The following is a 41,426-nucleotide window of genomic DNA, read 5'->3' as shown; positions in this document are numbered from 1 at the left end:
TTAAATATTCGTTCGCTCATTCCATAAGCCTTTTCTGAAGCCCTAAAACAACCCCACCCTAACCTTCCCCTTGAAGATAAGGGGAAGGAACAAAAAATGCTTCGCTCCTCCCCCTGCTAAGGGGGAGGCTAGGAGGGGGTTACTATCTTAGAAGTGCTCGCCATTCTCATAGTAGTCCTTGCCCTGCAGATCATGGAACAACACTGCGATGTCTTGTCCACTATCCACAAGCGGTCGAACCAGTTCTTCGATGATCAAGGCAACCTTGCGCTTCACATCTTCACCTCGTTCAAACCATAAAACATCAAAAAACGGGTACGCAGGAGAAGCACCACCAACGGCCAAATAGGTCGTTGCTTGGTACTCAAGGGTGAAATGAGAATTCGGCGTATCGGTCACTTCCGCCAAGTTTTCTATCAGGATATCAGCAATTGACTCTAGCTCGTCGAAAGCCAATCCACGTACACGTAAATGAGGCATAAAAATCCTTAATCATAGATTACAAATTACGACAGAGAATGCCTGATTTCTTAGAATTCATCTATATAGTCAAATGAATAAGTGCTTACCACGACATCATCCTGAACGACTTCAACACTCCATTTTCCATCAAAGCCAGGCATAAGGCGTTTACTCGACCAAACTCTCCAACGGTCACCACCTATGTCAAAATCAACGCCCGCTTGTTCTTCTCCATCTAATTTCCAACGATGAATAACATGGCTTCCCGCCATATCACGTAAGTCAGTAAAGAAATAGACTCGCTGAATTGCGCCATATTCTACTGTTACCGTTGCGCCGACATTGTCTATCGGTTCTCGATCGATTACGTCTGTAGTGAATTGAGCACGAGCCACCGTACCTTGTGCAAACGCAGGCAAAGTTATCGATAGCGATAGAATACTCGCCAAAGCAACTCGAATTAGCATTTTCCACATAGTAAAATCCTATTGTATTTATATAAAAGTAAGTGCATTTAAAATGCGTGAAACAGCTAATCTCTTAGTCTGCCTTGGCTCTAAAATGAGAAATGAATATAACCATAAAACTAGCTGAAAACTGTGTAAAAGAAACGAGAGTTTTGTGTAAATTTGCAAATACTCTCGCTGCTTTTGTGTCAAACAGGAGCCCGTTTTCTATGTAGATATTAGTATGCAGCAATAAAAGTGAATGCTTACTTTGGCTGACGATCAGCAAGTGGGGTGGAAAAGGTATATTCCATATCCCAAGGGAAGCGAATCCAAGTATCTTGGCTCACCTCAGTAACAAAAGTGTCAACCAATGGTTTTCCAGCAGGCTTGGCATAGATAGTTGCAAAATGCGCCTTTGGCAACATCTCACGAACTTTCGCTGCGGTTCGTCCTGTATCCACTAGATCATCAATCAGGATGAAACCTTCGCCATCACCTTCAACGCCTTTAAGAACATTAAGGTCGCCCTGCTTCATTGAAGCACCTGTAGCTTCATCAACGCCATAACTCACGATACAAATCGTATCGATCAAGCGGATATCCATTTCACGACACAAAATAGCCGCTGGCACCAAACCTCCACGGGTAATTGCAATAATCCCTTTCCAAGGGCCCTGCTCCAGCAAACGCCAAGACAAGGCACGAGCATTTCTATGTAGCTCTTCCCAAGATACTGGAAAATCTTTTGAATAAGGGGTCATCAAAGCTCCTACGCCTTTCGCTATTAATTGCAATTTTTGATTATAAAAGTGCTTCCAAGAACAATATAGTTCAAGAAAACACAGAGTATAAATGGAAGATTAGGATTTTAGCTGCATAGGTAGCCCTGCCGCAACAAAAGTTACCCGATCGGTCAATTTAGCCAGTTTTTGATTAATACTTCCCAGTTCATCACCAAATCGCCTAGCAAGGGAATTCACCGGCATCACTCCCAATCCCACTTCACTAGACACCAGCACCAAATCACCTTCAAACGCCTCAACGGCTTTCAAGAGCGCCTGCTTTTCCTCTTCTAAACGTGCTTCGTCTTCTAGGCACAACAAGTTCGTCACCCATAAACTAAAGCATTCGACAATCACCGCCTGTTCAGGAGTATTGAGGGAAGCCAAAAGCTCCGCTAATGCCAATGGTTCTTCGATAACCCGCCATTCTTTGGGACGACTGACTTGATGCAATCGCACTCGTTCCGCCATTTCCTCGTCCCAAATTTGTGATGTCGCCACATAACAGACCGCTTTATTAAACGAAGCAACTTGCTCCTCTGCGTAGGCACTTTTGCCACTACGAACGCCACCTAATACAAGATGCTTCATGCTAACTCCCTGCCTCCTTCGGTTTTTAATAAACGAATCAAGGCGCTGTTTAAAGCATCCATTTCATTAAGCGCTGGCAATGCCACACGAACCCAGCCTTCGCCTAAACGAGTATGAACGCCAACTTGGTGCAACATATCGAATACTTGCTTTGCGTATTCTTCACTTTCAAGAAACCAAGTCACAAACAACGGACTCAACACATACTCTTGGGAATCTAAAATGGTATTAAACTTGGGGATAACACGTTCAACAAATGCTGCTTGTCGTACTTTTAAAGCTTGTAAAGCCTGAGACTGCCAAGTTTTATCAGCAAAGGCCAATGTCACCAAATGCAGACTCGGCGTCGCCACAGGCCAAGGTCCCAATAAATTTTTGATCGCGGCTTGCCATTTTGTCGCACAAAAAACAAAGCCAACACGCGCGCCAGCCAAGCCAAAGAACTTACCAACGGAACGTAAAATAAAAAGCGACTCACTCAGCGATTTACCTTGTTTGCTATTCAACAGACTCAACTCTGGGCAAGCATCAACAAAAGCCTCGTCCACGACGATATTCGCCCCTTGCTGCTCAGCATGGGCAATCAGTCGAGACAAAATATGGTGTGAGGCAATTTCTCCCGTTGGGTTATTCGGCTGGATGACTACGGCAACCGCCCATTTTTGCCCTAATAACTCGTCCAAAGTGTCATAATAGGCAATATCAAAGCCCCATTTTTGCCAAGCGAAGGCATGCTCCTGATAACCAATGCGCGGCACAAAAACCATTTTCGTTGCAGTAAGCAAAGCCGAAGACTGACTCGCCAGCAACATGGGCGGCAAAGATTCGATAATATGCTGGGAACCCGCGCCAATCGCATTAGGACGACGACCGAAATAGCGCTCGGCCTCCTCCAATAAATCGGCTTGATCAGGTAAATCCATCCATAAAGAGGTGTCTATCTCTGGAATAGGCCAAGGCTCACGATTGCACGCAGAGGATAAATCCAACCAATTCAACGCTTCATTACCGACTTTCCGTTGCCAATAAGCCAAATCGCCGCCGTGCTTTGGGGGCGTACTATCTAATTTTGGAATGCTTCCTAAATTTGAAAAACAGTCTAACTTAGAAGATTTTAGACCAACAGACATATCACCAATCCCCATAAATATACGCTTTTATCCACCAGCCAAATGGCCTCTTTTAAATGATGAGACGTCGGTAAGTCACCTTCCCCCAGAATCGGTCTAGTTTCTACTTTGCCAAAATACGGCGCCTCGCCACCTAACTGAATTCCTAAAGCACCCGCTCCCGCGGCCATCACAGGGCCAGCATTAGGGCTTTTCCAACGGGCAGAAGGACGACGAGCACTGCGAATAGCAGAACGCCATTTGCCACAAGCCCCATAGGTATAAACCACAAGACGAGCGGGAATATAATTCAATACATCGTCAAAACGCGCGGCGAACCAACCAAAGTGCAGCAATGACTCGGTTTTATAACCCCACATAGCATCCAACGTGTTGGCAAGTCGATACAAGAGCACGCCCGGCGCACCGAAGAGAATAAACCAGAATATCGGCGCGAATATCGCATCACTGCCATTTTCTAATACCGACTCGATCCCGGCTTTTGCTACGGCCGACTCATCCAAATTCTGTGTATCACGGCTGACGATATAGCTCACAGCAAGACGGGCTTCATCGAGTTTTTCAGCCGACAGCGGAGAGACAGACAAAGGCTGATAAATCGCCAGCGCATGCTCGCGCAAACTCTGCCAACCAATCGCAAAATACAACACCACCACAGACAGCAAAGTATCGAGCCAACTCGGCAACAACCAAAACAAAGCCAATAGAATCATCACCCAAGGCAAAACCGCCACCAGCCATGCCAACACACCAACCATACGTTGACGAGATAGAGAAGCGTCTAAAGGCAACTGTATATGCTTGCGACAAAGATCCACCCAGCGACCAAACCAAATCAAGGGATGCCACGTCTTTGGCTCACCTAATAAGCGATCCAATACCAAGGCCGCGACAAAAATGAAACTGGTCGTAGAAAACACACCAAGAAAACCATCAAAACTACTGTCTAAATTAGCAAGGATCATAAATATAAGTCGTTTTTTCACTTAACAAGGTGAATAGGTAAGGTAGAATTCTACCACCTTATTGATTTGAAGCGTGATGATACTGAATGCCAGCCTTTAGTTTAATGATCCAAGGAACCACCTCGGACGCAGGAAAAAGCACATTAGTCACGGCGCTATGCCGCTTATTACATCGCCGAGGCATTTCAGTCGCACCGTTTAAACCACAAAACATGGCATTAAACAGCGCAGTCACCCAAGATGGCAACGAAATTGGCCGAGCCCAAGCCGTACAAGCCTATGCCGCAGGGCTTGAGCCACACGTGGACATGAACCCCATTCTACTTAAACCCAACACAGATACAGGCGCGCAAGTCATCATTCAAGGCAAAGCCGTGGGCAACATGAACGCGGTGGGGTATCACGAATACAAAAGCATCGCTAAAGTCGCCGCGTTAGATTCTTATCATCGTCTGGCCGATCAATACCAAGCCGTGTTAATTGAAGGTGCAGGCAGCCCTGCGGAAATCAACTTACGCGCTCGCGACATCGCCAACATGGGCTTTGCTGAAAGCATCGATTGCCCTGTTATCATCATCGCCGATATAGACAAAGGTGGTGTGTTTGCTCATCTCGTTGGTACTTTGGATTTGCTCAGTCAAAGCGAGCAAGACCGAGTGATTGGCTTTGTGATTAACCGCTTTCGTGGCGACATTAGCTTGCTGCAATCTGGCTTAGATTGGTTAGAAGAACGCACTGGCAAACCGGTTTTAGGCGTATTGCCTTTCTTAAAAGGTTTTCATCTAGAATCCGAAGACGCCGTCGCCAAAAGCCCAATAAAAACCGACACCAACGCCAAGTTAAACATCGTCATTCCCATCATGCCACGCACCAGCAACCACACAGACTGGGACGCGTTACGCCTTCACCCTGATGTTCAAGTCACCCTTGTTGGTGCCAATGAAAGCATTCCACCAGCGGATCTCGTCATCTTACCAGGCAGCAAAAGCGTACAAAGCGACCTCGCCTTTCTACGCCAAGAAGGCTGGGAAGATTATTTGAAAAAACATCTAAGATACGGCGGAAAAGTCATGGGGATTTGCGGTGGCTATCAAATGCTCGGCGAACAACTGCTCGATCCACATGGGCTGGAAAACCAACACGCCAACACCCAATCTAAAGGCTTTGGTTTAATCCCTATGGAAACAACGCTTAAAAAAGAAAAACAGCTTAAGCAACGCCATGGAAAGCTCGCTTTCGCAGCAAATGCTCAAGTCACAGGCTACGAAATTCACTCTGGTGTTTCACAGTTTTCCAATGCAAGCGCCTACAAACACTTTGCAGAATTAGAAAATGGCGAGAAAGAAGGCTACATTTCAGACGATGGCAACATCATAGGTACTTACCTTCATGGCGTATTCGACCACCCAGAAGCCCTACAAGCTTTACTCAACTGGGCCGGTGTCGACCAAGCCGCCACCTTCGACTACGACCAATACCGAAACAGCGAAATCAACCGCCTCGCCGACAGCACAGAACAACACATGGACATAGATGCGTTAATTGAACTGTGTAGAGACTTTTAGAAGAGTAGCTAGCTCCTCCCCCTGCTAAGGGGGAGGCTGGGAGGGGGTCAAAAGACCTTATCAACCCCATCCTAACCTTCCCCTTGAAGATAAGGGGAAGGGACAAAAACGTGACATTAAGCAGCTTCCCTGGGCGAGGCAATGCGCTTACCTTCGTATCGACGCAAAACAATTGCAGGGTTAAACCCGCACCTAGGCCAATGTAAAAACCTTCCCTTGAAAACAGAAAAAAATGATTTACTCACCATACCCTTGCGGATTATTACTTTGCCAATTCCAAGCATCACGACACATAGCTTCAAGAGATAGTTCAACTTGCCAACCAAGCATCAGCTTGGCTTTTTGTGGGTCTGCATAAAACTCGGCGATGTCACCGGCACGTCTTGGCATTATTTCATAAGGGATTTGTTGATTTGACGCTTTCTCAAATGCATAAACTACATCTAACACGCTAGAGCCTTTGCCTTCGCCCAAGTTATAAGCTTCTATGCTTTTCTCCTCTTGGCTTGCCAACTTCTCTAATGCTTTGATGTGACCTAAAGCCAAATCCACCACATGGATATAATCTCTCACGCCTGTACCATCGTGAGTTGGATAATCGCCACCAAATACGCTTAGCTTTTCACGTTTTCCCACAGCAACTTGTGTAATAAAAGGCATCAAATTATTAGGAATACCATTTGGGTCTTCACCAATCAAGCCGCTTGGATGAGCACCAACTGGGTTAAAATAGCGCAACAAAGACACATTCCATCGAGGGTCAGCAACAAAAGCGTCCTGTAAGAACTGCTCTATCATCACTTTGGTTCGACCATATGGGCTAGTAGAACTCAGCGGAAAATGTTCTACGTAAGGAATGGGGTTATTCTCGCCATAAACCGTTGCAGAAGAACTAAACACGAAATCAAACACGCCATGTTGAGCCATGACATCTAGCAGAACCAAGGTACCTGTTAAATTGTTATGGTAATAAGATAAAGGAATCTGTGTCGATTCTCCGACCGCTTTTAAACCAGCAAAGTGAATCACAGCATCAAAGGAATGTTTTTTAAAAACGTCATTCAACGCAGCAGCATCAAGCAAATCGACCTCATGAAAAGTCACTGTCTTACCAGTGATTTGCTGCACTCTATTCAACACTTCAGGATGAGAATTACACAAATTATCAACAACGACGACATCATAGCCTTGGTTTAATAATTCCACGCAAGTATGACTACCAATAAAACCTGTTCCACCTGTTACTAAAATTGTGTTCATACTTCTCTCTCAATAAAAGACTGACCTTTACTTGATATACTCGCCTAAATTTACGCAACTTCCCTAGGCGAGGCAATCCGCTTGCCCTCGTAGTGACGCAAAACAATTTGAAAACGTACGATAAGAATCGCCGCTAGCAGGGTTAAACCCGCACCTAGGCCAATGTAAAAACCTCGCAGAGACAAGGTTTCGGCCCAAGGGCTGTAGTGGGACAACCAAAAGCCAAATGGGATACTCAAGCCAAACAAAGACACGGCAAAAGCGATCATAGTTGAGCGTGTTTCACGAAAACCTCGTAAAGCGCCAGTAAACACGGTTTGCAGCATATCAGGGAATTGATAACAAGAAGAAATCAGCAAAATGCTCGCTGCCAAGGCCACCACTTCGGCATTGTTACTATAAATGTAAGGTATTTGGTTATGAAATACCTGAGTGATAACAAAACAGGTACTTACATAAGAAAGCCCTAGCCAGACGATCACACGTATGCGCTTTCTAACACCACTAACACCTTCTTTCGACATGGCTTTTGCTACCACAATCGCCGTCACGGCACTCATGGCCATCATTGGCGTAAACAAGAAAGACGTATAAGACATGACTATCTGGCCACCGCCCAATGCTAAATCACCAAAGGACGAAATCAACCACGTCATCGAAGAAAACAAGCCAACCTCAAAGGCAAAGGCAAAGCCCGCTGGCGCGCCAACATTCAATAGAATTCCAAACTTACGTGTGTAGCGCCATACTAAGCGGGTAAACAAAGGCGTTTTATTGATAAAGCGGTCATAAACAAAAAACATAGAAACAGCTAAATACAAAGACAAAGCAGACGCCAATGCAGCCCCTTTTGCGCCCATTTCAGGAAGGCCAAACTTGCCGAAAATCAGCACATAATTGAACAAGATGTTTAACACTAAGCCAAAGCTCGCCACGAACAATGGAAAACCAGGGCGACCCGCCGCTTCAAATAGATTTTTGTAGGCGGTCATAAGTGCAAGCATAGGAAGAGCTGGGGCAAAAATATACAAGTAAGAAACCGAAACTTGTCTTGTTTCTTCTTCCGTCGCCATCAACCCAGCAAAATAAGGCAATAAGAAAATAGCCACTAAACTTGCCAACAGACCAAGCCCTACCGATAAACCGACCGCCTGTGACATATACAAGTTAACCAGCTTCGGCTGTCTGCCATGCAAATGACGTGTTACCAAAGGCGTTAGTCCAAAAGTCACACCAATCAAGAAACAACCAACAGGAAGCCATAAGCTCGATGCTAAACCAACTGCCGCCAAATGCAGCGCGCTGTAATGGCCTAACATAATGGTATCGACGACGCTGATCGACAGCTCCAATGTCATCGTTAGTATCATAGGAAACAACAAATGCAGAACTTCTTTTAACACAGGAAAACGCTTAACCACACATCACCGCCGACTATCCATAGAAAACACGCATAAAACAGCCGAGCAATTTACCACCGATCACCAAATATTGCACCGCTGGTCAGCTTTATTTTGCCTACCTATACGGCAGATCACACTCGTACCTCGTTTATCTGCCCCTCCCCCTGCTAAGGGGGAGGCTGGGAGGGGGTCAAAAAACCTTACCAACCCCATCCTAACCTTCCCCTTGAAGATAAGGGGAAGGAACAAAAAACACTACGTTAAGCCACTTCCCTTGGAACAACATTTACCCGAAACACAAAAACCAAACTTGTATTTACAACTCAATACCGAGAAAATGCCGCTCCTGTATTTAACACATCTGTCTAGGAAGACTATTCTCGCATGACTATCCTCACCACACTTGGCCCATTATTAATCGCCCTACTCTTTGGTTACTGGGTCAATATCAAGGTATTCACGCCAACTCGTGTGGCAAAAGGCTTAGAACAGCTTGTGTACCTCATCTTAGGCTTAATCGGTTTTAGTCTTGGTGCGTTAGACAATTTATCTGAAAAGCTGTTTATTGCCGGTTACCAAGCGATTATTTTCTTTGTTCTGATCAGCGTATTAAGCCTAGGTGGCTTATATCTTAGTGGCCTACGTTTTGGTGGTACTCATGCTGATAACCTTGCCCAAGGCCCATCTGATAGCAAATCCCATGCATTGATGGATGCAGCAAAAACCATCGCCTGGGTAATAGGTGGCGTTGTCGTCGGCATATTTGCCAAAGACTGGCTAACGGGTGTGGACGAGCTGGTAACAGGCTTGCTGTATGTTTTGCTGTTTCTAATCGGTTGTCAGCTACGCCAAGGCAATCACCGTCTACGTAAGCTATTTTTAAACTCTCAAGGCGTCATTATAGCGCTTGTCACTATCTTCACCACGTTACTTGCAGGTTGGATTGGCAGCTTTGTATTAGGCCTAAGCTGGAACCAAGGGCTTGCGGTCGTCTCGGGCTTCGGCTGGTATAGTTTGTCTGGCATTCTTATTACCGGCTTAGGCGATCCTGTACTTGGCACCACAGCCTTCTTACTCGACCTAGGGCGTGAGATCTTAGCGCTCATGCTGATTCCATTCTTGGCAAGGCTCAACAGCCATATGTCGGTGGGTTATTCTGGTGCCACCGCCATGGACTTTACCTTACCTATGCTTGGTAAATTTCATGGCGCGCAAATCATCCCAGTGTGCATCGCCAGCGGCTTTATTATGAGCATTCTCGTGCCCGTTCTGATTCCGTTGTTTATGGGAATCTAGGTTAATACCAACGACTCACCCCGTAGGTCGGATGAGTCGAGGTACGACCGTGATCCGACATTTGAATCCCCCAACGGCAGATCACACTCGTGCCTCGACTCATCTGCCCTACGAAGAATGTCAATAAAGTGTAAGCTCATTCTAAAAAACAAACCTGCTTTAGCAAACACCGTCATGCTTTTGTAAAAGCGATTGTCTGATCCAAGAATAGCGGATTAATCTCATAACACGCCTTGTGCTTTGTGGAACCGTTCTCTAAATAAGAGAGATCTATTGGAACTCAAACAAAGTGTACAGGTGAAGGGGTCGCTTTGGTAACGTACTAACAGATAAACTGGCATAAACAGCCTACCTTATGTTAGAACACATATGTTACATAATAGAAACGACGGATCTGATTTTGCAAAGCACAAGGCGTATACCATTGTTCCTGCTTTGTTTACGCCCCATATGCTTTATTAAAACTGTATGCGAATCGAACTCCGTCTTAACGCTTCACGTCACTCAGTGATAAATCAATAAATAATGGAACACCTTTCCTTATGAAAAAAATAGCTATGAAAAAAACACTTATTGCGGCGCTGGTTATGTCTTCTGTTTCTTTTGCGTACGCAGACGACAGTGCAATCAAACTGGATTCTAAAGAACAGCGCCTTGGTTACAGCATTGGCACCATGTTTGGTTCTCGCATGTCACAAGATTTCTCTGAACTGGATATGAAAACCTTCATGGCTGGCTTCCAAGATTCATTTGCTGGCAAAGAAGGTCAAATGAGCATGGAAGAAGTCACCCAAACTATCCAAGCTTACCAGCAAGAACAAATGGAAAAAGCACAGCTTGAGGAAGAAAAAGCCTCTGAAGAAGCCAAAGCCACTTCCGCTGCATGGTTAAAAGAGAAAGAAACCGAAGATGGCGTTATGAAAACAGAGTCTGGTTTACTTTACAAAGTGATCACCGAAGGTACAGGTGAAAAACCAGCGGTGACCGACACAGTAAAAGTGGACTACGAAGGCAGCCTAAGCGACGGAACGGTATTTGACAGCTCATATCAACGTGGTGAAGCGATTACCTTCCCATTAAATGGCGTCATTCCAGGCTGGACAGAAGGTCTACAGCTTATGCCAGTTGGCTCCAAATACGAGCTATACATCCCGTCTGATCTAGCTTACGGCCCAGGTGGTACAGGTCCTATTCCTGCTTATGCAGCACTTAAGTTTGTTGTTGAACTACGCAGCATAGAAAAAGCTGAAGAAACAGAAGCAACTAAATAAGCTTTTTAGAAATGCGATAGCTAGATTGGATACAACAGTTAAAAAAAATGGCCATCATGTGATGGCCATTTTTATACGAAGTGTTTTTTCAAAACCTATTTATACCCTTGAAAAGTAGGCTTTTATTTCGCGAACTCTTTACGTTCAGCCCAGCGTACCGCTGCCCAAAAATACACAATCGGAAAAACGTACATCATCACACCAATGTTGTGACTGAACATGACCTGCGATAGGCCAAAATCCATATAACACATAGGGACCAAAGCCCCAGCCATTGCATAAGAACGAATATTCCAATTATTAGGATACTGACGCATTTTTTTAAGAAAGAGACGCAGTGGAATCAAATACACAGACATAAGAAATATAAAACCAACAATTCCGGTTAAACCAAGCGCATTTATATATTCATTATGAGAATGGCTATAATGAAGTACATCTTGCGATATGGCACTATCTGCAACTAAACGCTCTTTTACCGCTTTACTTCCATATTCGCCAACGCCAACAAGAGGGGACTCTTCAAACATACTTAAAGAAGCTTTCCACATTTCGAACCTAAGACCAACAGAGGTCGTCTTATTAGATCCATCGCTGTAGTGCTCAACATCACTAATCGCTTCTTCAATACGGTCCTTTATGCCTGATTGCGGAAGCGCAACAGCGGCCCCAACCAACAATACAGAAGCAATACACACACTCCATACCAGTTTCTTACCCAACAAAAATCGGCTTTGCCATAATAAGAAAAAGCCAATTAAAGGAAGAGCAACCCAACCACCACGGGAGGCGGACAACACAGAAGCAGCAATACCACACAAGCCTCCAACGACAGCCAAAGCCAGCCAGATATAACGTTTGTTAGCTAAAAAATACGTTGCAGAGACAAAACTTAATAAACCAAGCAGCATTCCTGTATTACCAAACATTATAGGGTGCTCACTTCCATGGGCTCGACCATAGCCAAGCACCTTTCGCTCATAAATTGCCAAAGAAAATGCAGCAATCGCACCAAGCACGGTACCAAACCAAAGCCATCGCTCTCGACCGGACGATTTCAGTAATAACAGCAATACGGGAAGAACCAAAATAAATCGAGAAGGCCTATCGAGCTCGCGAGTATGCCAACCGTCAAGGTAAACAAAACCAAACATAGCGACAGCGTATAATGCAAATCCCCAAAAAAGTAACTTATCCTCTTTTTTCAGCTCATGCCATTTTGGCTTTAGCAAAAAAACAAGTGACAAAATAAAAATAAGAGTCGTACCAATGTTGTAGCCGTTAGGCACAGTAATCGATAACGCAAAAGTCAGAGCAGCGAAAAACCACACTAGAGCACTAGAAACAGTGTTCAACATACAAAAAAAATCCCTTATTAGGTATCATGACTGGCAGATCAGCCAAGCATACCGTTAAAATGCACAACATTCAGAGTAACGAGCGACAATTCAATTAATTTTTATCCGTTTACTGCTATCATACAGCGGATATAAGTCATTGATTATACCTAATATACGAGATGAGAAAGAAGTGAAAAAAGGACTAACATTAAAAGAACACAGTGCGTCTGTCGGTATCAGCCACAGAGTTCTCGACATTCTATGTTTATTCGCTACCGGACTCTTTAGTTATTGGTTACGCTTTTCTCACATAGATCTAAACATCGCCTATAAAAATGTCTTGCTACTAGGTGTGATTATTGGCGCGACGCTATTATCCATATTTGGTGGCTACCGCGCATGGCGAGGCTCTTCTTTCACCAGCGAAATACAATGCGTTGTCAGCGCTACTTTTGGCACCTTTCTATTGCTGGTATTAAGTGCCTTCGCGACACAAACATCTGAACTTTATTCCAGAGTCTGGGTCGCTACCTGGCTTGGATCATCTACCTGTTTCATCATTGGCTACCGTCTCATTTTACGACAAAGCCTAGGTGCATTAAGAGCAAAGGGGCTCAATATAAGAAGCATCATAATCATTGGAGATGGTTTACTCGCCCAGCAAGTAGCTGAACGTCTAGAGCAACATCCAGAAATGGGGTTGGTCGTGCAAGGTATAGTGAGCACCCACGAGGAAATCAACAGCATCACCACTCATGAAGGTAACCTTATACCTTATCTAGGAAATCTTAAAGACTTAGAGGTCATTGCTAAAAAGCATAAAACTGACCAAGTCTGGATTGCATTACCAATAAATGAAGCCGAAAGAATGGAGCAAGTACAAGCAGCGCTTTGTAACAGCTCTATTGTCATACGAATGGTGCCAGACATCTTCGGTTTCAGACTCCTTAACCATTCTGTAACCGAAGTCGCCGGACTGCCCGTTATCAACCTATCCACCTCTCATATGCTAGAAGGAAAAAATCGCTTCTTGAAGTCTCTAGAAGATAAAGTGTTATCCTTCCTTATCCTAGTATGCATTAGTCCCATTTTATTAGCGTTAGCGGTGGCTATAAAGCTTACCTCTAAAGGGCCAATACTGTTTAAACAGTACCGCACTGGTGCCAATGGCCAAGACTTCAAAGTCTATAAATTTCGATCTATGGTGGTTCATAACGAAGAGCACGGAAAAGTAACGCAGGCTAAAAAAGGCGATAGTCGAATAACTCCTATCGGTGCCTTTATGAGAAAGACTTCTCTTGATGAACTGCCGCAATTTATAAATGTACTGCAAGGTAGAATGTCGATTGTTGGTCCTAGACCGCACGCCCTAGCACACAACGAGCACTACAAGACTATTGTGGAATCTTACATGCGCCGTCATATGGTCAAACCTGGCATCACTGGCTGGGCGCAGGTCAATGGCCTTCGTGGAGAAACGGAAACCATTGATAAAATGGAAAGTAGAGTTGAATATGACTTGTATTACATTGAAAATTGGTCGATATGGTTTGATCTAAGAATTATTTTTCTCACTGTTCTCAAAGGCTTTATACATAAAAATGCAATTTGACATTTAACAAAAAAATCATATTGAAAACCCCTTTGCTTTACATTTTTCCAAAACAAAGCGTTTAAAGTTAGATTTGAAAATATCAGTAGAGAAGTTCATAGCATGAGCTCTAATTTTACTTGGTTCAAGTAATAAGCTATGATTTTCTTCAAAATCTTTAACAGCTTTAATAATCGAATCTGCTGTTTGTTTATAAAAATAAAAGCCTGTTTTCTTATCTATAACCGTATCTAATGAACCACCCTTAGCAAATGCAATAACAGGTGTACCACAGGCTTGAGCTTCTAATGGAACAATACCAAAATCTTCTTCTGCAGCAAAAATAAAAGCTCTAGCTTTCATCATATGCTCTTTAAGAGTTTGATAATCTTGGTATCCCAAATAACTTATGTTTGATGAAGAAGATGCAATTTTTTCAACTTTATCTCTTTCAGGGCCATCACCTATAATAATAAGCTTTTTATCCGGCATCTTTGAAAAGGCTTCCGCAATAAGCGCTAACCGTTTATAGGGAACCAAACGTGATGCAGTAAAATAAAAATCATCTTTAACCTCATGTAACGGGAATGCATCGACATCTACATTAGGAAAAATTATTGTCGAGTCCCTTCTATAACATTTATATATCCTCTCCTTAATAAAGCGACTAATCGATATAAAATAATCAACATTATTACTTGATGCTAGGTCCCAAATTCTTATTTTATGCAAAAAATATCTAGCTAATAAAGATTTAAACCCTTTAGTTAAATTGGATTCTTTTAAATAGTCAAATTTCAAATCCCAAGCATAGCGTATTGGCGAGTAACAGTAACAAATATGCAGTTGATTAGGTGATGCGATCACACCTTTGGCAACCGCATGGCTACTACTAATCACTAAGTCATATTCAGTAAGATCAAGCTGCTCTATAGCAAAAGGCATTAATGGTAGATACATACGATATTTTTTTTGTGCAAACGGCATTTTTTGGATAAAAGTATTCTTCGTTTTTTTCCCATGAAGATATTTTTTTCGCAAAACATCGTCAAAAAAATCTACAACAGAAAAAACGTCAGCATCTGGAAAAATATCTAGCATCGCCTCTATTACGTTTTCAGCACCACCGGGACTTACAAACCAATCATGCACTATCGCAATTCTCATATACTTCACACCTAAATACTTTCTATTATATTTATTAAGTCGTTACTGCATTTTTTCCAGCTAAAATCTTCAATTCTCTTTAGACCATTTTTTTTATATTTCTCTCTAACGACCTCTGAACTCAATAAGTTTTTGAGGCCACTTGATATATCATCTACCGAAAAAGGATCGACTAACTCAGCACAATTACCAGCTACTTCTTTTGTGGCACCGAGGTCCGAGGTAATCACAGGCGTACCAGAAGACATAGCCTCTATAACAGGTAACCCAAAACCTTCGTACAAGGAAGGATAAACAAAAACAGCCGCAGACCGATAGAGACACTTCAATTGTGTATCTGAAACATATCCACTGACTATAACTTGACCTTTAGCTCGTAATTTTTTTAACTTGGTGTCCAACTCATTATTTTTCCAACCCACGCTACCTACTAAAACTAAGGGGTAACGATCTCTGAGTTCATTGGAAAGGTTGGAATAACCATCAATGAGTCTAGCAAGATTTTTTCTAGGCTCTAACGTTCCAACGCACAACACATATTGATTTTCTAACAATTGCACCGATTTTAAATATTCTACGTCCGAATCCAATTTTAAATGGCTAAAACTTTTATCAGCACCTAAATATAGCGTGCTAACCTTAGCAGCATAACTAGGATACAGGCTGCATAATTCATCTTTGATAAAATTCGAATCGACTAAAATATGATCAGAGACTTGTAAAGTACGTACTAACATTTTCTTTAAGTAACGCACTCTTTCCTCAGGGTGAAAATCAGGATGGGAAACAAAAGATAAATCATGAATTGTCGTTATCGTCTTACCAGGATATTTTATTGGGACGAAACTTGGTTCAAAATAAATATAGCCAGATTTCGATAACACTTTTAGACGCTTATTTAGAATAAAAGACAATATCATATGTTTCAAAAAATATGTTCCTGGTACATTTCGTAAAGTCTCGACAAAATATTTTTTTATGCTGCCTGTATTGTCCACCTTACTCTTATCTATATCTCCTAAGAACTTAGAAATTTCTTTTCCTCTCAGCAATCTGGCATGTCGAATACCAACAACATCGTGCCCAGTATCAATTAATTCTTGCAGTATATTTTTAGTATAATACCCAATTCCAGTTAAAGGACGCTTAATAGCATTAAGATTAACAATTATTTTCATGGTACATATCAGTCAGTGTTTCACTTAATGAGAAAGTCGATTCTCTGTTAATAAGGTTTAATATTTTACTATTATTACCGCCTAGTGTTTTTATCTCATTCTTTCTCAAAAATTGAGGGTTAATTTTCACTTCTATGTTGTAGCCAGCGATTCTTTGCATTTCTTCAATAATATATGACAAAGAATATACCGAGCCAGAGCATAAGTTCACAATATCAGAGCGGGCTCCAGACTCAAGTAGATCAACGTAATAAGCACTAATATCCCTGACATCACTAAAGTCACGATAAACATCAAGATTACCCAGCTCTATCACCTTCTCACCACGTTGAAAATGACCAACTATTTTAGGCACTAAGAACTTAGCGTCCTGCCCAGGCCCCGTGTAATTAAACGGTCGAGTAATCAAAATTGGAAACTTATCAAACCAAAGCTTGCACATATGCTCCATAGCAAGTTTACTCATGGCATAATGGTTGACAGGGGCAGGTGCTTGTTCCTCAGAAATCAGCCTTAATTCTGGATTACCATAAATATTTGCGCTACTAGAAATAATCACTTTAGATAAGTCTAAACCTAGCTCGTCACAAGACTCTAAGATATTAAGAGTTGAAAATAGGTTCACATCATAAAATGCTCTAGCATCGTCATGAGCAACAAAAGACAAGGCAGCTAAATGAATAATATAATTTGGCTTGATATCACAGAAGCAAGTCTTAATTGAATTTTTATTAGATAAGTCACACTCAACTTGATTTTCATTCACTTTCTTACGAACAAGCTCAGTAACGTTATATCCTCGAGCAATTAATTCCGCTACGACATAACGGCCGGTAAAGCCATTTGAACCGGTTACTATCACCTTCTTCATTTTAAAACCTCGTGACACTTTCAAAAAATAATAAAGGCGACTATAAGTCGCCTTTAATAATAAATATAAAACATAGTACAAAGATTAAAACGAAAAGCCTATTTCGTTACGCTTTAGATCCGCATCTACCATCATCTTACAAAGTTCTTCTAATGTCGTTGTCGGTTTCCACCCAAGTTCTTTTTCAGCTTTTTCAGGGTTACCAATCAATAACTCAACTTCAGCAGGACGATAGAATTTCGGATTTACTTTTACTATAACTTTACCCGTTGCCTGATCAGTCGCTATCTCAGATTCCTCTGATCCTGACCACTCTAAAGCGATATCTGCCGCTTTAAAGGCCATAGTGACAAAATCACGAACTGTTTCAGTCCGATTTGTTGCCAATACATAAGAGTCTGCTTTATCGGCTTGTAGCATACGCCACATACCTTCTACGTAATCTTTAGCAAAGCCCCAATCACGCTTGGCATCCATGTTACCTAATTCAAGAACGTCTTGTTTGCCCAGCTTAATCTTAGCAACAGTATCTGTGATCTTACGAGTAACAAACTCTTGTCCACGCAGAGGAGACTCATGATTAAATAAAATACCACTTGTTGCAAAAATATCATAAGACTCACGATAGTTAATCACCATCCAGTGGGCGTACAACTTGGCCACACCATAAGGACTACGTGGATAAAACGGTGTTGACTCACGCTGAGGGATTTCTTGAACCTTACCAAACATCTCAGAAGTAGAAGCTTGATAAAAACGAATTTTAGGGTTAACAATTCGAATAGCTTCTAGAAGATTCACAGGACCTAGTCCTGTAATCTCTGCGGTAGTAATAGGCTGATCAAATGAGACGCCAACAAAACTCTGTGCCGCTAAGTTGTATATTTCAGTCGGTTTAGTATCTTGCAAAAGACGTATGCTAGAAGAAAGATCTGTTAGATCATACTCAACAAGATGAAGATTTGGATCATTTTTTATACCCAACTCTTCTATACGCCAAAAATTTACGGAGCTAGTACGACGATAAGTGCCGTATACTGAATACCCTTTACTTAAAAGAAGCTGAGCTAGGTATGCTCCATCTTGCCCTGTAATACCTGTTATAATTGCTGAGATCATAAATTTACCTAACTTTAAATTCAATTGAAAACTATATTTTTTTTGATAACATAACTTAATGGAGAAATCAATAGCGCCGAAACTGGATAAGATAGGTATACAAAACCATCTAATCCATAAGAATAAATCTTTTCTGTTATAAACTGTGTTAGTAGACCAGCTAAAAAAATCATTAATGTTGTCGAAATCAAAAACTTAAGAGGACTTCCATCTTTATTAAAAACAAACTTCTTCATAGAAAAAAAATTTAGAAATAAAATAATAAAGAAAGCTAACCAAACTGATATAGCAGGTCCATATTCTGAAAAAAAATCAAACGTCAAAAATAAATATAAAAAAGCAGCCTGGAGAATCCAAGATAATAACCCTATAACTCCTCCATTTAAAAAAAAACGAAAAAGAGAACTACTGAGTAGTTTAACAAGATAAAACCTTATTACTAACCTCACATTCAACATATAAAACCTAATATAATTTATTTTTCAATTCCCAAATAACACCATAAGAAGTATAACCTCCTACATTTGTTTGATAAAGAAATTTTGCAGATCGTGTTCTAACATAAAAATCAACTAAAGATTTATTATGACTTGAAGTAAACACACAATTAAAACCTTCAATCATTGCTTTATATTCAAAATCATTTAGTAAATCTGTACCTATCCCCTTACCTTTATACTCTCCAAGAACAGCAAAATGAGCTAACTCTAACGCTCTACCAATATTTGATTTAACTTTATCTCGACCCAAAAAAATAAGAAAGAAAGATAAAATAAAGGTTTTTAATGCTGAATAGCTAAATATTACCTTTTTAAACAAAGAAAAAAGTGAATCAAAGTTAAGGTACTTATACAAGTGAGTATTATCACTAACTGAAAATATAAAACCAATAACTTTACCACTGTCTAGACATGCAACAGTAGCACATTTTCTTTCAATCAAATCAAGGCACATTTTATATATAAAGCCTCTTCCAAAATAAGTCAGTATTGCAACATTCAAGTCATTCATATAGATATCAACTATTTCATCTAAGTGTTTTTCAGTTGCCTGTTCTAGATAATACATTATACACCATATACTAGAGAATCAATTTAAACTATAAAAACCTACATCAAATTCATCCAAAATGCCAAACATATTTAGACCTATTGATACATTATTAACATTCTCATAGTTTTTAAAAAAATGAATGTAAACACCCTTATTCCCTTGATACATTCTGTAGTCTTTAATTTTCTCAACCCTTACTCCATCAACATAAAGAACAGGAATATGCATTAAAACATCTTGAACCTTATTCTCAATCAAAGAAGAAACAAAAAATATATCCCCTTTTTCAATGCTTTTAGAATTCAATTCAAAGGAACTAAATGCTTTTTGTTCAATATAAACGTCTTTTGCCGCAGATATGAAAGAATATTTATTTTTTATAGGTAATAAAAAAACTGTTATAAGACATAAAACAGAAGCTAAGAAGAGTAATTTTGGTTCGAATCCCTTTACAAAGTAAAATAAAAGAACCAAAAAAACAGCTTTATAATAATGCAGAAGAAGAAATCTCATAAAGTTGTGAAGACCAAAATCACTAAAGGCCAAATAAATCAACAACCATAAAATAGAAGCTATAATTGGAAATATTGCCTTAGTAAAAAAACCATAGATAAAAGTAAAAAGTAACAATAAAAACAAGAACTGTGATTCTTTAAACGTAGAAATACTTAATCGACCCCAAGAGTCACCCCCAATTAGCATTGCAGATATTTTATACAAAGTACTTTCATTTAAAAAGAAACTATGCTTAGGCTTATCATAAAGACTTCCACCCAAAGAAAAACCATCCATATAGAAATACCAAACGCATTCAGAGATCAAAAAAACGATAACACATGGGATAATAAACTTGAAAATCTGTGCTTTTATTTCAAATCGAGAAATATATAAATATCCGAAAGAAAAGCTCATAGAAAAAATAACAAAATCTTGAGGTCTAGTATGTAAAAGCAAAGAAAATGATAATGAAAATATTAAAATTATCATGTATCTCTTCATAAGATCCATATTAACTAAGGATTTAGCGACATTTAAAATATAAACACAGGTAGCTGCAGAAAATAAGGAAATACTAGATGACCAAGGAATAAAAAATGTTGTAGCCAATATGTCTATATTAATTAGAAGTAAGAAAAAAAAAGTTAAAAAATATACTTTTTTTTTGCCATCAAGGCATATAGTCAAAAAAGTTACCGATATTGAACATAATATAAGATTATATAAATTAAAAATAGTCCCTTCATCAATACCAAACCCTAAAAAATTAGAAAAGCCAAGAGCCAAACCAGGAATAAGCATATAGCCAGGAGGGTAAGCTGAATTACGAATACTATCAGACAGGCCATCGTTAGCTATTCTGACCATTTGCTTTAAATATTCACCTTGGTCGTACCAACCCCACCAACCTAATTCCGTTAGATTCCCAGGAGTATATTTGGAGTCAAACATGAGCACGCTTAAAAATGTTAAAACTATTATAAAAATAGCGAAAAAGATATTAGATCTAATCATTGTACTTTGCTTCTATCATTGCGTTAACAATAAACATGAAAGATGGATGATACACGGGTAATATATTCGCGTTACTACCACCTAATAATATTATATTTTTATGCGAATTAAGCTTTATTTGATAATGGAACCCTTCCCCTTTTTTTGTTTTTTTCATATATAATAAGAAAAAACGTTTAGTAAAAAAAGATTTTAGAACTGAAAATCTATCTAAACCTCTTTGATATAGACCATTTCGATCATCGCTATATGTATTTTCATTCCAAACTTGACCAAAATATATTTTATAGCCTAAGATATTTACTTTTTTGGCCAATAAACCAAACACTCCAGAAATTTTTTTCACACCAAAATCTGAAATAAAAGATGGATCATAAACTGAAATATAGTTCCCATTAATTCTTAGAATATTTTTAATTGGAGAGCCATATGTATCAATTTTTAATTGGTCAAAATTATTTATTTTGCTTATAAACGCTGTTTGATATGGTGTATGATCAATAATAACATCATTACTCTCCAATAACTTCTTATTTCCAGGGACTCCACATGCTAAGACTACTTTTTTAGTTATTATCTTTTCTTTTCCATCAATATCTAGCTCTACACCTTCTTCTATTTCTTTGAGAGAGGTAACATTATAACCCTTAAGTAAATCAACTGATTTTAAGTCAAGTAATTCAGAGATATCCTCATGCAATGAAAGCTGTGAGTTCTCCCAACCATGAAGAAAATCGGAATCCATTACATAAACAGTTTTATTATCAAGATTAATTTGATGTATTTTATGACGTTTTTTTAATTTGTTAATTAGAACTTCAACTGTTTCATCATATATTTCTCGTGAAACATGATTAACAGTTGAATACATTGAAATATAATCTTCATAGCCTCCATTAACCAAAACACCTCCCCAACAATTACTCAATCCACCAAATGAGCTGGTTATTGGGAACTCATCATCACTCAATAAAACATGTGAAAAATTCCCATTACTTAATTTCACATGTTTTATTGAAAACTTGTGATTAAGTTCAATACCAACCGATGTTATAAGTAGTCTTTTTTTCTTATTTTTAAGACCACTTAAATAACCATAAGAAGATGGGCCGGAGCCTATAATAACCTCATCATAGATTGTCACAATCTATCGCCTCATTATATTTTTTTCTATGCGACGTAAACGACTTTCAACTATACCTGTTAATAACAGCTGTATTCCTGTAGATATAAAAATCGATACAACTACCGCGAGTGCAACTGAATTAACTTCTCCTTGATTAACATATTCGAAAACTAAATTAAGACCAAATAATATACCTAAAAGCAGCGATAAAAAACCACTAAATATACCTATCTTAGAAGTAAACGTAAATGCTGTATTAGTAAGTGCAAACCTTAAAATTTTGAATCCATCTCTAAATGTAGATAATTTACTCGGATTGGTTTCATCTCGCTCGGCATAATGAACTTCTCTTTCAGCATAAGAAAAACCATTTTGGCCACAATGTACTGAAAACTCTGTTTCAAGCTGAAACCCATCAGATATTGATTTAAAACTTTTTATGTAGCGTTTTGAAAAAATCCTGAAACCGCTAAGTGCGTCTTCTATTTCAACAGAGCTAATGAGTTTTATTAACTTACTTAAAACCTTATTACCAATTACATGACCAAAACGTGTATTACTCTCAGAATAAGCATTATTAGCTAACCGATTACCGACAATCATGTCTATATTATTAGCAATAAGCTCACTATACAAATAATCAAATTCTATAGCTGGGTAAGTATCATCAGCATCAATAATACCCACATAATCAGCCTCTGAGGATAGCTCTAAACCGGATTTAAAAGCATGGCCTTTACCTTGCCTACCTTCAAAATGAAATATAACCCGTTCATTTTCTTTGGCAAGACGTCGACCAATACTATTGGTTTTATCTGTCGAATTGTTATCAACAATAACAACCTTCGAAACACATTTATTTTTCAAAACATCGAGAACGGTTTTCTCGAGTGCAATATCCTCATTATAAGCAGGTATAACTACATACAAACCACTCATAGTTTAGCCATTCCATTCTTCACTACACGAACAACCAACTCCAATGGATTTTTCTTAATTACAGATTCTGCTTTAAGCAAACTATCTTTAACATCCTCAATATTCGCTAATGGTGATGGAGAAAAATTTAAAATAACTTCTTGATTACTAGTAAAAGCACATAAGCAGTTTGCATCTTCCCATAACGCATTGGCAATTGCAGTTGTGTAAAGTTTTTTAGTAAACAAAGGATCTGATGTAAAATCAACAGGCAAGATCTCTGCTAAGGGTTGTAATAATTCAAATGGATTTCGAAGAATGACTCCAAAGTGAGAACCCTGACCACGAAAATCAGTCACAGGATTAGCTGCATCTTCTTTCCAAGAATCAAAAACGCTTATTAGTAATTTTTCTATATTTTTAGCATTATCAGATACTTTTTCTTCAACTAAAACATTACAGCTCTCTAAAACTGTTGCACATTCTTCACCGAAGCTATTGTAAGTTGTAGAGTGCGTCAATGCACCGGATATACTTCCGTACGCCTCTTCAAACACTGACTCTTTAGTTAAATAAGCGCTAGTACTCGCTTTTCCCCCTCCTAACGCCTTTGAAACACATAAAACATCAGGAGCCACTCCATATTTATGAAAGTAAAAATCATAACCACACTTACCAAAACCACTATAAATTTCATCAAATACTAAAGATATTTTATGCTTATCACATATTTCTCTTAGCTCTTTCAAGTACGCAGACGAATTTTCAGTTAAGGTTGAACAACTAAAAGGCTCAACAAATATTGCATACACATTCTCGGCACCCGCACTTTCTAAAATTGATTTTATAGAATCTATATTATTAAAATCATATTCCATAGTACCTGGAATTCTTTGAAAGAAAAAGCGGCCTTTCCCTCCTACAAAATTATCGCCGGCACTAATAGAACCAGCACCTAAAGTTTTTCCATGAAATGATCGATTAGAATGTAAAACTATTTTTCTTTTACCTTTGTGACGCTTATATGTGATTTTCAACGCGCCATCGACAGACTCTGCGCCACTATTACAGAAAAAACTATAATTTAATCCATGCCCAACAACATCAGCCAAGTTTTTTGAAGCAGCAGCTAAAAATGGATTGAAATAGCTTTTATGAATTTCAGGTCTCATCGTTTCCGAAAACTTTCTTCTAACTTCTAGTATTCGTGGATGATTATGACCATAATTGGCAACACCAAGTCCACCAGTAAAATCAAATATTTTTTTCCCTGAATCTGTCTCTAAAAAAGAACCTTGAGCCTTAGTTATAACTTCTTGGCCAAACTTAAACTTTTTATAAACATCTGGTAACTTTTTATTAGAAAATTCTCTATATAGATCATAGATATCTTCAATTTTCAAACTCTGAGCTTCTTCAAAAGTGAACATTTTAACATACTCCGTATTAAATTTTATTAATTCCAAACATTTTCATTATTTAAAACATAAAAACGCTATTCTCATTACTCTTAATATCGAATTGATTTTGGTTTTAATATTTTTATTTCGTGCGATTGTTACAAAAAAAATTTTAGCTTTTTAAAGACAGACTGTGGCTTTATTAACAAATACGACTAAAAAAGTAATTATCTGAAATTCTATTTTATGTATGATTCAAGTTATGAGATTTAAATAAATAATACAGGAGTGACTTTAGATGATATTATATCTAAACTAAAATATCGCTATTATTAACTTCTCAAGATTATTAAGCTCTCATGCTTGTAGTATAATAAAAACCACCACGGAAAACATCAAATAAATATACACTTTTACAAGGCTCATATTTATCGATATCGCTCAAAAAATTATCAATAGAAACATTAACTCCTCGATATTTCAAATTCTCTTATCCCGTAATACAATACTCTTTCGTCATCATTCATATTGAGCTCTTTTGGCGACAGACCTTTAGCACCTTGAATTTTAATAACCAAAATGCCTTCTATATTTTCTTGAAACTTATATTTAAAAAAACCATCGTCGAAATTAAAAAATGTTTTTCCTATAAATACATTATTTACATAAAAAAAAGCCTGCGCTTTAGAAAGTTGACTTTCTTGCAGAACACTGCCATCAATCTTGATTTCATATAAATCATCTTTTAAATATGGGGTTTTTAAAGAACTATCACTACTATTTGACCAAACGCCCCAGGTTTCAACAATATCAAAACCATCACTTAAAACATATGACAACGATATCCCCTTAAAAACTATCGATTTTTCTATGGTTTTTAGTGTACCAGAGGGTTCGCCATATACTTTAATTTTATATGTCACCAATTCAGATATAGAGTACAAAATTAAAATGGAAATAGAAGACAGAAACAACCTATTAAAAATTAAATATCTCAAAAAAATAAACACATTATATTTCCATTTTAAAACTATTAATGAGAGCAAGACCGAACAGCACATGAAAACAATCGATTAGCACTATTTTCCCAAGAAATATATTCTATGCCTGATGATTTTATATGTTCATTGCTATCATATAAATCAGTCCAGTTTAGAATTTCTTCAGCCAAACGTTTAAAGCTTATTTTCGAATTAAAATAGTAGGCATTATCACCTGCAACTTCTTTAAAAACGGGTAAATCTCTAGCAATAATAGGTAAGCCATACTGCGCAGCCTCGATTAAAGGTAACCCAAAGCCTTCACCATAGGATGCGGCAATTAAAGCTAGTGAGTTCTGATACAATATATTCAATTGATCATCAGCAACATTATTTAGCCAAAAAATCTTACCTGATTTAGAATTAAGATATTTAAGTCTTTTGATTAGCTCATCAGAATTCCAGCCAGCCTTACCTACAATAATTAAATTATATTCAGTTTTATATTTCAAAAACTCTTCGAATGCATCAAGTACCTGGAGATGTCCTTTCCTTGGCTCAATAGTCCCAACCATTAAGAATGTTTTAGAAAGTTCCAAACCGTTAAAACTTTCAACAAAAACACGTTCTACTTGTTCAAAATCAGCACCTAAATGAAAATAATCAATTTTCTGTTCAAGTTTTCTATAAACACTGGAGTCTTTATTTTCTTTATATTTAATGTAATCTTCAGCAACAGCCCCAGAAATACATAAAACATTATCGGCACATTCTGTAACCATATTCAACCATTCAGGAAATACATGACTTATACCTTCGTGAAAAAAGTTAGGCATTAAAACCGGCAAGATATCATATACTACTATTGAAATATTAACGCCTCGAGCGCGCCATTCTAAATATATTTTTTTGGCACATTCTGCCTTATCAGCAATTAAGTCTAATCCTAAAAATATATCTCCTTTTAGTGGAGTGACAACCCCAACATCATCCATTTTATCAATAGTATTGTTATAATATTCCGTTGCATACTCATACCATCCTTTACCCACCAGTTTAATTAGCTTTACTTTGCTTCGATGATTTTTAGGGATATTATTAATAATTGAACGAACAACTCTCTGAATTCCAGTTTTGGCATCATGCTCAACAATAGCCGTTACATCAATGAAAATATTAGGTTCTTTTTTTGGATATAATAGTTCTATTAATTTTGCAGATTTAATATAATCAAAATCATTATAGTTAACTGAAGCTGACTTAAAACGTTTTAAAAGATCATCGCTTAGATTGAATCTTTTTACTTGACTATCTCCAAAAGGAGTTAATGTTTCTATATATTTTATTACTCTAGCACATGTTTTATCCCATGAAAACTGAGTTCTCTGTATTTTTGCATTTTGCTTTAAACGTTTGTAAAAAAACTCATCAGTTAAAGCTTTAAACATAGACGTAGCAATATCATTAGGATCATTAGGGTCAAATAATGCCTCATCAAAATTAATCACTTCTGGAATACTTGTTATATTAGATCCAATAACAGCAGCATCGCAACACATAGCTTCTAGGCAAGGCAATCCGAAACCTTCATGTAATGATGGAAAAACAAATAGCTTACACCGACTATATAAATCAACTAACTCTTCATCGCTGATATAACCAGTTAATATAAAATCACTTTCTATTAATCCAGACCTTCTAGCTAAAGATACCATTTCAAACATTTTTGTATCATCAACTTGAGAAACAATAACCAATTTAATTGAAGATTTTAGTTTCTTCTTCAAAAGGCTAAAAGATTCAAACATGCCTTTTAAGTTTTTTCTTGGGTCCAAGTTTGCGGTGTACAAAATATAATCAGCATCTGGCACTCTTTCTCTAGAAACAGCTGATCTAGCTCTGTCACTTTGGAAGACAGGTGATACAGCTGAAGAAATTGTAATTATTTTGGACTCATCGATATTTAGGTGCGCTATCGCTTCTAATCTAGAGGCTTCCGAAATGGCAAATAAAATGTCGACATCATCTTGCAATGATTTTATTTTTTTGTAGTACCATTTCTTGACATATGGATTTATTAAATATTCTTTTTGATTTAATAAAGGAATAAGATCATACAAAATAACACCGACTTGACCACGTATGTGAGGTATAGAAGTTAATGCCATATCCCCAATACCCTCAAAAAAACTTGTGATGATAAATAAATCTGGATCAAGATTTTTTATGAACTCCTCTCTAATTAATGCAGCACCTTCATATAAATAATCATTACCTTCAAGTACAGGCGTGTGTAAACCACAATTTAGGGTATGAACATTAGAACAGCCTATTTTTTTTTCAAAAATAGCCATTAATTCTAAAGTTTCACTTTGAAAATCAGCATTTAATAAAAGATGGAAATCAATATTACTATTTTCATTTTCAATTAATCCATTAAATAGATCAAGAGAATATCTTCCGATACCTCTAATTCTACTAGGACTTTGACAGGATTGAAGATCAACTAGAACTTTAAACTTCATTTTTTCAACTTCTTATATATTTTTTTTGCAACAGAACTCATAGGCACTTTATCATTCATCTTACCATTATATCTGCTATACACACTTCTAGCTTTTGCATCTAAACTGGGTGAATATGACAATATTTTTTTTATAATGAATTTTAGTTTATTTTTAGTATGATCGAAAATACTTTTATTCACCTCAAATTCTAATCTGGCTATTTCATTTTTTAAAAACTGCACTTCATTTTTTATTATATCAATGTCTTTCTTATGAAGTAGATCATATTCTGATACCACATCAAAAAAAGATGAACCAATTCCATTTAAGTAAATCTCATTAAATTTTTCTATGTTCTTTCCATTTTTAATACCCAATACAGAATAATCAGGGCTTACATTTTGTATTATATTTAATAAGCTATCGGAACTTAAGTTACTCCCATTCACTCTAAGAACTTTTTTATTTTTAAAACCTAAATAATCCATAACAAACGAAAGCAATTGATTCGGAATAGGTTTAATATGTGTGGGGTCTATGTAAAAATTATTAGTTCCAACAATAATATTTTCACTATTTGGCGTTTCTAATAGTATTACACCACCAGGCTGCAAAACGCGATAAGCTTCTTCGATAAGTTCATAGGTAGATTCAAAGGGCAAATGCTCAATCATATGAAATGAGCTAATTAAAGTAACACTTTCACTATCTAAACATTTCAGATAAGCCAATGCATCAACTACCTCTACATCGAAACCTGCTTCCAAACACTCTTTAAGCATAGCCTCATCTAAATCAATACCTTTAGCACTAATATCGTTGTTTTTACAAAAAGTTAGCCACTCACCTCGACCACAACCAAGATCTAAAGCATATGGTGATAAAAAACTTTCTTTTACATAATTCACTATCGGAAGGTACTGCTGTAATCTATTTTGAATTACGTCACTACCACCTCTAAAAACGTCTTCAAACTCACGATAAAATTGGTTATTCATATAACGTCCCATTCAACATAAAGACTCAATAATAAGTATTGCTTTCTTAGCATCAATTAAATCTTATCTTTTTTTTCTTTATTTCATTGATTGTAGATACCACACAACCCTCTTCTATTACACCAGTAATAACGCTATTTGCTGCTATCACACTATTGTCGCGTATTTCGCAAGGCCCAATTATTAAAGCATTTGATGCAATCCATACACCTTTTCCTATTATAATATCTCTTCCATCTATAGGAACTTCTGATTGCCTCTCCAAACCAGTTTTTCTATAGTCATGTGTACCAGTGAGCAATGAAACTCCATGCCCTAAAAAAGTATTATCACCAATATATATAGAGCCTGACACTGTATTAATCATGGCATTATTAAGATGTACATTATTCCCTAAAATCAGACGGTCTTCTTTGCCCCATATTTTATAAGTATGCAAATTTAGCCTCTTATATTCATCTGACACTAAAGATGATATCAAATCTCTTGATATAGAAGTTCCAATCAAAAATCTTATAAATTTTGAAAAAAAATATTCAAAAATTTTTCTAATCATTAAAAGCTTCCAATTTACTTTGTAACCATGAGCCACCGATGAATTTTTCTCTATTGCTATTTTGCACCTGGAAAGTTAAACACCGATCTCTCCATTCATAATTACCATTCTGATGAGTTCCGGTACGTGCAAGCGCCGTCGATATTGAATAATGACCAACACCAAGATTCATTGGCATAGTGAAATTAAGTGTAGCAGTATCGTTTTTTCTTTTAGGGCCCAAATCAATACCTTTATCTACAGAAGTTTCTCCAAAGGCTACTTGCCCTAATCTATCCTTAATCATGTAACCTACAGCAAGCCCATCTATATCAAAGCTGACCGAAAGAGATATGCAAAGAGTTACTATCTCTCCCACTCCTACTATTTGTATATTTTCATTTTTACTATTTTTAAGAACAATAGATCTGATAGAAGCTTCTCCAGATCCTGAGATTGTTTGTGTTTCACCTGAACTGTCTTGTATCTGTTTAATATTAAGCCCCTCCGCTGGGCTTAACTTCGCATTATAATAATCCATCACCATTTTAGGTTCACCTATTTTAATGATGCCGCCATCTTCTAACAGAATAGCAGTATTACATATTGCCATAACAGCACTTGTATCATGAGACACAAATAATAAAGTTGTTCCTTGCTTACAGTATACCTTTATTCTTTCTAAACTCTTGTGTTGAAAATATACATCACCAACAGACAGCGCTTCATCAACGATCAGTATATCTGGACGTATGGCTGTAGCAACTGAAAATGCTAACCTTACCTGCATACCACTTGAGAAGACGCGCACTGGCATGTCAATATAGTCACCTATTTCAGCAAACTCTTCGATACTAGGAAGCAATCGGTCCATTTCTTGTTTAGTAATGCCGAGTAACTGACCTGACATATAAGCATTTTCACGACCCGTAAACTCTGGATGAAACCCCATTCCTAGCTCAAGTAATGCCGCTACTCGGCCTTGCATTTCAATTGAGCCAGTCGTAGGTTGGCTAGTACCCGTAATCATTTTTAATAAAGTACTTTTCCCAGCACCATTAATACCCACAATGCCTACGGCCTCGCCAGGTTTAATATCGAAGCTAATGTCTTTTAATACCCACTTTAGAGTATGACGCTTGCCTAAAAATGGAAAAAACCATTCGATTACTTTTGATAGCTTTCTAGGGTACTGTTTATAGGCTTTGCCTACATTCTTAACTGTGATACTGCCCATTAGAGTTCATCCACCATATCGCCTGAATGCTTTTTAAACAAATAAAGCCCAATCACAAGTGATGTAATAGCTAGAGCACAAAGCTGAATACTGTCATTCAAAGTCGGCAATGATTGAGTAAGCATAATATTTTGATATGCCTCAATGAAATGCACCATGGGATTCAAGAAAATATAGAAATGTGCCCATTCAGGTATGATTGCGATGGTGTAAACTATCGGCGTCCCCCAAAAAAGAAACTGTAACGCTACGTCGACTAATTGGCCAACATCTCTGAAGAAAACGTTAAGCACACCAAGGGCAACACCTAAACCAAGAGTAAACAACAACTGAATAAATAGAATAGGAAATATTGCTAAAAAGCTTATACCTGGGAAGTTTCCACTTAAAACCAAAAACACAGTAAAGAGGCTATAAATAATAAAAAAATTAATTAAAGCGGTAATTGCTACGATGATTGGAAGACAAAACTTAGGGAAAGTCACTTTCTTCATTAAGTTTGCATTTTCAATAAATGTACTTTTGGTTCTATTAAGTTGCTCTGCAAAAAAGCCCCAAGCAAGAAGGCCCGAGCATAGATAAATACTGTATGCGAAACCACTGTCATTTCCAGGTATTTTAGCTTGCATTACCTTTGAAAAAATAAGAGTGTATACTAGTATCATTGCCAAAGGCTGTATCACTAGCCAAGCAATTCCTAGCAAGCTTGATTGATAACGAGTTTGAAAGTCTCGCTTCACACTAGCCCACATAAAACCACGGTATTGCCAAATAGTACCTAAATCTTCTTTCATTGACTTCTCAGTTTATTAATGTGACTGAGTTGAGCTGATGGAGTTTTTTTTACGTAATCCAGCACAACATAAACCATGATGTCAGCTTTGTTACGCTGATCACTCTCTACATAACATCTCAACTCTGGCGCATTACCAGACGGTCTTAAATGCACTATGTCATTCGTGTTGAGTGTCATTCGTAGTCCATCGGTTTCATCAATGGCAACTACCTCTAACCTTTCACCTGACTGAGCTATCGCTGCCAATAATTCAGCCTGTTCGTCTTTACTGACCTTAATATCAGCAATCAGCTTACGACTAACGTCAGTCGGAATGTCTTTCATTCGATCACTGGCCGTAAAACGCTTAGAAAATTCATTCGTCAATTGACTCACTGGGCGGGCTTGTTCAAACGACATAGCCAATACAATCAAAGCTGGCAATACACAGTCTCGCGTCGGCAATGCATGCAGAGTTTCGTTATTCACCACAAAATCCGACCCTACCAAGAAACCACCATTTGCCTCGTAACCAACAAGCCTGGCATCTGGCGACTGGTTAAGTAACATGTCCATGCCAGCGATCACATAAGGAGAACCGATTTTGGTACGCAGACTAATTCTAGCGAGCGGTTGTTTTTGCCCTTCCAGCTCTAACACTGTATTGACATTCACAGGCGCAACCACGTGTGATGCTTGCAAATAATCTGCGCATAACACACCTAGAATATCACCGCGCAACCACTCACCTTTTTCATTGGCAATAAGCGGGCGATCTCCATCACCATCTGTGGATATAATGGCGTCCAGTTTATACTCTTTCGACCAATTTAAGCCCTTCTGAACATCTTCTTCTGATACCGCCTCTGTATCAATCGGTACAAAAGTCTCTGTACGTTCTAACGAAACAACCTCAGCACCAAAATGAGCCAGCAATTCTTTAATCACATCACGTGCCACACTGGAGTGTTCATACACGCCAATGCGTTTGTCTTCTAGCATATTAGATGGAAATAACGAGGTATAGCGCTGCTTGAAATATTCAATTGCTGAATAATCAACGACAGGTAAAACTAACAGAGCCGCCTGCTCTGAAAGAAAGTCTGGTAGATCTACCAAGCCAGACATAATTGCCTCTTCATCCGGTTTGCTGATTTCACCATCAGATCGATAAAACTTAATACCGTTGCGATCAAATGGAATATGGCTACCAGTAATCATGACCGAGGGCATATTGTTTTGCATGGCATAAAACGCCAAGGCCGGTGTTGGTACAGCGCCACAAAACACCACATCAACACCAAAAGACTCCACTGCCAACAAACAAGCTTTGGCAATCTCAGGGCTACTTGGACGTAGGTCCATGCCAATAGCGACACTAGAAGCAGAAGGACAAACTCTCTGAAGGAAAGAACGAACAAAAGCAAAGCAAAGGGTAGGAGTTAGATCCTTGACCAAACCACGAACACCGCTGGTACCAAAGGCAACACCCAACTCATCGCTAAGTTGTTTTACCTGTACAGTATTAGTACTCATTATATCAATCCTAACTTAACGAACACTTTCTTAACGAACACTTTCTTACCGATCACTTTCTTAACGACCATAGCGATCACTAAAACGTACAATATCGTCTTCGCCTAAATAACTGCCAGACTGCACTTCCACTAGCTCTAACGGTATTTTTCCAGGGTTTTCTAAAGCATGAACCACACCAACAGGAATGTACGTCGACTCATTTTCGGTCAATAATATTTCCTGCTCACCGTTTTGCACCTTAGCGGTACCAGATACAACCACCCAATGCTCGGCACGGTGATGATGCATTTGCACACTTAACTTCTCACCTGGCTTGACCATGATTCGCTTAACTTGATGGCGAATACCTAAATCTACTGTTTGATAAGAACCCCAAGGACGATGCACTGTCGTATGATACATGTGCTCTTCACGGTGCTCTGCTTTTATGCGCTTCACTATTTTCTTGACATCTTGGGCGTTGTTTTTATCCATTACCAACACTGCATCAGCCGTTTCAACCACAACCAAATCATTTACGCCTACAACAGCAACAAGGCGCGACTCAGAACGGACTAAACAGTTACTTGAATCTTCTGACATCACATCGCCTAACAGCACATTATTGTCAGCGTCTTTATCAGCATAATCGTATAGAGCATCCCAAGCACCAATGTCACTCCAGTCTCCGGTATAAGGCACAACCTTCGCTTTCTTAGTTGACTCCATCACAGCAAAATCAATCGACTCCTCTGGACATTGCCCAAATAGTTCAGCATCGATACGAACAAAGTCCAAATCATCCAAACGCTGAGCATAGGCTTGACTTACCGCCTGAAAAATATCAGCTCGATATAATGCTAACTCGTCCAAATAAGCTTGAGCACTAAAAAGAAACATGCCACTGTTCCACAGATATTCACCAGAATCTAAATAAGCTTGGGCCGTCTCTGCATTTGGTTTCTCAACAAACTCTACTACAGAGAAGTTCTCACCTGAGCGAATATAACCATAACCCGTTTCTGGACGAGTTGGCTGCACACCAAAGGTTACTAAAGCATCTTGCTTAGCCAATTCAACCGCTTGCTTAATGGTCGCTTCAAAGGCGTCAATATCACGAATTACATGATCTGCAGGCAAGACCAACATAAGCGCATCGTCAGATTGACTTCGCAATGTTTCCAACGCCGCCAAAGCAATTGCTGGTGCGGTATTACGACCTTTAGGCTCTAGAACAATACTGGATTTTTCAACACCGATAGACTGCAACTGCTGCGCAATCAAAAAGCGATGATCTTCGTTACAAACCACAATAGGATCCGCGACTTCCAAAGATAAAGTGCGAAGCATAGTCTGCTGAAGAAGACTGTATTCTTTATCCGTCAGCGGCAAGCATTGCTTAGGAAAATGCTCACGAGATAATGGCCAAAGACGACTACCAACACCACCAGATAAAATAACCGGAATAATTTTCAAAACAGATCCTTCGTATATGGCAAAATAATGCCAGTACTTTAACAAAAGTGAGGCATAATAAACATAAAAATGAATTAAAGAAGGACATAAAAAGGAGAAAAAACATACATCGGAAGCAATTAATACCAATCGACAAGAGTATTAAGAAACAAGCCTATCTGACATATTGTCGCCATCCGCCAGACACACTCAAACTATCAAACCTTCCAAGATAGACTTTACTGATAAAGGATAACAAGATGCCCAGAACAGCATTTAGATTTTTAATGATGTTCTTAGCATTTATGAAGCCAGTAAAAATCTGCAGTTACATTGCGTACAGATCCGTGCATTAGAGCAGCAAGGTATTGCTACTTTACATAAACTCCGCGAAGGCTATAAGAAAAGAGCGCAACCAAATTGCCAATCGACTTCGAGGTTTTGGCCGCGAGTATGGCGTTTATTTTGCCTTAGGCATCAACAAGCTTCTTAAGCAAGTACCCATTGCGCTTGAAGATGCTGAAAATGAAATGACGGTTATTGCACGCAGAGCAATATTTAGACTGTTAGAACAACTTAGACATGTGATCATGCTAATGAAAGAGGTCACTGAGGAGATCGAAGCAATAGCAAAGCAAATAGATGCCTGCCAACGACTGGTTCAATTACCCGGTATTGCCTGGCTTGGAGCCAGCATGATATATGCTAAGTTCGGTTCGGCTGAGTGCATCAGGCGTGGCCGAGATGCCAGTACCAACATCGGCCTTGTGCCAGCGCACAGCGGCAGTGGTGGTAAAGTCACGATTGGTAGGATTACCAAACGAGGCGATACGTATCTGCGTACACTGATCATAAATGGAGCTCGACCTTTGGTCATTCACGTTAAAGAAAAAACAGACAGCTTGAGTTGTTGGGTAAGACAATTACTCAGCACGAAAGGGTTTAATAAAACCATTGTAGCTGTCGCCAACAAACTAGTCAGAATGGCGACAGCCATGCTGAAAAGTGGGCTTGAATAACGTCAACCTGTCGCACTGTAATGACGGTCTTTAAAGTCAGTCAATAAAGAAAGTACCAACCGAAAAAGTTAGCAATATAGATTGAACGGAATGAACAGCTAGCTAGCAAGCAAACCAAATGAAACCTGAGTAAGTCTGCGGCTCTTGAAGCCGCTAGTCCGATAAGGCGTTTGGTTCACGGCGAATCAAAGCCGTTAAGGTCTGGAGTACTATCCATAATAAGACCGAATATACGAAAGCTAGCGCAAGTTTGTTATGACCGTTGATAAGTATTGTTAATAAAAAGTGGAGTACGCATGATTCTTTATTAAAAAAATAGGGACGCTATTGTTGCATCCCCAGAGGAGTCGATATACGCCCTACAAAGACTAACAAATGTAAGCTGCACCATCCTCAAATAATAACGAACGTTCATTAAAGTTACCGTTCCTACAAACTCCGATAATTCTTAAACGACAGACTCAAAGAAAATCAATTGGTTAAGTAAACTAGTAAGCCAAGTATTAAGAATAAAAATCTACTTACCCAATGATAATTTTGAAATAACCAAATTTAAAGCGATCACCCATTTTGAAGGGGCAATATAAATATTTTTAAGAGATTCCGTCGACATCACTGAGTACTCAGGACGCTTAGCCGGCGTAGGGTACTGATCCGAACTAATCGCTGTAAGCTGCGGGCAGCTAGATATCACACCTAATTCATAGGACTTAGCAAAAATAGCTCGAGCAAAGCCATGCCAACTGGTCGGTATATCACCACAGTAATGATAAAGCCCCCAAACTAGAGGCTTGTTCTGCTCATGCTGTTCGCAAATTTCTAAGATTGCCTGAGCCAAGTCACCAGCATAAGTAGGACAACCGTATTGATCAGCTACGACACTCAGTGCATCACGCTCTTTCGCTAAACGTACCATGGTCTTTACAAAATTATTGCCATATTCACTAAACACCCAAGCCGTACGAAGGATAATGTATTTCTCGCACGCTGCCGCAATATTAATCTCACCAGCTAATTTGGATGCACCATAAACCCCTTGCGGATTAGTCTCGTCCGATGGTAAATACGGCTCAACCGCCGCACCATCAAACACATAATCGGTAGAGACATGGATAAAGGGAATAGCTAGATTAGCCGCTTGTCTGGCAAGCAGCTCAGTCCCAGTTGCATTTACTAGATAGGCATTCTCTGAGTCTGTTTCTGCCTTATCCACCGCAGTATAAGCGGCAGCGTTTACAAGGATATCTGGCTTTACTTCCTGAAAAACTGCAGCCACAGCCGAAGCATCAGCGATATTTAACTCTGCGGAATCATAAGCAAATAGCTCATGATTCGTGTCTTTTAAGACATCTTGAAAACATCGACCAAGCTGACCATTCTTACCTGTTAGTAAAATTCGCATCTACAACAACTCACCCAATGTCAGACCCTCTTGATCCTTTGCCGACAAAATCGGTTCAATGCCTTCTGGCCATTCTATATCGACAGTCGGATCATTCCACATCAAACAACCCTCATCAGTTGGGTCATAATAGTCCGTGCATTTGTATTCGAAATCAGCAACATCCGACAACACAACAAAACCATGAGCCAACCCCGGCGGAACCCAAAATTGACGTTTGTTTTCTTCCGATAAAATAACCCCAGCCCACAGACCGTATGTGGGTGAATCCTGACGAATGTCGACCACCACATCAAAGACTTCACCACGCACTACACGCACTAGCTTGCCCTGAGGTTTAGTCTTTTGAAAATGCAAACCACGTAATACATTTTTACCAGAACGAGAGTGATTATCCTGTACAAACGGCAAATCAATACCGGCCAGCTCTTTATAGCGCTCAGCCTGAAAGGTCTCTAGAAAAAAACCTCGTTCATCGCCAAATACTTTAGGCTCAATAATAACCACATCATCAATATTGGTTTTAATAACATTCATCACACTTACCTTTTACAGATAGCTTTTTTATTGATAACCATCAGCGACTTTAAGCAAATATTGGCCATAACCTGTTTTTTTCAATGCTTCACCAGAAGCTCGCAATTGATCAGAGTCAATCCATTGCTGGCGATAAGCAATCTCTTCTAAACAAGCAACCTTCAAACCTTGGCGGTGCTCAACGGTTTGCACAAACTGACCCGCTTCTAACAAGGAGTCATGTGTCCCCGTATCTAGCCAAGCAAAGCCACGTCCAAGTAAGGAAACATGTAAATCTCCACGGTTAAGATACGCTAAGTTCACATCGGTAATCTCTAATTCACCACGTACTGAAGGCTTAATTTGCTTAGCAATTTCAATCACATCGTTATCGTAAAAATACAAGCCAGTCACAGCATAAGAAGATTTTGGATTAGCAGGCTTCTCTTCAATACTAATGGCTTTACCTGCCTCATCAAACGCCACGACACCAAAGCGTTCAGGGTCAGAAACATGATAACCAAACACAGTCGCCCCTTTTTCAAGAGACGATGCTTGCTTTAATTTTTCAGAAAAGTGCTGGCCGAAGAAAATGTTATCTCCCAAAACAAGCGCGACATTGTCATCGCCAATAAAGTCTTCACCGATTAGAAATGCTTGCGCCAATCCGTCAGGAGTTGGCTGCACTGCGTAAGTCAACTCAACACCAAACTGACTACCATCGCCAAGCAAATGCTGAAAACTTGCTTGGTCTTCCGGAGTCGTAATAATCAACACCTCATTGATCCCTGCTAACATCAAAACAGACAAAGGATAATAAATCATCGGCTTATCATAGATGGGCATCAACTGCTTCGATGTTGCCAACGTTAACGGATGCAAACGAGTACCACTACCGCCAGCTAAAATAATGCCTTTACGTTTTGTCATAACCAAACCTTTACCCGTTCTCACCGATACGATGTAATTGATAGTCACCGCTTAATACACGCTGCCACCAATCTTGATTGTCTAAATACCATTGTACCGTCTTGCGCATGCCAGTCTCAAAGGTTTCCTCTGGCTGCCACCCAAGATCATTGGCCATTTTGCTAGCATCTATTGCATAACGAACATCATGACCAGGACGATCTTTTACGTAAGTGATCAAATCTTGGTAAGCACCAACGCCATTAGGTTTAGTTGGAACAAGCTCCTCCAACAAAGCACAGATCGTTTTCACCACATCAATATTACGTTTTTCGTTATGACCACCAATATTGTAGGTTTCACCAACTTTGCCCTCGATTGCCACTTTCACCAAGGCACGAGCATGGTCTTCTACATACAGCCAATCACGAATTTGTGAACCATCACCATACACAGGCAAGGCTTTACCAGACAAGGCATTCAAAATTACATGAGGAATGAGCTTTTCTGGGAAATGGTAAGGCCCGTAGTTATTAGAGCAATTCGTTACAATGGTAGGTAAACCATAAGTACGCAGCCAAGCACGGACTAAATGGTCTGAACTGGCTTTACTGGCAGAATAAGGCGAACTAGGCGCATAAGGCGTGGTTTCAGTAAACATAGGCAGCTCACCATCTACTTCATCTGGATGAGGTAAATCACCGTATACCTCATCGGTAGAAATATGATGAAAACGGAACGCGGATTTTTTATCATCCGTTAAACTCATCCAATACTTACGGCTCGCCTCCAGCAAGGTATAAGTACCCACCACATTGGTCTGAATGAAATCACCAGGACCATCAATAGAACGGTCTACGTGGCTTTCAGCCGCCAAATGCATCACTACATCTGGCTGATGCGTTTGAAACACCCTGTCCAACTCAACAGCGTCGCAAATATCCACTCGTTCAAAAGCGTAACGCTGGTCTTGCATAGATTCAGGAATGGATTCTAAATTGCCTGCATAAGTCAGTTTGTCTAGATTAACAACATTATGTTGAGTACTGCTCAGTAAATAGCGCACCACCGCACTACCAATAAAACCGGCACCACCGGTGACTAAAATTTTCATACTATATCTCTATAAATAAATTAAGGTTTAGGGCCCAATCGGCCTATCAAACCATGCCACAATGCTAAAAAATTAACTTTTAAATGCTCCCATTTATTAGATGGGGCCAAAATTGGATAAGCGATACTGGTAGCTAAGGTAAGCAATAAGTAATGCAGTCGAGCCCCAAACGGAAGCAGTTTATCGTGCAGACATAAATACATACCATTACGTATAATAAAATAATGCCTAAAAGGGCTGCGAATAGAAATTTGTTTATTTGCAACTTTAACCATTAAGTCACCAAGGTTATGCTCTATTATCACATCCCCAGTACCATAAAATTGATAGCCTTTAGTGTTAGCTCGCCAGCACCACTGAAGAGAATACTCGAATAAGTCCCATAGACTGTATAAGCAGAGACATTTCAACCTACAAAAAAATAGTGGCACTCACAAACTATATCAACCTAACCTATAATAACCAAAATCATGTTAAGCGGAAATCAGCCATCAGGAAGATGGTTTTCAACACAACAAGGAGTCAAATATGTCGACGTTATTTTTTCATTTCGATGGAACCGACAATAGCCCAAACGACGCTTGCGCACCAGAACACAACATTAGCAGCATCACTAATGTATTAAAATCCCATCTACTGCTCGGTGGCCGCTTACAAAGCCATACAAATACCACATCCAACCATTTACCATACCGCAGTTTTTACTACGCTGCCTTTGCCATCGAATCCGGTCACGTTGCCAACATTCTAAACCGCGCCTTAAATGACTTTAAAAACCATTATAACCAATCGATTCGCCACATTGTCTTAATTGGCTTTAGCCGAGGAGCCGCATTAGCCAGACGCTTCGCCGCGCTCATCACCCCACTCATTGATCGACCCATCATTATTGAAGCAGTCATCGATACAGTGGCATCTATTGGATGGCCAAACCTAGATATCGCAAAACGCCTAGCCAAAACAAAGCAACCCCATTGGCAGCCACTACTCACCATAGAACCCAAGCACCTAGTCAAAATACACTACCAACAACGCCATTGGCAGCCACTACTCACCATAGAACCCAAGCACCTAGTCAAAATACACTACCAACAACGCCGCTTGCGTCCCTGGCGCGAACTCACTCTGGCACCACGACACTGCTGTGTACTGGAAAATGACCAACCCAACCACACACTTTCGCCCCACTGGCACCACAGCGTCACTCAGCGAATCCGCAGTGACATAGGCTACTTCCCCATCGCCTACTGCCCAACACCCGCAATACTTTGGCGCAGCACAACCAAAACTTAAGTCGTGTATTTATGCCACCCTTTCCTTTGTATAGGCTGGGTTTGTAGTTTAATCTTAATTCTTCTTTAAAACGATACATAAGGATTTGTATGTTATCTATTAAGCATCATGGTGCTGTACAGGGTGTGACGGGGTCTTGTCATGAGTTGTTTGTGGATTCTGATCAGTCTGTGTTGGTGGATTGTGGTTTGTTTCAGGGGGCGGAGACGTCTGGGTCTGGGGCGAGCTCGAATAGTTTAGAAATAGACTTTGATCTTTCATCTGTTCAGGCGTTGGTTATTACTCATGTTCATATCGATCACGTTGGGCGTTTGCCTTATTTGTTGGCAGCGGGGTTTACTGGGCCGATTTATTGTTCTAAACCCAGTGCCGAGTTGTTGCCTTTGGTGATTGAAGATGCACTTAAGGTGGGTGTGACGCGCAATGCCAGTATTATTAAGGCGTGTTTAGATCGTTTGGTATCGCAGTTGGTGCCGTTGGAATATAAAGAGTGGACGAACGCTCCTTTAACTTCAAACCATACCACCAAAGTACAAGTTCGATTATGTCGTGCTGGGCATATTTTGGGGTCGGCATATGTTGTTTTTCGGGTTGAAGGGGGTGACCTTTGTCGGCCTAAAGGCACGACCTTGTATCTCTTCTTGATGGGTGTTTAGCTAGCACTTATCGCATCGGGAAATCGGTGAGCTCGTGCGCGACCTGAGCACAAAGATGCTGTT

At 39.2% G+C, this 41,426-nt stretch carries 37 protein-coding genes; 7 read left to right on the top strand and 30 right to left on the bottom strand.

Annotation, left to right across the window (positions count from 1 at the left end; translation table 11 throughout):
* Positions 1-147: 147 nt before the first annotated feature.
* The 6 genes from DFP77_RS12330 to cbiB form a co-directional block, all read right to left on the bottom strand.
* Entirely contained in the window at positions 148-480 is a 333-nt protein-coding gene (locus DFP77_RS12330; protein WP_114412586.1) for a DUF1904 family protein, read from the bottom strand.
* Between the two features lie 50 nt (positions 481-530).
* Positions 531-938 carry a DUF2914 domain-containing protein gene (locus DFP77_RS12325; protein WP_114412585.1) on the bottom strand — a complete coding sequence of 136 codons (408 nt, stop codon included), beginning with the start codon at positions 936-938 and terminating at the stop codon, positions 531-533.
* Between the two features lie 236 nt (positions 939-1,174).
* A complete protein-coding gene (gene gpt / locus DFP77_RS12320) occupies positions 1,175-1,672 on the bottom strand; it encodes a xanthine phosphoribosyltransferase (protein ID WP_114412584.1) in 498 nt (165 codons plus the stop codon).
* A gap of 99 nt (positions 1,673-1,771) precedes the next feature.
* A complete protein-coding gene (cobU, locus tag DFP77_RS12315) occupies positions 1,772-2,284 on the bottom strand; it encodes a bifunctional adenosylcobinamide kinase/adenosylcobinamide-phosphate guanylyltransferase (protein WP_114412583.1) in 513 nt (170 codons plus the stop codon).
* Complete coding sequence (locus DFP77_RS12310) at positions 2,281-3,414, bottom strand: aminotransferase class I/II-fold pyridoxal phosphate-dependent enzyme (RefSeq protein ID WP_114412612.1); 1,134 nt, start codon at positions 3,412-3,414, stop codon at positions 2,281-2,283. Before DFP77_RS12310 ends, cobU begins: the two co-directional genes overlap by 4 nt.
* The gene (cbiB, locus tag DFP77_RS12305) at positions 3,399-4,379 is read right to left on the bottom strand and encodes an adenosylcobinamide-phosphate synthase CbiB (RefSeq protein ID WP_114412582.1); all 981 of its coding nucleotides are present in this window, start codon (positions 4,377-4,379) and stop codon (positions 3,399-3,401) included. The genes DFP77_RS12310 and cbiB overlap by 16 nt, the downstream gene beginning before the upstream one ends.
* An 86-nt stretch (positions 4,380-4,465) precedes the next feature.
* Here cbiB and DFP77_RS12300 point away from each other — a divergent pair, with 86 nt between their 5' ends.
* Positions 4,466-5,944: a cobyric acid synthase gene (locus tag DFP77_RS12300; RefSeq protein ID WP_114412581.1), complete on the top strand. Its 1,479-nt coding sequence runs from the start codon at positions 4,466-4,468 to the stop codon at positions 5,942-5,944.
* Between the two features lie 237 nt (positions 5,945-6,181).
* Here DFP77_RS12300 and galE read toward each other — a convergent pair whose 3' ends face one another.
* Both galE and DFP77_RS12290 read right to left on the bottom strand, forming a co-directional pair.
* Positions 6,182-7,204, bottom strand: coding sequence for a UDP-glucose 4-epimerase GalE (gene galE, locus DFP77_RS12295; protein WP_114412580.1), 1,023 nt, complete (start codon positions 7,202-7,204; stop codon positions 6,182-6,184).
* A gap of 50 nt (positions 7,205-7,254) precedes the next feature.
* The gene (locus DFP77_RS12290; protein WP_239544391.1) at positions 7,255-8,625 is read right to left on the bottom strand and encodes an MATE family efflux transporter; all 1,371 of its coding nucleotides are present in this window, start codon (positions 8,623-8,625) and stop codon (positions 7,255-7,257) included.
* A 366-nt stretch (positions 8,626-8,991) separates the two neighbouring features.
* Between DFP77_RS12290 and DFP77_RS12285 the strand changes: the two genes are divergently transcribed.
* Together DFP77_RS12285 and bamJ are read left to right on the top strand one after the other, a co-directional pair.
* A complete protein-coding gene (locus DFP77_RS12285; protein ID WP_114412579.1) occupies positions 8,992-9,903 on the top strand; it encodes a LysO family transporter in 912 nt (303 codons plus the stop codon).
* A gap of 557 nt (positions 9,904-10,460) precedes the next feature.
* Positions 10,461-11,174, top strand: a complete 714-nt coding sequence (gene bamJ / locus DFP77_RS12280) for a BamJ family beta-barrel-assembly machinery protein (RefSeq protein WP_181858550.1) — start codon at positions 10,461-10,463, stop codon at positions 11,172-11,174.
* A gap of 122 nt (positions 11,175-11,296) precedes the next feature.
* Here bamJ and DFP77_RS12275 read toward each other — a convergent pair whose 3' ends face one another.
* A complete protein-coding gene (locus DFP77_RS12275) occupies positions 11,297-12,532 on the bottom strand; it encodes an O-antigen ligase family protein (protein ID WP_114412577.1) in 1,236 nt (411 codons plus the stop codon).
* A 172-nt stretch (positions 12,533-12,704) separates the two neighbouring features.
* On the opposite strand from DFP77_RS12275, the gene DFP77_RS12270 reads away from it, so the two are divergent.
* Entirely contained in the window at positions 12,705-14,126 is a 1,422-nt protein-coding gene (locus DFP77_RS12270; protein ID WP_114412576.1) for an undecaprenyl-phosphate glucose phosphotransferase, read from the top strand.
* A 15-nt stretch (positions 14,127-14,141) separates the two neighbouring features.
* Here the strand turns inward: DFP77_RS12270 and DFP77_RS12265 are convergent, their stop codons facing one another.
* From DFP77_RS12265 to DFP77_RS12180, 17 genes are all read right to left on the bottom strand, one after another.
* The gene (locus tag DFP77_RS12265) at positions 14,142-15,272 is read right to left on the bottom strand and encodes a glycosyltransferase family 4 protein (protein WP_114412575.1); all 1,131 of its coding nucleotides are present in this window, start codon (positions 15,270-15,272) and stop codon (positions 14,142-14,144) included.
* Positions 15,273-15,283: 11 nt separating this feature from the next.
* Entirely contained in the window at positions 15,284-16,450 is a 1,167-nt protein-coding gene (locus DFP77_RS12260; RefSeq protein WP_114412574.1) for a glycosyltransferase family 4 protein, read from the bottom strand.
* Positions 16,434-17,321 carry a GDP-mannose 4,6-dehydratase gene (locus DFP77_RS12255; protein ID WP_114412573.1) on the bottom strand — a complete coding sequence of 296 codons (888 nt, stop codon included), beginning with the start codon at positions 17,319-17,321 and terminating at the stop codon, positions 16,434-16,436. Before DFP77_RS12255 ends, DFP77_RS12260 begins: the two co-directional genes overlap by 17 nt.
* A gap of 84 nt (positions 17,322-17,405) precedes the next feature.
* Positions 17,406-18,440, bottom strand: coding sequence for a GDP-mannose 4,6-dehydratase (gene gmd, locus DFP77_RS12250; RefSeq protein ID WP_114412572.1), 1,035 nt, complete (start codon positions 18,438-18,440; stop codon positions 17,406-17,408).
* 465 nt (positions 18,441-18,905) lie between these two features.
* Positions 18,906-19,508: a GNAT family N-acetyltransferase gene (locus DFP77_RS12240; RefSeq protein ID WP_114412570.1), complete on the bottom strand. Its 603-nt coding sequence runs from the start codon at positions 19,506-19,508 to the stop codon at positions 18,906-18,908.
* A 21-nt stretch (positions 19,509-19,529) separates the two neighbouring features.
* Positions 19,530-20,942, bottom strand: a complete 1,413-nt coding sequence (locus DFP77_RS12235) for a hypothetical protein (RefSeq protein ID WP_147270558.1) — start codon at positions 20,940-20,942, stop codon at positions 19,530-19,532.
* 55 nt (positions 20,943-20,997) lie between these two features.
* The gene (locus DFP77_RS12230) at positions 20,998-22,149 is read right to left on the bottom strand and encodes a hypothetical protein (RefSeq protein WP_114412568.1); all 1,152 of its coding nucleotides are present in this window, start codon (positions 22,147-22,149) and stop codon (positions 20,998-21,000) included.
* Positions 22,150-22,152: 3 nt separating this feature from the next.
* Positions 22,153-23,070: a glycosyltransferase family 2 protein gene (locus tag DFP77_RS12225; protein ID WP_114412567.1), complete on the bottom strand. Its 918-nt coding sequence runs from the start codon at positions 23,068-23,070 to the stop codon at positions 22,153-22,155.
* Entirely contained in the window at positions 23,067-24,479 is a 1,413-nt protein-coding gene (locus DFP77_RS12220) for an aspartate aminotransferase family protein (protein ID WP_114412566.1), read from the bottom strand. The genes DFP77_RS12225 and DFP77_RS12220 overlap by 4 nt, the downstream gene beginning before the upstream one ends.
* Positions 24,480-24,913: 434 nt before the next feature.
* Positions 24,914-25,288, bottom strand: a complete 375-nt coding sequence (locus tag DFP77_RS12215; protein WP_147270557.1) for a hypothetical protein — start codon at positions 25,286-25,288, stop codon at positions 24,914-24,916.
* Between the two features lie 194 nt (positions 25,289-25,482).
* Entirely contained in the window at positions 25,483-27,954 is a 2,472-nt protein-coding gene (locus tag DFP77_RS12210) for a glycosyltransferase family 4 protein (protein ID WP_114412564.1), read from the bottom strand.
* Positions 27,951-28,934, bottom strand: a complete 984-nt coding sequence (locus DFP77_RS12205; protein ID WP_181858549.1) for a class I SAM-dependent methyltransferase — start codon at positions 28,932-28,934, stop codon at positions 27,951-27,953. Before DFP77_RS12205 ends, DFP77_RS12210 begins: the two co-directional genes overlap by 4 nt.
* Positions 28,935-28,986: 52 nt before the next feature.
* The gene (locus DFP77_RS12200; RefSeq protein ID WP_114412562.1) at positions 28,987-29,490 is read right to left on the bottom strand and encodes an acyltransferase; all 504 of its coding nucleotides are present in this window, start codon (positions 29,488-29,490) and stop codon (positions 28,987-28,989) included.
* Positions 29,483-30,706: an ABC transporter ATP-binding protein gene (locus tag DFP77_RS12195; protein ID WP_114412561.1), complete on the bottom strand. Its 1,224-nt coding sequence runs from the start codon at positions 30,704-30,706 to the stop codon at positions 29,483-29,485. The genes DFP77_RS12200 and DFP77_RS12195 overlap by 8 nt, the downstream gene beginning before the upstream one ends.
* Positions 30,706-31,500, bottom strand: coding sequence for an ABC transporter permease (locus DFP77_RS12190; protein WP_114412560.1), 795 nt, complete (start codon positions 31,498-31,500; stop codon positions 30,706-30,708). The genes DFP77_RS12195 and DFP77_RS12190 overlap by 1 nt, the downstream gene beginning before the upstream one ends.
* A complete protein-coding gene (locus tag DFP77_RS12185) occupies positions 31,497-33,017 on the bottom strand; it encodes a phosphomannomutase (RefSeq protein WP_114412559.1) in 1,521 nt (506 codons plus the stop codon). Before DFP77_RS12185 ends, DFP77_RS12190 begins: the two co-directional genes overlap by 4 nt.
* 60 nt (positions 33,018-33,077) lie before the next feature.
* The gene (locus DFP77_RS12180; RefSeq protein WP_114412558.1) at positions 33,078-34,475 is read right to left on the bottom strand and encodes a mannose-1-phosphate guanylyltransferase/mannose-6-phosphate isomerase; all 1,398 of its coding nucleotides are present in this window, start codon (positions 34,473-34,475) and stop codon (positions 33,078-33,080) included.
* A 347-nt stretch (positions 34,476-34,822) separates the two neighbouring features.
* On the opposite strand from DFP77_RS12180, the gene DFP77_RS12175 reads away from it, so the two are divergent.
* Complete coding sequence (locus tag DFP77_RS12175) at positions 34,823-35,473, top strand: transposase (RefSeq protein WP_114412557.1); 651 nt, start codon at positions 34,823-34,825, stop codon at positions 35,471-35,473.
* A 517-nt stretch (positions 35,474-35,990) separates the two neighbouring features.
* Here the strand turns inward: DFP77_RS12175 and rfbD are convergent.
* The 4 genes from rfbD to rfbB are packed head-to-tail and all read right to left on the bottom strand — an operon-like array spanning position 35,991 to position 39,414.
* The gene (rfbD, locus tag DFP77_RS12170; RefSeq protein ID WP_114412556.1) at positions 35,991-36,875 is read right to left on the bottom strand and encodes a dTDP-4-dehydrorhamnose reductase; all 885 of its coding nucleotides are present in this window, start codon (positions 36,873-36,875) and stop codon (positions 35,991-35,993) included.
* Positions 36,876-37,412: a dTDP-4-dehydrorhamnose 3,5-epimerase gene (gene rfbC / locus DFP77_RS12165; RefSeq protein WP_114412555.1), complete on the bottom strand. Its 537-nt coding sequence runs from the start codon at positions 37,410-37,412 to the stop codon at positions 36,876-36,878.
* A gap of 27 nt (positions 37,413-37,439) precedes the next feature.
* On the bottom strand, positions 37,440-38,321 hold the full coding sequence (gene rfbA / locus DFP77_RS12160) for a glucose-1-phosphate thymidylyltransferase RfbA (protein ID WP_114412554.1): 882 nt from the start codon (positions 38,319-38,321) through the stop codon (positions 37,440-37,442).
* Between the two features lie 10 nt (positions 38,322-38,331).
* Positions 38,332-39,414: a dTDP-glucose 4,6-dehydratase gene (rfbB, locus tag DFP77_RS12155; RefSeq protein WP_114412553.1), complete on the bottom strand. Its 1,083-nt coding sequence runs from the start codon at positions 39,412-39,414 to the stop codon at positions 38,332-38,334.
* Between the two features lie 528 nt (positions 39,415-39,942).
* On the opposite strand from rfbB, the gene DFP77_RS12145 reads away from it, so the two are divergent.
* Together DFP77_RS12145 and DFP77_RS12140 are read left to right on the top strand one after the other, a co-directional pair.
* Positions 39,943-40,707, top strand: coding sequence for a DUF2235 domain-containing protein (locus tag DFP77_RS12145; RefSeq protein ID WP_114412551.1), 765 nt, complete (start codon positions 39,943-39,945; stop codon positions 40,705-40,707).
* Between the two features lie 89 nt (positions 40,708-40,796).
* Positions 40,797-41,363: an MBL fold metallo-hydrolase gene (locus DFP77_RS12140; protein ID WP_258861157.1), complete on the top strand. Its 567-nt coding sequence runs from the start codon at positions 40,797-40,799 to the stop codon at positions 41,361-41,363.
* Positions 41,364-41,426: the final 63 nt, after the last annotated feature.

Origin of the sequence: Marinomonas foliarum (assembly GCF_003337275.1) — a bacterium.
In the GTDB taxonomy this organism is placed as follows: Bacteria; Pseudomonadota; Gammaproteobacteria; order Pseudomonadales; family Marinomonadaceae; genus Marinomonas; species Marinomonas foliarum.
Note: the sequence above shows the minus strand (reverse complement) of the source record. Positions and strands in the feature narration are given on the sequence as shown.

Excerpts from the sequence above, each read along its gene's own strand:
- DFP77_RS12330 (WP_114412586.1), bottom strand. The coding sequence starts at position 480 with ATGCCTCATTTACGTGTACGTGGATTGGCTTTCGACGAGCTAGAGTCA.
- DFP77_RS12325 (WP_114412585.1), bottom strand. The coding sequence starts at position 938 with ATGTGGAAAATGCTAATTCGAGTTGCTTTGGCGAGTATTCTATCGCTA.
- gpt (WP_114412584.1), bottom strand. The coding sequence starts at position 1,672 with ATGACCCCTTATTCAAAAGATTTTCCAGTATCTTGGGAAGAGCTACAT.
- cobU (WP_114412583.1), bottom strand. The coding sequence starts at position 2,284 with ATGAAGCATCTTGTATTAGGTGGCGTTCGTAGTGGCAAAAGTGCCTAC.
- DFP77_RS12310 (WP_114412612.1), bottom strand. The coding sequence starts at position 3,414 with ATGTCTGTTGGTCTAAAATCTTCTAAGTTAGACTGTTTTTCAAATTTA.
- cbiB (WP_114412582.1), bottom strand. The coding sequence starts at position 4,379 with ATGATCCTTGCTAATTTAGACAGTAGTTTTGATGGTTTTCTTGGTGTG.
- DFP77_RS12300 (WP_114412581.1), top strand. The coding sequence starts at position 4,466 with ATGCCAGCCTTTAGTTTAATGATCCAAGGAACCACCTCGGACGCAGGA.
- galE (WP_114412580.1), bottom strand. The coding sequence starts at position 7,204 with ATGAACACAATTTTAGTAACAGGTGGAACAGGTTTTATTGGTAGTCAT.
- DFP77_RS12285 (WP_114412579.1), top strand. The coding sequence starts at position 8,992 with ATGACTATCCTCACCACACTTGGCCCATTATTAATCGCCCTACTCTTT.
- bamJ (WP_181858550.1), top strand. The coding sequence starts at position 10,461 with ATGAAAAAAACACTTATTGCGGCGCTGGTTATGTCTTCTGTTTCTTTT.
- DFP77_RS12275 (WP_114412577.1), bottom strand. The coding sequence starts at position 12,532 with ATGTTGAACACTGTTTCTAGTGCTCTAGTGTGGTTTTTCGCTGCTCTG.
- DFP77_RS12265 (WP_114412575.1), bottom strand. The coding sequence starts at position 15,272 with ATGAGAATTGCGATAGTGCATGATTGGTTTGTAAGTCCCGGTGGTGCT.
- DFP77_RS12260 (WP_114412574.1), bottom strand. The coding sequence starts at position 16,450 with ATGAAAATAATTGTTAATCTTAATGCTATTAAGCGTCCTTTAACTGGA.
- DFP77_RS12255 (WP_114412573.1), bottom strand. The coding sequence starts at position 17,321 with ATGAAGAAGGTGATAGTAACCGGTTCAAATGGCTTTACCGGCCGTTAT.
- gmd (WP_114412572.1), bottom strand. The coding sequence starts at position 18,440 with ATGATCTCAGCAATTATAACAGGTATTACAGGGCAAGATGGAGCATAC.
- DFP77_RS12240 (WP_114412570.1), bottom strand. The coding sequence starts at position 19,508 with ATGTATTATCTAGAACAGGCAACTGAAAAACACTTAGATGAAATAGTT.
- DFP77_RS12235 (WP_147270558.1), bottom strand. The coding sequence starts at position 20,942 with ATGTTTGACTCCAAATATACTCCTGGGAATCTAACGGAATTAGGTTGG.
- DFP77_RS12225 (WP_114412567.1), bottom strand. The coding sequence starts at position 23,070 with ATGAGTGGTTTGTATGTAGTTATACCTGCTTATAATGAGGATATTGCA.
- DFP77_RS12220 (WP_114412566.1), bottom strand. The coding sequence starts at position 24,479 with ATGTTCACTTTTGAAGAAGCTCAGAGTTTGAAAATTGAAGATATCTAT.
- DFP77_RS12210 (WP_114412564.1), bottom strand. The coding sequence starts at position 27,954 with ATGAAGTTTAAAGTTCTAGTTGATCTTCAATCCTGTCAAAGTCCTAGT.
- DFP77_RS12205 (WP_181858549.1), bottom strand. The coding sequence starts at position 28,934 with ATGAATAACCAATTTTATCGTGAGTTTGAAGACGTTTTTAGAGGTGGT.
- DFP77_RS12200 (WP_114412562.1), bottom strand. The coding sequence starts at position 29,490 with ATGATTAGAAAAATTTTTGAATATTTTTTTTCAAAATTTATAAGATTT.
- DFP77_RS12195 (WP_114412561.1), bottom strand. The coding sequence starts at position 30,706 with ATGGGCAGTATCACAGTTAAGAATGTAGGCAAAGCCTATAAACAGTAC.
- DFP77_RS12190 (WP_114412560.1), bottom strand. The coding sequence starts at position 31,500 with ATGAAAGAAGATTTAGGTACTATTTGGCAATACCGTGGTTTTATGTGG.
- DFP77_RS12185 (WP_114412559.1), bottom strand. The coding sequence starts at position 33,017 with ATGAGTACTAATACTGTACAGGTAAAACAACTTAGCGATGAGTTGGGT.
- rfbD (WP_114412556.1), bottom strand. The coding sequence starts at position 36,875 with ATGCGAATTTTACTAACAGGTAAGAATGGTCAGCTTGGTCGATGTTTT.
- rfbC (WP_114412555.1), bottom strand. The coding sequence starts at position 37,412 with ATGAATGTTATTAAAACCAATATTGATGATGTGGTTATTATTGAGCCT.
- rfbA (WP_114412554.1), bottom strand. The coding sequence starts at position 38,321 with ATGACAAAACGTAAAGGCATTATTTTAGCTGGCGGTAGTGGTACTCGT.
- rfbB (WP_114412553.1), bottom strand. The coding sequence starts at position 39,414 with ATGAAAATTTTAGTCACCGGTGGTGCCGGTTTTATTGGTAGTGCGGTG.
- DFP77_RS12145 (WP_114412551.1), top strand. The coding sequence starts at position 39,943 with ATGTCGACGTTATTTTTTCATTTCGATGGAACCGACAATAGCCCAAAC.
- DFP77_RS12140 (WP_258861157.1), top strand. The coding sequence starts at position 40,797 with ATGTTATCTATTAAGCATCATGGTGCTGTACAGGGTGTGACGGGGTCT.